The sequence below is a fragment of the Ammoniphilus resinae genome (assembly GCF_017873965.1).
Taxonomy (GTDB): domain Bacteria; phylum Bacillota; class Bacilli; order Aneurinibacillales; family RAOX-1; genus Ammoniphilus_A; species Ammoniphilus_A resinae.
The window spans coordinates 1-57,319 of record NZ_JAGGKT010000010.1; the positions used below are offsets into that span (position 1 = coordinate 1).

61 protein-coding genes and 3 pseudogenes (1 of these 64 cut by a window edge) are annotated in these 57,319 nt (G+C 39.5%); 49 read left to right on the top strand and 15 right to left on the bottom strand.

Features of this window, described 5'->3' with window-relative positions:
- Positions 1-91: 91 nt before the first annotated feature.
- The 5 genes from J2Z37_RS15505 to J2Z37_RS15525 all read right to left on the bottom strand — a co-directional run bounded on the left by J2Z37_RS15505 (position 92) and on the right by J2Z37_RS15525 (position 4,756).
- Positions 92-232, bottom strand: coding sequence for a hypothetical protein (locus J2Z37_RS15505; RefSeq protein WP_209811204.1), 141 nt, complete (start codon positions 230-232; stop codon positions 92-94).
- A complete protein-coding gene (locus tag J2Z37_RS15510; RefSeq protein WP_209811205.1) occupies positions 229-1,029 on the bottom strand; it encodes an ExeA family protein in 801 nt (266 codons plus the stop codon). The genes J2Z37_RS15505 and J2Z37_RS15510 overlap by 4 nt, the downstream gene beginning before the upstream one ends.
- A gap of 3 nt (positions 1,030-1,032) precedes the next feature.
- The gene (locus J2Z37_RS15515; protein ID WP_209811206.1) at positions 1,033-2,376 is read right to left on the bottom strand and encodes a DDE-type integrase/transposase/recombinase; all 1,344 of its coding nucleotides are present in this window, start codon (positions 2,374-2,376) and stop codon (positions 1,033-1,035) included.
- 43 nt (positions 2,377-2,419) lie between these two features.
- Positions 2,420-2,953, bottom strand: a complete 534-nt coding sequence (locus tag J2Z37_RS15520; protein WP_245203849.1) for a DUF6431 domain-containing protein — start codon at positions 2,951-2,953, stop codon at positions 2,420-2,422.
- A 483-nt stretch (positions 2,954-3,436) separates the two neighbouring features.
- Positions 3,437-4,756, bottom strand: a complete 1,320-nt coding sequence (locus J2Z37_RS15525; protein WP_342453845.1) for a DUF3231 family protein — start codon at positions 4,754-4,756, stop codon at positions 3,437-3,439.
- Positions 4,757-4,999: 243 nt separating this feature from the next.
- Here J2Z37_RS15525 and J2Z37_RS15530 point away from each other — a divergent pair, with 243 nt between their 5' ends.
- From J2Z37_RS15530 to J2Z37_RS15545, 4 genes are all read left to right on the top strand, one after another.
- Positions 5,000-5,548 (top strand): GbsR/MarR family transcriptional regulator, encoded by a 549-nt coding sequence (locus J2Z37_RS15530; RefSeq protein WP_209811207.1) that lies wholly within the window; start codon positions 5,000-5,002, stop codon positions 5,546-5,548.
- Between the two features lie 13 nt (positions 5,549-5,561).
- A complete protein-coding gene (locus tag J2Z37_RS15535) occupies positions 5,562-6,218 on the top strand; it encodes a cysteine hydrolase family protein (RefSeq protein WP_209811208.1) in 657 nt (218 codons plus the stop codon).
- 17 nt (positions 6,219-6,235) lie between these two features.
- Positions 6,236-7,150, top strand: coding sequence for a glycine betaine ABC transporter substrate-binding protein (locus J2Z37_RS15540; RefSeq protein ID WP_245203850.1), 915 nt, complete (start codon positions 6,236-6,238; stop codon positions 7,148-7,150).
- Between the two features lie 140 nt (positions 7,151-7,290).
- Positions 7,291-7,836, top strand: a complete 546-nt coding sequence (locus J2Z37_RS15545; protein ID WP_209811209.1) for a DUF6143 family protein — start codon at positions 7,291-7,293, stop codon at positions 7,834-7,836.
- Positions 7,837-7,841: 5 nt separating this feature from the next.
- Here the strand turns inward: J2Z37_RS15545 and J2Z37_RS15550 are convergent, their stop codons facing one another.
- Positions 7,842-8,093: a hypothetical protein gene (locus J2Z37_RS15550; RefSeq protein ID WP_209811210.1), complete on the bottom strand. Its 252-nt coding sequence runs from the start codon at positions 8,091-8,093 to the stop codon at positions 7,842-7,844.
- 403 nt (positions 8,094-8,496) lie between these two features.
- On the opposite strand from J2Z37_RS15550, the gene J2Z37_RS15555 reads away from it, so the two are divergent.
- Positions 8,497-9,423 (top strand): DNA/RNA non-specific endonuclease, encoded by a 927-nt coding sequence (locus J2Z37_RS15555; protein WP_209811211.1) that lies wholly within the window; start codon positions 8,497-8,499, stop codon positions 9,421-9,423.
- Positions 9,424-9,750: 327 nt separating this feature from the next.
- On the opposite strand, the gene J2Z37_RS15560 is transcribed toward J2Z37_RS15555, so the two are convergent.
- Complete coding sequence (locus J2Z37_RS15560) at positions 9,751-10,974, bottom strand: IS110 family RNA-guided transposase (RefSeq protein ID WP_209811212.1); 1,224 nt, start codon at positions 10,972-10,974, stop codon at positions 9,751-9,753.
- 110 nt (positions 10,975-11,084) lie between these two features.
- Between J2Z37_RS15560 and J2Z37_RS15565 the strand changes: the two genes are divergently transcribed.
- The 3 genes from J2Z37_RS15565 (at position 11,085) to J2Z37_RS15575 (ending at position 12,273) form a co-directional block, all read left to right on the top strand.
- Positions 11,085-11,291 carry a hypothetical protein gene (locus J2Z37_RS15565; RefSeq protein ID WP_209811213.1) on the top strand — a complete coding sequence of 69 codons (207 nt, stop codon included), beginning with the start codon at positions 11,085-11,087 and terminating at the stop codon, positions 11,289-11,291.
- 79 nt (positions 11,292-11,370) lie between these two features.
- On the top strand, positions 11,371-11,535 hold the full coding sequence (locus tag J2Z37_RS15570; RefSeq protein ID WP_209811214.1) for a tryptophan RNA-binding attenuation protein: 165 nt from the start codon (positions 11,371-11,373) through the stop codon (positions 11,533-11,535).
- A 225-nt stretch (positions 11,536-11,760) separates the two neighbouring features.
- Positions 11,761-12,273: a hypothetical protein gene (locus tag J2Z37_RS15575; RefSeq protein WP_209811215.1), complete on the top strand. Its 513-nt coding sequence runs from the start codon at positions 11,761-11,763 to the stop codon at positions 12,271-12,273.
- Between the two features lie 363 nt (positions 12,274-12,636).
- On the opposite strand, the gene J2Z37_RS15580 is transcribed toward J2Z37_RS15575, so the two are convergent.
- Positions 12,637-13,041, bottom strand: coding sequence for a hypothetical protein (locus J2Z37_RS15580; RefSeq protein ID WP_209811216.1), 405 nt, complete (start codon positions 13,039-13,041; stop codon positions 12,637-12,639).
- 119 nt (positions 13,042-13,160) lie between these two features.
- Between J2Z37_RS15580 and ppsA the strand changes: the two genes are divergently transcribed.
- The 10 genes and pseudogenes from ppsA to J2Z37_RS15630 all read left to right on the top strand — a co-directional run bounded on the left by ppsA (position 13,161) and on the right by J2Z37_RS15630 (position 21,889).
- Complete coding sequence (ppsA, locus tag J2Z37_RS15585) at positions 13,161-15,764, top strand: phosphoenolpyruvate synthase (protein ID WP_209811217.1); 2,604 nt, start codon at positions 13,161-13,163, stop codon at positions 15,762-15,764.
- A 20-nt stretch (positions 15,765-15,784) separates the two neighbouring features.
- Entirely contained in the window at positions 15,785-16,465 is a 681-nt protein-coding gene (locus tag J2Z37_RS15590) for an AraC family transcriptional regulator (RefSeq protein WP_209811218.1), read from the top strand.
- 30 nt (positions 16,466-16,495) lie between these two features.
- Positions 16,496-16,939 (top strand): SRPBCC family protein, encoded by a 444-nt coding sequence (locus J2Z37_RS15595; RefSeq protein WP_209811219.1) that lies wholly within the window; start codon positions 16,496-16,498, stop codon positions 16,937-16,939.
- A 165-nt stretch (positions 16,940-17,104) separates the two neighbouring features.
- On the top strand, positions 17,105-17,587 hold the full coding sequence (locus J2Z37_RS15600) for a DUF2975 domain-containing protein (protein ID WP_209811220.1): 483 nt from the start codon (positions 17,105-17,107) through the stop codon (positions 17,585-17,587).
- A 68-nt stretch (positions 17,588-17,655) separates the two neighbouring features.
- Complete coding sequence (locus J2Z37_RS15605) at positions 17,656-17,976, top strand: hypothetical protein (RefSeq protein ID WP_209811221.1); 321 nt, start codon at positions 17,656-17,658, stop codon at positions 17,974-17,976.
- 412 nt (positions 17,977-18,388) lie between these two features.
- Positions 18,389-18,829 (top strand): NUDIX domain-containing protein, encoded by a 441-nt coding sequence (locus tag J2Z37_RS15610; protein WP_209811222.1) that lies wholly within the window; start codon positions 18,389-18,391, stop codon positions 18,827-18,829.
- 173 nt (positions 18,830-19,002) lie between these two features.
- The gene (locus J2Z37_RS15615; protein ID WP_209811223.1) at positions 19,003-19,572 is read left to right on the top strand and encodes an SF0329 family protein; all 570 of its coding nucleotides are present in this window, start codon (positions 19,003-19,005) and stop codon (positions 19,570-19,572) included.
- 25 nt (positions 19,573-19,597) lie between these two features.
- Positions 19,598-20,260, top strand: coding sequence for an AraC family transcriptional regulator (locus J2Z37_RS15620; RefSeq protein WP_209811224.1), 663 nt, complete (start codon positions 19,598-19,600; stop codon positions 20,258-20,260).
- Between the two features lie 45 nt (positions 20,261-20,305).
- Positions 20,306-20,688, top strand: a pseudogene (locus tag J2Z37_RS15625) (DUF2975 domain-containing protein); the annotation flags it as partial.
- A gap of 922 nt (positions 20,689-21,610) precedes the next feature.
- Entirely contained in the window at positions 21,611-21,889 is a 279-nt protein-coding gene (locus J2Z37_RS15630) for a DUF2277 domain-containing protein (RefSeq protein WP_209811225.1), read from the top strand.
- Between the two features lie 608 nt (positions 21,890-22,497).
- Here J2Z37_RS15630 and J2Z37_RS15640 read toward each other — a convergent pair.
- Entirely contained in the window at positions 22,498-23,532 is a 1,035-nt protein-coding gene (locus J2Z37_RS15640) for a hypothetical protein (RefSeq protein ID WP_209811226.1), read from the bottom strand.
- A 500-nt stretch (positions 23,533-24,032) separates the two neighbouring features.
- On the opposite strand from J2Z37_RS15640, the gene J2Z37_RS15645 reads away from it, so the two are divergent.
- From J2Z37_RS15645 to J2Z37_RS15670, 7 genes are all read left to right on the top strand, one after another.
- On the top strand, positions 24,033-24,485 hold the full coding sequence (locus J2Z37_RS15645; protein WP_209811227.1) for a VOC family protein: 453 nt from the start codon (positions 24,033-24,035) through the stop codon (positions 24,483-24,485).
- A gap of 460 nt (positions 24,486-24,945) precedes the next feature.
- Positions 24,946-25,104 carry a hypothetical protein gene (locus J2Z37_RS15650; protein WP_245203851.1) on the top strand — a complete coding sequence of 53 codons (159 nt, stop codon included), beginning with the start codon at positions 24,946-24,948 and terminating at the stop codon, positions 25,102-25,104.
- Between the two features lie 235 nt (positions 25,105-25,339).
- Positions 25,340-26,056 carry a haloacid dehalogenase type II gene (locus J2Z37_RS15655; RefSeq protein ID WP_209811228.1) on the top strand — a complete coding sequence of 239 codons (717 nt, stop codon included), beginning with the start codon at positions 25,340-25,342 and terminating at the stop codon, positions 26,054-26,056.
- Positions 26,057-26,226: 170 nt separating this feature from the next.
- Positions 26,227-26,367, top strand: coding sequence for a DUF3953 domain-containing protein (locus tag J2Z37_RS25575; RefSeq protein ID WP_280922227.1), 141 nt, complete (start codon positions 26,227-26,229; stop codon positions 26,365-26,367).
- Between the two features lie 466 nt (positions 26,368-26,833).
- Positions 26,834-27,883 carry a DUF1835 domain-containing protein gene (locus tag J2Z37_RS15665; RefSeq protein ID WP_245203852.1) on the top strand — a complete coding sequence of 350 codons (1,050 nt, stop codon included), beginning with the start codon at positions 26,834-26,836 and terminating at the stop codon, positions 27,881-27,883.
- A 149-nt stretch (positions 27,884-28,032) separates the two neighbouring features.
- Positions 28,033-28,161 carry a hypothetical protein gene (locus tag J2Z37_RS25875; RefSeq protein ID WP_280922226.1) on the top strand — a complete coding sequence of 43 codons (129 nt, stop codon included), beginning with the start codon at positions 28,033-28,035 and terminating at the stop codon, positions 28,159-28,161.
- A gap of 165 nt (positions 28,162-28,326) precedes the next feature.
- Positions 28,327-28,893 (top strand): MOSC domain-containing protein, encoded by a 567-nt coding sequence (locus tag J2Z37_RS15670; RefSeq protein WP_209811229.1) that lies wholly within the window; start codon positions 28,327-28,329, stop codon positions 28,891-28,893.
- 139 nt (positions 28,894-29,032) lie between these two features.
- On the opposite strand, the gene J2Z37_RS15675 is transcribed toward J2Z37_RS15670, so the two are convergent.
- Both J2Z37_RS15675 and J2Z37_RS15680 read right to left on the bottom strand, forming a co-directional pair.
- A complete protein-coding gene (locus J2Z37_RS15675) occupies positions 29,033-29,518 on the bottom strand; it encodes a GNAT family N-acetyltransferase (RefSeq protein WP_209811230.1) in 486 nt (161 codons plus the stop codon).
- A 726-nt stretch (positions 29,519-30,244) separates the two neighbouring features.
- A complete protein-coding gene (locus tag J2Z37_RS15680) occupies positions 30,245-30,607 on the bottom strand; it encodes a winged helix-turn-helix transcriptional regulator (RefSeq protein WP_209811231.1) in 363 nt (120 codons plus the stop codon).
- A gap of 275 nt (positions 30,608-30,882) precedes the next feature.
- Between J2Z37_RS15680 and J2Z37_RS15685 the strand changes: the two genes are divergently transcribed.
- The 4 genes from J2Z37_RS15685 to J2Z37_RS15700 all read left to right on the top strand — a co-directional run bounded on the left by J2Z37_RS15685 (position 30,883) and on the right by J2Z37_RS15700 (position 35,709).
- Complete coding sequence (locus J2Z37_RS15685) at positions 30,883-31,998, top strand: S-(hydroxymethyl)glutathione dehydrogenase/class III alcohol dehydrogenase (protein ID WP_209811232.1); 1,116 nt, start codon at positions 30,883-30,885, stop codon at positions 31,996-31,998.
- Positions 31,999-32,002: 4 nt separating this feature from the next.
- Entirely contained in the window at positions 32,003-32,836 is an 834-nt protein-coding gene (gene fghA, locus J2Z37_RS15690; RefSeq protein WP_209811233.1) for an S-formylglutathione hydrolase, read from the top strand.
- Between the two features lie 153 nt (positions 32,837-32,989).
- On the top strand, positions 32,990-35,248 hold the full coding sequence (gene gshAB, locus J2Z37_RS15695) for a bifunctional glutamate--cysteine ligase GshA/glutathione synthetase GshB (RefSeq protein WP_245203867.1): 2,259 nt from the start codon (positions 32,990-32,992) through the stop codon (positions 35,246-35,248).
- A gap of 89 nt (positions 35,249-35,337) precedes the next feature.
- Positions 35,338-35,709: a DUF6568 family protein gene (locus J2Z37_RS15700; protein WP_245203854.1), complete on the top strand. Its 372-nt coding sequence runs from the start codon at positions 35,338-35,340 to the stop codon at positions 35,707-35,709.
- A 45-nt stretch (positions 35,710-35,754) separates the two neighbouring features.
- Here the strand turns inward: J2Z37_RS15700 and J2Z37_RS15705 are convergent, their stop codons facing one another.
- A complete protein-coding gene (locus J2Z37_RS15705) occupies positions 35,755-36,258 on the bottom strand; it encodes a hypothetical protein (RefSeq protein ID WP_209811234.1) in 504 nt (167 codons plus the stop codon).
- A gap of 95 nt (positions 36,259-36,353) precedes the next feature.
- On the opposite strand from J2Z37_RS15705, the gene J2Z37_RS15710 reads away from it, so the two are divergent.
- The 7 genes from J2Z37_RS15710 to J2Z37_RS15740 all read left to right on the top strand — a co-directional run bounded on the left by J2Z37_RS15710 (position 36,354) and on the right by J2Z37_RS15740 (position 41,363).
- The gene (locus J2Z37_RS15710; RefSeq protein WP_209811235.1) at positions 36,354-36,983 is read left to right on the top strand and encodes a vWA domain-containing protein; all 630 of its coding nucleotides are present in this window, start codon (positions 36,354-36,356) and stop codon (positions 36,981-36,983) included.
- Between the two features lies 1 nt (position 36,984).
- Positions 36,985-37,707, top strand: coding sequence for an NAD-dependent deacylase (locus J2Z37_RS15715; protein ID WP_209811236.1), 723 nt, complete (start codon positions 36,985-36,987; stop codon positions 37,705-37,707).
- Positions 37,708-37,864: 157 nt separating this feature from the next.
- Positions 37,865-38,275, top strand: coding sequence for a VOC family protein (locus J2Z37_RS15720; protein WP_209811237.1), 411 nt, complete (start codon positions 37,865-37,867; stop codon positions 38,273-38,275).
- A gap of 145 nt (positions 38,276-38,420) precedes the next feature.
- Positions 38,421-38,963 (top strand): HD domain-containing protein, encoded by a 543-nt coding sequence (locus J2Z37_RS15725; protein ID WP_209811382.1) that lies wholly within the window; start codon positions 38,421-38,423, stop codon positions 38,961-38,963.
- 51 nt (positions 38,964-39,014) lie between these two features.
- Entirely contained in the window at positions 39,015-39,320 is a 306-nt protein-coding gene (locus tag J2Z37_RS15730) for a hypothetical protein (RefSeq protein ID WP_209811238.1), read from the top strand.
- Positions 39,321-39,346: 26 nt separating this feature from the next.
- The gene (locus J2Z37_RS15735; protein WP_209811239.1) at positions 39,347-40,225 is read left to right on the top strand and encodes a gamma-glutamylcyclotransferase family protein; all 879 of its coding nucleotides are present in this window, start codon (positions 39,347-39,349) and stop codon (positions 40,223-40,225) included.
- A gap of 121 nt (positions 40,226-40,346) precedes the next feature.
- Positions 40,347-41,363, top strand: a complete 1,017-nt coding sequence (locus J2Z37_RS15740) for a PDDEXK family nuclease (protein WP_209811240.1) — start codon at positions 40,347-40,349, stop codon at positions 41,361-41,363.
- A 226-nt stretch (positions 41,364-41,589) separates the two neighbouring features.
- Here J2Z37_RS15740 and J2Z37_RS15745 read toward each other — a convergent pair whose 3' ends face one another.
- Positions 41,590-41,853 (bottom strand): 3D domain-containing protein, encoded by a 264-nt coding sequence (locus tag J2Z37_RS15745; protein ID WP_209811241.1) that lies wholly within the window; start codon positions 41,851-41,853, stop codon positions 41,590-41,592.
- A 203-nt stretch (positions 41,854-42,056) separates the two neighbouring features.
- On the opposite strand from J2Z37_RS15745, the gene J2Z37_RS15750 reads away from it, so the two are divergent.
- Positions 42,057-42,377 carry a type II toxin-antitoxin system Phd/YefM family antitoxin gene (locus J2Z37_RS15750; protein WP_209811242.1) on the top strand — a complete coding sequence of 107 codons (321 nt, stop codon included), beginning with the start codon at positions 42,057-42,059 and terminating at the stop codon, positions 42,375-42,377.
- Positions 42,361-42,756 (top strand): hypothetical protein, encoded by a 396-nt coding sequence (locus J2Z37_RS15755; RefSeq protein ID WP_209811243.1) that lies wholly within the window; start codon positions 42,361-42,363, stop codon positions 42,754-42,756. The genes J2Z37_RS15750 and J2Z37_RS15755 overlap by 17 nt, the downstream gene beginning before the upstream one ends.
- A 201-nt stretch (positions 42,757-42,957) precedes the next feature.
- Here J2Z37_RS15755 and J2Z37_RS15760 read toward each other — a convergent pair whose 3' ends face one another.
- Entirely contained in the window at positions 42,958-43,236 is a 279-nt protein-coding gene (locus tag J2Z37_RS15760; RefSeq protein ID WP_209811244.1) for a hypothetical protein, read from the bottom strand.
- Positions 43,237-43,789: 553 nt separating this feature from the next.
- Between J2Z37_RS15760 and J2Z37_RS15765 the strand changes: the two genes are divergently transcribed.
- Positions 43,790-45,280 carry a hypothetical protein gene (locus tag J2Z37_RS15765; protein ID WP_209811245.1) on the top strand — a complete coding sequence of 497 codons (1,491 nt, stop codon included), beginning with the start codon at positions 43,790-43,792 and terminating at the stop codon, positions 45,278-45,280.
- A gap of 363 nt (positions 45,281-45,643) precedes the next feature.
- On the opposite strand, the gene J2Z37_RS15770 is transcribed toward J2Z37_RS15765, so the two are convergent.
- Positions 45,644-46,399, bottom strand: coding sequence for a hypothetical protein (locus J2Z37_RS15770; protein WP_209811246.1), 756 nt, complete (start codon positions 46,397-46,399; stop codon positions 45,644-45,646).
- Positions 46,400-47,221: 822 nt separating this feature from the next.
- Here J2Z37_RS15770 and J2Z37_RS15775 point away from each other — a divergent pair.
- The 10 genes and pseudogenes from J2Z37_RS15775 to J2Z37_RS15820 form a co-directional block, all read left to right on the top strand.
- Positions 47,222-47,542, top strand: coding sequence for a hypothetical protein (locus J2Z37_RS15775; RefSeq protein ID WP_209811247.1), 321 nt, complete (start codon positions 47,222-47,224; stop codon positions 47,540-47,542).
- 347 nt (positions 47,543-47,889) lie between these two features.
- Positions 47,890-48,639, top strand: coding sequence for a DUF6904 family protein (locus tag J2Z37_RS15780; RefSeq protein WP_209811248.1), 750 nt, complete (start codon positions 47,890-47,892; stop codon positions 48,637-48,639).
- Positions 48,640-48,733: 94 nt separating this feature from the next.
- Positions 48,734-49,363, top strand: a complete 630-nt coding sequence (locus J2Z37_RS15785; RefSeq protein ID WP_209811249.1) for a plasmid pRiA4b ORF-3 family protein — start codon at positions 48,734-48,736, stop codon at positions 49,361-49,363.
- A 392-nt stretch (positions 49,364-49,755) separates the two neighbouring features.
- The gene (locus J2Z37_RS15790; RefSeq protein ID WP_209811250.1) at positions 49,756-49,929 is read left to right on the top strand and encodes a DUF2281 domain-containing protein; all 174 of its coding nucleotides are present in this window, start codon (positions 49,756-49,758) and stop codon (positions 49,927-49,929) included.
- Positions 49,930-50,254: 325 nt separating this feature from the next.
- A pseudogene (locus J2Z37_RS15795) lies at positions 50,255-50,668 on the top strand (NgoFVII family restriction endonuclease); the annotation flags it as partial.
- Positions 50,669-51,328: 660 nt separating this feature from the next.
- Positions 51,329-51,511, top strand: coding sequence for a DUF4160 domain-containing protein (locus J2Z37_RS15800; RefSeq protein WP_209811252.1), 183 nt, complete (start codon positions 51,329-51,331; stop codon positions 51,509-51,511).
- Between the two features lie 100 nt (positions 51,512-51,611).
- Positions 51,612-51,920, top strand: a complete 309-nt coding sequence (locus tag J2Z37_RS15805) for a DUF2442 domain-containing protein (RefSeq protein WP_209811253.1) — start codon at positions 51,612-51,614, stop codon at positions 51,918-51,920.
- A 253-nt stretch (positions 51,921-52,173) separates the two neighbouring features.
- Positions 52,174-54,324 (top strand): annotated as a pseudogene (locus tag J2Z37_RS15810) (DEAD/DEAH box helicase family protein); the annotation flags it as partial.
- A gap of 655 nt (positions 54,325-54,979) precedes the next feature.
- Positions 54,980-55,852 (top strand): phosphorothioated DNA-binding restriction endonuclease, encoded by an 873-nt coding sequence (locus J2Z37_RS15815; protein WP_209811254.1) that lies wholly within the window; start codon positions 54,980-54,982, stop codon positions 55,850-55,852.
- Positions 55,853-55,937: 85 nt separating this feature from the next.
- On the top strand, positions 55,938-57,319 hold the 5' end (the start) of the coding sequence (locus J2Z37_RS15820; RefSeq protein WP_209811255.1) for a DEAD/DEAH box helicase. The gene runs 1,432 nt beyond the window's last position; 1,382 of the gene's 2,814 nt are visible here — the first part of the coding sequence; its start codon is at positions 55,938-55,940; its stop codon lies beyond the right edge, outside the window.

Below are 57,319 nucleotides of genomic sequence, written 5' to 3' on the forward strand. Positions count from 1 at the left end.
TTAGCTTGCCGAGCTGCCAATTCTTCAAAATAAATACATTACGTAAATTAACAGCCCTCATCTAAATTACCAGGTGTGGGCTGTTTGACGCTTACCGACAAAGGACACTGCTTGCTCCGAAACAGAGGTCAAACCATTCACCGGCTTCTAACATAATCCTGTGATCATCCAGATGAACCATCCAACAATCTAACTCTCGATCATACTTCATTTCCCGCCATTTTCTTTTCATGAAAGTTCTCCCTGAATCACATGTTTAACCATCCGATCATCAATAATTCGGAGCTTGTTCTGGGCACCGTATAGGAGGGAGTGTGTACAAACTTTGTTGATGAGCCGGGCAGAACCACTTGAAAATTGGTAGATGTCATCCATGGCTCCATCGGAAAAAATATCACTTTGTGCGCCAGCATACTTTAAGTGCCGAATGATGTAGTCACCCACTTGGGCCCGATCATAATGCGAGAGTTTACACTGCAAATCAATCCGTTGACGAATGGCTGCATAAGCTTGAAGCCGGAGTCGATCCCACAATTCACTTTGTCCAACCAAAATGAGAGACATAGGACTTTGGGCATCCATCTTGAAATTGAGCAGGAATCGAACTTCTTCTAACATTTCCCGATCCAGAAGGTGGGCTTCATCCACAATAACGACGGGCTGCAAATGGTGGATCCCACGCATAAGCTCAATTTCCTTATGGAGTTGTCGTTTGGCATCCCCACGGTAGAACTTTGCTTCACATCCGAGCTGCTCTAGCAACCCTTTGTAAAAGTGACGTGGTGTGAGTTTAGAGTCGGATAAATATAGGGTTTTAAACTTGGACTGATCGAGGGTTTCTGTAAATCGGCGGATGGTGGTTGTCTTTCCAGTACCACAATCTCCGGTAATCACGGCAAAGAGTTGACGCTCTGCAGCGTATTCGAGCCGACCAAGCGTTTCATCTAGCATCACAGACTCATACATCTCACCAGCTGGGATATCCCGAACGAACGGTGTGCGTGAGAACCCATAGAACGATTCATACATGTCTTACACCTCCTTGCGAACCATCCGGAAGGAGATGGCAGGTGTTTGACGTTCTTTTCGTTCCGCTTGTTTTTGCTCTGCTCCTCGAAGCAAGCGGGAAGATTCAGCGGGTTCGGGTTGTAGATGTGGTGGAAGTTCCGGTCGTTTTCCTGATCGTTCCCCAATAACCAACTCTCGTACTTTCCATGGCGTATGCCCTTCGTATTCAATGATTAGTTCAGTAATGTCGGCAGGATCGTATACCACTTGTACCGTCCTTCCAATGAAGGAGAGACCTACCTCATACTTTTTGGACATGAAGCTGATACACCCGGCCTTATCCACTTTCCTTCCCTCTGAATGGAGGAAAGCATCCGCCAATACTTCGGGTTCCACAAAGCGTAGGGGCTTTCGATCACTTCGGAATGCCATTTCAGGACTTGTTTTTTCTCCTAAAGCAGAGTGGGTTTTATTTTGGTAACACTCAGAGAGCCACGCCTGAAACCAGGTATTGAGTCGTTCCAACGTTTTGGGTTTTTCCAGCGAAACTTCATTTAAAAATCCTTGAACCACACCATTCAAACGTTCTACTTTACCCTTTGATTCCGGTGAGTATGGTTTTGCGAAAAGAAGTCGGACCCCTAATTTAGAACAAGTACGGCCCATCCATTTCGTACGATACTGCTTACCATTGTCGAAGTAGACGGCCTCTGGAGTCCCGTATTGTTGTATGGCTTTTCGAAAACAATCCTCCACGATTGACTGATCCAGCGTTTCATAAAATTCCCCATGGAGAACAAATCGTGTGGCGTCATCAATGAATAATACGAGATACACTTGTTTATTCGCACCGCCTGGGCCAATGGGAAGGAATGGACCATATTTAATGTCTGACTGCCATAAACGATTTCGATGGGGTTGTTGAAAACGTCTTGCCGCTACGCCTGCACTGGTATACATCCGCATCTGCCTTGAACTGTACCCACGGTCGGTGAGTTTTTCCTGTAAGGTACTTCGCTTCAGTTGCCCCGGTTGAGCTTTTCCTTCCCATTCTAGAATTTGAATGATTTGGCTGACACTACGGCTAGGAACCTCACGCCGTAGTAGGATGGCCTGATCCAATAATTCCACGGGAATGGCATCTTTGCCATGCTTTCTCCCTTTCCCTTTGGGGAAAAGACCTTGAAATCCATCCCCTCGATACAAGGCTAAATACCTTCGTATGGTCCGCTCAGACAAGCCGGTTCGAGCACAAATATCCGCCTTAATTAACCGAGCTTTGGCAGGATCCAGCCCATCGGCGAGAAGGGGTGATACTAATTGAAAACGTTGAGCTGCCAATTCTTCCGCTCTCTTTTGATCTCTCATGTGAAATCCTCTCCCTTATATTTCATTTCAACATGAGTGTATCTTAGGAAGATTCGGACAGAAATGCAGAACGGGTATGTACCCATAAATTTGTATTCGCGATCGGTCGGACAACTCTCGCCAGCCAACGGGGAGCATCCCCCACAAAATGTCCCATTCGTTGGAGTGCAGAACGTGGAGCTTCGGACGGGGGCTCCACAGGAATCTGTGAATAGCGGATCGCTAACGATGTAAGACAACCAACAAGATAAGTGGCAAAGTTTTCAAACCAACATTTCCAACGGTAAAACGTGCACTCGTCAGCAGCAATATCTGCGGTTTTCCGATCCCCGCTTACTGCATTTTCTATGCAATCTACCTCATATCTTTTGTATGGCACAACGAAATCCGGCAATTCATGATGAATTTTCTTACAGCGAACACAACGCAGCCTTCGTATGTTCAAGATGATCGTTTCTCCGGAGCCTTTGATGGATTTACGTAGTCGACTTCCAATAATCTTTAGCTTTTCTCCGCAACAAGGACAAGGTAAAATTTCCACACCCCTAACAAAAAACACCAGTAACAGGATTTTCAAACAGCTCAAAATCTGATACAATGACCATAAGTTGTGTTTGTTGGACGTCTCTGGTGATACTGTTGGCGCAGTACCACACCATACAGGGACGTCTTTTTCCTTTCTATTCTATTTATTTTTGAAGCAAGAATGCTATAACTTCCCCTCATTCACCTTTCCGATCAGGCTCATTTCGGAGCTACATCTTATTCTTCTGATTTTATTTTTCAAATAATCTATTTTTCCTATTATATTGGTCATTATATCCGTCAATATTTGGTCAGGCAATACCATCAACTTTTGGTCTTTTTAATTCAGCTAAAACACTGTATCTCTCCTTGAAAACTAGAAATAATTAGGGTGTTTAAGTTTGAATAAGTGTTTATTAGAAACTCCAATATAAGGAGCACTAGCCCTTTCAGCAATTTCCCGTTTAGAAATTGTCCGAACCCCGGAAACGCAATACTCCAAAATAACACCTGAAGAGAATTTGCTTTTGACATCTCATCTCTTTGCACCTTCCGCAAGGGATTTCCTGTCAATTGCTTCTGGTTGTTTTTCTAACCAGCCGTGATTTACCATGATATTATAAATTTTGATACCTTCTGATCGAATATCTTTAAATATTTTATCGTAAATCAACACTATATCTGGTCTCATAGATGAAGACAGCCCTGAACCATAGTAAGCGAGAGCCGCATTCTCTAGGAATGCCAGATGAGACATCATAAGTTTATCCGAAAACGGACTTACAGTAGAGTTAGTAACCCCAATATCCCACGCGTGAGGAGTTATTAACCCTTCTTTATCTAGTATCGAGTTAAACTGGTCAATATGCCTTGCAGATTCTTCAACCACAAACAATGCAAAATTACGTACATCATCTGTTTCTGCGACCTGACTGAAGGCTGTAGCTAGCGCCTTGTTGAGAGTGTTCTTTTTGGTATTAAAGAAAAGATTATTAATTTCTGAAGCGTTAAGGGGTCTAGGATTTCCGAGTAAGTTTGAAATTAACCCCGTTTTTTCTACAAATTCAACATTTTTCAGTGATGGAATAGAAGGGGCATGTGAATATTGCCCTTTAGCTTGACGATATTTAACGATTTTATTAAGTAATTCCTTTGTGGTTGCGCAACATTCAAAAAAGTAATTCCGTAAATCTTCTCGTTCACATACAGTAATGGCTAAACTATACGCAGTTAAACCATGTATTGTCATGATTTCTGTATAAACCGCTAAGAACCCGTCTGTAAATAAACGCGGTGCATTTTGATTAACATCATTTTTTGTGAATCCTATAGGAATTTGGAAATTCGCCTCTTTAAAAAATGAAGTAATTTGTGTGATATGCTTTTGTGATGCTTGGAAAGCAGATTCTAAAATGGGTTGAAGTTCCTTATCTTCAACAATATTAAGGAAGTATTTAAAGACACATATGGAAAGGCTATCACTCATGTACTGTGTCCATAGACTAGACACCTCGGGAGCGGTTAGGCTATTTTTCTTTGTGTTAATTAAAGTGTTATGCAAAATTTGATTTAGGAAGTCTGTCAATTCAGAATCCGAAATACCGCTTTTCTTTTTTTTATCAATTAATTGACCAAAAAGATTAGGAAGATTGTTTTGATCTATTTCACCTACAATTTTGTTCATCAAAGTGTTCATCTCAGGATTGTTCATTCCGGTTTGTTTTTTTAAAACAAATTGTGTAAAAAGATTAGAAACTTCTGAGTCGGAAAGGTTTTTATTATGGATCTCTTTTATAAGTTGGGTTAAAAGAGGAACTAATTCGGCAACAGTTTTATCGATAGTTGCTATACTCACATGGAAGACCTCCGATTGCATTTTCAATTTAGTTATCTTGAGATTATTTTGTGGTATTTTTTAATAAACAATACGGATCTTATTTTTGGGTGTACTTGGATTTGCAAGTATCTTATTGAACAAACGGGGATTGGTTCATTCATTTGACCAGTTTAATAAAATATAATAATATGTATAATACATTTAATTTGTTTAATACAAATTAAACATACTGAACAAGATAGTTATTGGAGGTGAGTATAAATGGATAGAGATGATTTGAAAAAAGTTGAGAATGCCCGTGATGTCATGATCAGCGCGATTGCGCAAACCATGGTTATATATGGAGTAACTCCGTCAGTAGGAAGGATATATGGAGTTCTTTACTTTGCTGATGAAGCTCTTTCATTAGATGAAATTAAAGATCAGGTAGCTATGAGTAAAGCAAGTGTGAGCAATGGGTTAAGAGAATTATTAGAGACAGAAATGGTTATCAAGGTTTGGAAAAAGGGGGACCGTAAAGATCATTACATCGCGGAAAAAGATTTCTTTAAAAATTTCATTTCTTTCTTCGTCAAAAATCTTCGACAAGAAAGAAGCCTTATTCTTAAAGCTATGGAGCAGGTCCAACCAACATTGCTGGAAGTTTCCAATGGCTCAACTTCTCCTGAGGCAGCTGCATTAGCACAAAAGGACTTGAAAGGGATCAGGGAATCTCTCGAATATTTCGATTGGACCATGCGTTTGACGAATGCCATGGAAAGTGGAGAAATTTTCTCTTTCTTCCCGAAGAAGGATGAGAAAGAACAATAAGGAGGAGGAAAAGATGGATTTAAAAAAGACAGCATTAATACTCATTGATTTGCAAAAAGAAAGCAAGTACGGAATCGAAGGAATAGAAGGTATTGTTTCCCATGCTCAAGCATTAATTAGAGTTTGTCGGGAATTAGATGTTCCGATTATTTACACAAGACATATCAACCGCAAGGATTGTGTTGGTTTATCAAATGGTGAGCCACTAGATGATCAAGGAGCTCCTATCTTCTATTCCTCTGATTCAGAGGATATTGAAATCCTCGATGGCATTAAGCCTTTACAGGAGGATATTGTCATTGATAAATATCGTTGGAGCAGTTTTCATCAAACAAGCCTGGACCTGATTTTAAGAAGTAAAGATATTAAGCATCTGCTCATTGGGGGTTTGGTAACGGACGGGTGTTTGATGACCTCCATATTTGATGGGTATTTTCGTGATTACCAAATCAATTTGGTAAAGGATATTTGTGGTGCCACGAATGAAGGGGCACACATGGCTTCCATTCTCATTATGGCAAATTGGATTTATGATCTTAAAATCTTTAATACAGATGAACTAATTAAAAAATTGTATGGAAAAGAGTATCGTGCTTGGGAATCAACGGCTCCTGATCAACTGCAATTTACTCCTGAAAATATGAGAAGCGTTTTTCAAAGATTAGGGTAATAGGAAAGGGGAATAAAATGAAGGATTTTATGCGAAATTCAATATTACTTTTACTATCTGCTGTATTAATTTTATCAGGGTGTTCAAATTCTACAGAGTCTAATCAAAAAGAATCGGCCTCAGAAAATACGAAATCAGCTGAAGCGAGTAATGATGAAAATAAAGAAGTCGTTTTTGGTATGGCCGCTTGGACAAGTACTGAGGCACCGACGAACATCGCTAAACTAATTTTGGAAGAAGCAGGATATAAGGTTGAGTTTAAAAGAGTAGAGCAGCCTCTCATTTTTTCAGGTCTAAAAAATCAAGATATCGACTTTTTTATGGATGCATGGTTACCTTATACCGAAGCAGAGCTATGGGGGAAATACAAAGACGACCTGGTTAAAGTAGCAACAAGTTATGAAGAGGCTCCATTGGGTTGGGTAGTTCCAACATACGTAGAGGAAAATTCCATTGAGGAGTTAAGAGGAAAGGCTGAAAAATTCGATGGGAAGATTGTTGGCCTAGGTGAAGGATCAGGTATGACTCCAACCTCAAAGCAGATGATTAAAGATTATCATTTAACAGGGTTTGAATACATTTCTTCGAGTGAAGTGGCTATGCTGACGGAAGCAAAACGGAAGATGGAAAAAGAAGAACCGGTCATCTTTTTAGCATGGAGACCACATTCCATTTTTGCACAGCATAATCTTAAATTCTTAGAAGATCCAAAGGGTAATTTTAAGGCCGATAATGTCTATGTTATCTCTTACAAGGGAATTGAGAAAAAGCATCCTGAAGCATATAATATATTATCCAAGTGGAGTATCGACATTGCTGACCTTGAAGAAATGATGTTGAAATTTGAAAATGATGGGACGTCGTTTGAGGATCTAGCAAAAGAATGGATCGAAGAGCACCGCGAACAAGTGAATCAAATGTTAGGAAAATAATAGGACTACACACCAGTGACGAAGGATCAAATGTTGTTCTCTTACAAACTGAGGGTACAATTATCCCTTTCAAAGTACATCTCTTTTTCATAAACATAGGATTATGAGCGTATTTAAACGATGAAAAGAGGGTGCTTTGATTGGGGAAAATCATTCGATTACCTGAAGTTGCAACTGTTCCACAATCCTTATACCGGTCTCTGCGAGGAAAGTATTTTATCGCGTACGCAGACAATTTAACTTTTGGACGAGGGACCAGCGCGTGGGCAAGACTATATAATCCTCCAAATTCGGGCGTGAATTTATTTGTTAATGTATGGACAGTGACGGATGTAGCGACAACGCCTTTCCGAGTTCAATTCTGGTTTAATGCAAAAGCTCCCGGAACTCCGATTAATGTACGTGCAACTCCTACCAACTTGAAGATTAAGCCCTTGCCTAAACCTCGAGTAAAAATTCAACTGACACGAAATGTAAAAGGGAACCCAAAGGGAGGAATAAAAGCCTTCGTTCGGAGAGCGGTTCCGGAGCAGACGCTAGTAGAGGAGGAGGGTGGAAAGTTAATTTTTCCGCCGGGAAGTAATTTTCTCGTATTTGTATCGAACCCTGAAACGCCAAGGTTGGCTGGGAATGCAAGGATCGCCTTCGGTTGGTGGGAAGAAAAAATAATTAAAAGGAATAAATAGACAATCTAAAAGGAGCCAAAAGGCTCCTTTTTAAGGGTTATGAGGAGCGAATTCTGCGGAGTATATTTGCGTATGCCGATGTCAAGCGTGCCTTCTCTCACTGCTTGGATCAATTGACTCCCGCTTAAATTTAGTTTTGGTAGGATACGAACTTTAATTTGCCCTCCTGTAGATTTTTCCAATACCCTTTTAAACATTAGAGCACCCCTCTGATAGGGTGAATCTACCGGATTCAAATGTCCGACTGTGATGATCAAGCTGCAATCCTCCTTGCGACCGTATTTTTATTCTTCATTTATATGTGCCATAGGAAGGGGAGGTATAGACTAGAGTTGAATCCACGTGACCCTTAAAACGGCGACATATTAGGAACATGGTATGACATAAAAATATAAGGGAAACGCAGGTCATGGTGCGGAGGATGAACAACATGAATCAAAACCAAGCATCCAATGTGATCAAAATAGGTGCTCTTTATCCACTAAGTGGATCACTGGTGTAATTGCGAAAAGTTGACATAGCATGTTCCCGCCTTTACGATATTTTTTAGTGTATGTATACTAAATAAGGTTCGGATGAACTGATCATGTATACAAGGTGGAGGGAATTTTGAGAAGGGTTCTTTACTACAACTGAGAAAGTAACATAGGAGAGTCGAAAATGAACTATTTAATCTTACTTTTAACGATCATCTTTATGGTTGGTTGTACCCACGTAGATGATACATCTAATACAGATGTAGAAACAGATTCACAAGAAGTAACCACAGATGCTACAAATAAAAATAGTGAAAAAAAAGAAGCTGTCAACGCGGGTGTTGATGAACCAGTAGGAGAGGCAACAACAACCCAACCAAATAATGAATTGTTTTCAGGATACAAGCTTATCGAAGTTGATGGTGGGGATTTGTCTGGGCATCGTGAACCTAATGTTGTTGTTGACATTGGTTACGGAGACCGTGAATATTGGGCATTTACTAATGAATATGGGCAATTAGTGCGTGTCATTGCTGCTGAAATTATTCTACAAGACGACCGTAACGAACCTGTATTATCGTCTGGTAGATACTACCCTGATGAGGCAAAGGTTCCTGGTGTCGAAAGTGACGTATTAGATGAAGGACATATCATTGCTGATTCTCTCGGAGGGGTATCGAATGCATATAATATTACCCCACAAGATAGTACACTCAACCGACATGGTGATCAGGCTTATATGGAAGATGCAATACGCAAAGCAGGTGGAGCCACTAATTTTGAAGCGATTGTCACCTATCCGAATACAGAAACCCAAATCCCTTCAAGTTACCAGTACACCTATACGTTAAAGGGTAACAAGATCGTTGATACATTTGACAATGTGAACCCTGATGAAGTAAATGCAGCACTCGGATTAACAGGCAGTGAGCCTTCTGATTCAACTAGTTCAAATACAAGCAGTGATATTTCTAGTGTTGATACAAACGGAAATGGACAGGTGACGATTAAAGAAGCTAAAGCAGCAGGTTATAGCATGCCAATAACGAGTGATCATTGGTTATACCCCTATATGCACGATGCTGATATGGACGGTATGGTAGGTGAGTAAGACTAAAATAAATGAACGAAAGAACAGAACATTTTCCTCGTTGGACGATTTATTACAATTTGCAAGTGAGTGCCTGTACAGGAACAATTAAAATTAATAGTCATATCATCTATATAATTTGTACGGTGTAAATATAATTATTTTTCACTAACGAGGATCGAGAGCTTCACAAGGCTACTCGATTCTTTTTTGTTTGTTCAACTACCATGAAAATTAAAATTCTGAGCACCTGTAAAAATGGCAATACTAAAGAAGACGCAGCTCATTCGTTTTTTAAAAGGGGAGAGCGCCTAATTCATTGGTAGTATTGATGGGGAGTGGACTGGATCAAGAAGCTTCTGGTTCTTTTATGGATACGATGTAACCTAACCCTTCAAGTCTACGTAAAGCGTGCCGAACAATAGATTGTTCTCTCTGCTTATCAAAGTAGTCTTCGCCTAAGTCTACATACATTTCTTTACGAGTTAAGAGATAATAAGAGATACGCAAGATGGCATGAGCAACCACGATTCCTGCTCGTTTCTTACCTTTTCGTGCGGCTGTTCGCCGATACAGCGCACCTAGGTAGTTTTTAGATCCTTTGACTGAATGAGCTGCTTCTGTTAATCCTGCTCTTAAATATTTGTTTCCTTTTTTCGTTTTGGAGGATTTCCTTTTGCCAGCACTTTCGTTATGACCAGGAACCAATCCAGCCCATGAACACATATGAGCTGCGCTTGGGAACTGGTCTTTAACATTGGTTCCGATTTCAGCTAAAATCTGTTCCGCCATTCGTGTTGATATGCCTGGAATAGAATCAAGTCGTTCCACATCTTCTTTGTATTTGCTTACCCTCTCTGCGACTTCTTGATCTAGCAACTCAATCTGCTCTGTAAGAAAATCGATGTGAGTTAAAATGGTTTTGATCATCAGTCGTTGATGAGGGCTGACATAACCCTTAAGAGCAAGTTCAAGTTCATCCTTTTTTCGTTTCAGTGTACGCTGAGCAAAGTTTGCTAATTTTTCAGGATCTTCTTCGCCATTTGCAATGGCATGAAGCATATTTTTAGATGAAAGCCCCATGATGTCAGAAACAACAGAGCCAAGCTTAATGTTTGCACCTTCCAAAACTTTTTGGATCCGATTATGCTGTCTGGCGCGCTCTTCAATGATGCTTCGACGATAACGAACCAATTCTCTTAATTCTCGTTGATTCCGGTCGGGAATATAACTAGCTTTAAGTAGTCCGTGGCGAAGGAGTTTAGCAATCCATTCCGCATCCTTTACATCCGTTTTACGTCCTGGAACAGCTTTAATGTGCTGAGCATTCACCACTAAAAATTCAATATCTTCGGCTTCTAGTAAATTCACAATCGGTTTCCAATAGACACTTGTACTCTCCATGGCAACATGAGTACATCCATGTTGCTTAATCCAATCCACTAACTGTAATAGAAATACAGTCTTAGTTGAAAATGTTTGAATCTCCTTTCCTTCTGGTGTCATGATACATGCAGTAATGTTATCTTTATGGACATCCATCCCGCATGCTCGTTCAATGATTACTTCCATTGAAATGATCCTTTCTACGGCTCTGATGATTGGAGGCTGGTGCAACAACCAGAATAGGATTAATCTACCATGAGTGCTTCCCGATAGGGAGCAACATTCAGTGATGCACCGTGGTCGCTGGAGTCAGACTAACGGATGGGCTCTATCGCACCAAAGTTGATCGACCTTCCTCGCCAGCCGTAGTAGCAGTATGGGCACTGAAAGCCCATTTTCATTCTCTGTGGTGCAGCACTGGTTTTGTGCTGCATGGATGGCTAACGGGGATCGATAGCGGGGGAATGGGATCGGCATCCATCCCCCTCTTTTTGTTGCGGTAAAGGGCAGGATAGTGAGAAAACAATGGTGTGAAATTTGTGGTATATTAGGGAAAACTATGCACTGGGGTGTAAATTTATAATGAGTATCATTGCAATGGACGATTTGGAACAGCAGTGTTGGGAATGTAATGGGAAAGGTACAATAAGCGATGAAGCATGTCCTAAATGTGATGGTAAAGGATATATTGCTACTGCTTTAGGTCAAACATTGTTAGACTTTTTTAAAAGGCACTTAGATAAATGAATAATTCATAAGTCAACACTCGATGCAGACCTCGAAAGGGAGGTCTGTTTTTATTCCGCTAACGGGGATCTATAGTTCAAAAACGGTTGCTTTTGCGGTAGCCGTTTTTTGTTACTCAACTATAGGGCAGTTTAACGAAAGTTGAAAAATTGTTGAAATATAAAAGTAACGGTATGGTAATGTAAAGCGTCTAATTAATAAGAATTTATTTGCGGAGGTGTAATTATGAAAAAATTAACTTACTTTGTTTTTATTTCCCTTCTGATATTGGTATTTGTTTTATCAGGGTGTTCAACAGAAAAAGTAGATACCAACGCAAAAGAAGAAACTTGGCAAATAAGTCCTTCCTTTACGATTCCTAAGCCAAGTCCAGATGGAAAAGACGTAGCTTATGGTTTGAGAGGGACTGACGGTAAATTAGCTATTGTTGACAGTCCGGTTATTGCGGGTTCAAACAATAAGCAGTTATTTCATTTTTGGGGAGGAACACCAGAGAAAACGGAACAATTATTTAACAAAAAAGTGAAAGTAATAGGAACGAGTCAAGAGGATGGAAAAATAGTCACAGCTTTTGAAAGTTCAATTGGTGTCCCGAATGAAGAAATAATGAAGCCACCATATCATTACGCTGAATCGGTAGGTTATTTGAATTTACCTTCAAAAGGAATTTGGAAACTGGATGCTTATATTGAAGATGAATTGTTTGGTAGCATTATAGTTGATGTCCAAGAAAAATAGCAGTTGTTTATTGAGCAAAAGGGGATCATTAGCTGAATAAACAAAAAGAAAAAAGCTGATATCACTTAATCTATGGGATAACAGCTTTTTAATTTATGTATGTATGGAAGAATAGCGGGATTGATTAGAAACCATTTTTAAACTCCTGTACGCTTCCTCTGATTGTTTGGCTTCTATGTTTGTTGACTCTTCATTTTATGTGTTGTTGAGAAGTTTGTCATTGGATTTCCTGATGCTCTTTGGGGCTTCTTACTTTCCATTTTTTGTTTGATCGCCTCTTGCATCCGTTTTTCTATTATATCAGTTCCAAAAACGATATTTTCGGGTGCGACGGGAATCGATAGTTGAAAAAGCAATAAAATTTTAACCTTCTATTAAACCTAGATATCTTATTTCTTTACCATTTAATTTTACAATTAATATCGGTCCGCTACCTTTCAGTGGTTCGTAAATCTCGGTTCCAATAGGGAGTTTGGTTGCCATTTGGTCTTCGAATACAAGACCATCTTTATATTGTTTTGTAATTGTGCCGATATTCTTACCAGTGGTGAGTTCTGTTGTTTGAACCCATTCAATATCGCTTGCATTGCTATAAACAACCCCGTTCAATTCGAAAATATCAGCATCTGGATTTTGGGCTAACGTTTCTTCTGCCGTGGGATTGTGAGTTTCGATTCTTTCGGCGAAATCGCCAGCATTATTCTTTTCGGGTTGGTTACAACCTCCAAGTATTGCTAAGCATAAAATGAATGAAATGAGTATTCTCATTACTCGGCCCCCCTTTTTAAGTATAAAGACGGTTTATTTAAGGATTTTGTTCCAACATTTCTTCGTACTGTAAAAAGTAATATACAATAGTACTTAATGAGATTTATTGGAGGGATAGAATGAGTCATTTGGTTCTCGGTTTTCAGGAAATGGATAAAACACAGCTTTTGCTCGTTGGCGGAAAAGGATTACATTTAGGGGAATTATCAAAAATTCATGGAATCCAAGTTCCAGAAGGATTTTGTGTGACAACAATGGGCTATCAAAAAGCCATCGAAGAAAACGAAAGGTTTCGAGCCTTGGTGGATCAACTAACGCAGCTAAAAGTAGAGGACCAGGATCAAATTGGCGAAATCAGCAGAAAGATACGACAAACCCTGTTGGAAGTAGACATTCCTTCCGATGTTGTGAAAGCCGTTGCTCACTATCTCTCCCAGTTTGGCTTCGAACAGGCTTATGCCGTGCGTTCAAGTGCGACGGTGGAAGATTTACCACATGCCTCTTTTGCTGGTCAACATGACACTTATTTAAATATCATTGGAAAAGAAGCCATCATGGAGCATATCCGCAAATGTTGGGCTTCCTTATTTACGGATCGTGCGGTTATCTACCGAATGAAAAACGGATTTGACCACAGCCAAGTTTCTTTATCCGTGATCGTTCAAAGGATGGTGTTCCCACAGGCTTCAGGGATTTTATTTACCGCTGATCCGATGACCTCGAACCGCAAGGTGCTATCCATCGATGCCAGCCTTGGACTTGGAGAAGCACTAGTCTCTGGCTTAGTGTCTGCTGATTGTTATAAGGTGCAAGAAGAAAAGATCATCGATAAATTGATCGCAACCAAAAAATTGGCGATCTCTGGACGAAAAGAAGGCGGAACAGAGACACAGCCAATCGACCCAGATCTGCAAAAGACACAAACCCTTACTGATCAACAGATATTACAACTAGCACGCATCGGAAGACAGATCGAAACTCATTTTGGTTGCCCACAAGATATCGAATGGTGTTTGGTTGAAGATACATTTTATATTGTCCAGAGTCGTCCCATCACGACTTTATACCCCATCCCTGAAGAAAAAGAGACCCAAGAAAATCGCGTCTATATATCTGTCGGTCACCAACAAATGATGACCGATGTCATAAAACCATTGGGATTGTCTTTTTTCCTGTTAACGACTCCCGCACCCATGCGTAAAGCGGGTGGAAGGTTGTTTGTGGATGTCACACAACGTCTAGCTGCCCCTGATAGCAGAAAAAATTTATTAGATACCATGGGACAACATGATCCACTTTTAAAAAACGCACTGATAACCATCATAGAGCGAGGCGATTTTATAAAATCAATACCTGATGGCAAAAAACCACCAAGTCCCAACAGAGGCAATATGGATAGGCTGGCAGATGTCGAAAACGATCCGACCATCGTTTCTGATTTGATGAAGAGGAGTCAAGCCTCGATCGAAGCGTTAAAACAAACCATCCAAAAAAAATCAGGATCAGATGTATTTGATTTTATACTCGAAGATATCCAAGAACTTAAGAAGATGTTATTTGATCCGCAAAGTTCAGCTGTGTTTATGGCTGCGATGAATGCTTCCTCATGGATCAATGAGAAAATGAACGAGTGGTTAGGTGAAAAAAACGCAGCAGACACGCTTACTAGGTCTGTCCCAAACAATATTACTTCGGAAATGGGGCTGGCCTTAATGGATGTAGCCGATGTGATTCGTCCCTTTCCAGAAGTCATTGCATATCTACAACATGTAACAGAGGATCACTTTTTGGAGAAAATCGTGAAGCTTGAAGGGGGACAGGAAACAAGGGACGCGATCGATGATTATCTGGGCAAATACGGAATGCGATGTGCTGGGGAAATCGATATAACGAGAACTCGTTGGAGCGAAAAACCAATGACCCTTGTCCCGATGATTCTCAGTAATATAAACAACTTTGAGCCGGGTGCTAGCCATCGGAAATTTGAGCAAGGGCGACTGGACGCTCTGAAGAAAGAACAAGAGTTACTCGATCGATTGAAGCGATTACCGGATGGTGAACAAAAAGCCAAAGAAACAAAACGAATGATCGACCTCGTCCGAAATTTTATCGGTTATCGTGAATATCCGAAATACGGCATGATTCATCGCTACTTCGTTTATAAGCAGGCAATACTCAAAGAAGCGGAACAACTTGTACAAGTGGGCGTGATTCATGAAAAAGAAGATATCTACTATCTTACTTTTGAAGAACTTCACGAAGTCGTACGCACCCATAAACTGGTTGAACAGATCATCAGCAAACGAAAAGAGGAATACAAATTCTATGAAAAACTAACTCCTCCACGTGTGATCACGTCTGATGGTGAAATCATTTCAGGTGAGTACAAACGAGATAATCTCCCAACCGAAGCATTTGTCGGTCTACCTGTTTCTGCCGGAGTGATCGAGGGACGCGCTCGTGTCATCCTAAACATGGATGATGCGAATTTGCAAGAGGGAGACATATTGGTTACCGTCTTTACCGACCCTAGCTGGACACCGTTGTTTGTATCCATCAAAGGCCTGGTCACCGAAGTCGGTGGACTGATGACCCATGGAGCAGTAATCGCACGAGAATATGGCTTACCAGCCGTTGTTGGAGTGGAAAAGGCTACGAAACTGATCAAGGATGGGCAACGCATTCGCGTGCATGGAACAGAAGGGTATATCGAGAGATTGTAATGGCTGGGGGAAGGTTAACGATGATGCAAAGAACATTACATATACTGAATGGGCAAGAAATGTATCATTATTTCCAAAAGACAAATTATCTTGGGAAAGAGTTGATGATCCCCTTTAACGAGGCCATGTGTTTTGGAGACACCTGCGATGATCTATTTTCACCTGAATTTATTGCTATTCGGTCAAAAGTTCATCATGTCACTCCAGAAATATATGCCGAAATTACGTTAAAGCCATTACAGCCTCTGTTTAGCGAAAAATTCCCCCAAATTGCATTATGGTTTGATAGTGATATGTTTTGTCAGATCAATCTTCTTACTGTTCTTGCTTGGTTAGACCATACAAATTATGAAGGAGAAATGACGCTTCATATCGTCGGCGAAAAATTTGAACCACTGAGATCTTTCACCCTAAACAAGGTGGAAGGATATTATGAACTTTACAAACAAGTGTTGATTCATAGAGAGACCCCTAAGAATATAGCTTTGATCCCTTTAAAGAAAGGGATCGAACTTTATTTAAACTATCTTCAAAAAGACAGTGATTTACTGATGTTTATTGAAAGACACCCAGATGTTCCAGAAGAGGAACTTGTGTCTTTGCTCATTGAAAAATTCAGGGATTATGGATTAGGAGATACACAATACTTAGAGATTATAAAATCCCTACGAGAAAAACAATATGGTAAAATATGGTTATAGATGACGTGACACAAAGGAGGAACAATGAACATGCCCACAACTGAACCGGAATTTACCATTACCCGCCCCCTGAATGCCCGCAGCGAACTCGTGTGGCGTGCCTGGACCGAGAAGAAGGAGCTCGCCGCATGGTTGCCTTCGACGCCCCTGGAGTCTATCTCGTTCGACGTCCGTGAAGGCGGACGCTACCGGTACACAATGGTCAACATCGAGACCGGCGAGGAGTATCACACGGGAGGTGTCTTCCTAGATGTTGTCCCTTTCGAACGGCTCGTCTTCACTTGGGGTTACCCCGATGATCCCGTTGAGAACTCCCCTGTCGCGACCCTAACCCTCACTGCACAGGGCAACCGCACCAAGATGATCTTCCACCTGCGCGGATTCGCCGGTCACCCCGGTGATAAGTACGTGTATGACGGCTGGGCCGGAGCACTTGACGATCTGATGACGCACCTGCACAAACGGAAGCAGTAGAATACGAGCAAGAGAAAACGTTTTAAGAGCATTTCTTTGTAATGAGAAATGCTTTTAATTTTGCTGAAATTAAAGAATATATAACAAAAACGATATTAATTTATTGTAAAACGATAAACTATATGGTAAAGTCAAAACTGACATTAGATAAGTGAGGTGTTCTTTATGAAACGAGCAACAACACTTTTTTTAAAGATAGCTGTTATTCTTATTGGAATCCCAATTATCGCTTTGTGCATATTTTTAGTGCCTAAGATTGGGGATTTTGCTGGAGAATTGTATCCAGAAATGGTTTATATGAAATCTCTCGTTTTAACCGATATGTACGCGGCAGCGATCCCTTTTTACTTTGCTCTGTATCAGGCTTTTAGACTTTTAAACTATATTGATAAGAACCAAGCGTTCTCGGAATTATCCGTAAAGGCTTTAAAGAACATAAAATACTGTGCCATCACAATCAGTTCGTTGTACTTGCTAGGTATGCCACTCTACTATCTCATGGGGAAGAGAGTTGACCCTCCAAGTTTCATACCAATGGGATTAGTCATTATTTTCGCCTCTATGGTGATTGCTTTTTTTGCTGCTGTTCTTCAAAGACTTTTACAAGAAGCTATTCATATCAAATCAGAAAATGATTTAACGGTCTGAGGTGGAGCATATTGCAATTATTATTAATATTAGTAAACCAAACATAATTGAATAAGGGGGAGCAGGAAATGTTTGCACAATTATTTTTAGGGATTTATTTTGTAGTAAAAGGCATTGTAGAACATTACGCAAGAAAACCCAATTTGTTTCTTTCGGAAGGCACAATACAGAGTATTTCTAAAGAGAACTTGCCAAGCTATCTGAAAAGGGTTGGTGAAATTCATATCTTTCTTGGTATTTTTATTGCAATAATGGGACAAATAGAGCACTGGTATAATCCAGAAATATGGATTTTTATTATGACATACATCATTTTTGGATTTGCTTGTATAGGGATGATAGTTTATTTAAATAAAAAATACTCAGGTGACTATATATTACGATTATAATAAAATACCTATTATGGCTTTTAAGGCAAACGAAGGAGAATTAAACAAGATAGAAGAAGAATGGAATAATATTACAGGTAATCAAATAAAAAGGTTGAAAAAAGACAATTGCATCAAATAGGTTAATATTTTAAAAAAATGATTTGGCTTTTTGGAAGCCGCCTTCTTTTTCGGCTGGGTTATGATTCTCTTTTATTTTTTAAGTAATAATAATAAAATAAAGATGAACTGGAAAATTGTAGCTAGGGTTCCGCTAACTAGGTAGGTCAGTGACCGAGGGCTACATCTTTTATAATATATAAAAGGCACCTATTGACATAAAAGGTCCGAGGGGAAGGGTTTAGCGTATTTGTTATGCGTTGAAATCTTTCTCCTCGGACCTTTTTTATTATTTCTAAGGGAGGGCTATTGTATGGAAAGAATTGATGATATAAAAGCTGGTGTCGCAGTTATTATTCTGAATAAAAAGAACGAAGTTTTGTTGCAAAAAAGGTCTGATGTAGGACTTTGGGGTATACCTTCAGGGCATATAGAAATAGGAGAAACAGTTTCCGAAGCTGCTATAAGGGAGGTAAAAGAAGAAACTAATCTAGATATAAATATAAAAAAGCTCATTGGTGTGTACTCTGACCCTCATTCACAAGTGTTTGAGTACCCAAATGGTAGAATAGTACATTTTATAACAACTTGTTTCCTTGCTGAAATTACTGGTGGAGAAATAAAATGTAATTCAGATGAGTCACTAGAAATTAAGTTTTTTGAACAGCATAAGCTACCGCAAGACTTATTGAAAATGCACCCTAGCTGGTTAAAGGATGCCTTAGCCAATGAAGGATCAGCGTTTATTCGTTAGGAAAATGTTATTACGGAGATAAACCAGTTTCAACTTATGGTAAAATGGGGGGAGAATTTTTGGGCTTGATTAAATCGAAAATGATTTAATGAAATCAATGTGCTTGTGGATCATGGATCATGCGGATGTAATTATCCAATAGGTATTAATAATATGGAACATAGGAGGATCACATGTCCTGGAGCAAAGTGAAGCAGAATCTGGAGAGTTTTCTTTGTCCTGCGTTATATGGAAGAGTCGAATACCTTGCAACCAGCTATCGCTATTTACCTGATAAAGCAGGACTTTGTTATATTGCAGTAGATAAAAAGAATGTACTCAATATGAGTGATAGAACGACCACAATCAAATGGTATGAAACGGAGCAGGGAATTAAGAATGATCCAGATATCGAAATTCCTATTACCAATGAAGAAATTGAAGCGGTCAGAAAAGATACGAAGGGGAAAGTTCCTGAGGATCGTCTAAAAGTAATAGTAAGAAGTAGAAAAATATCAGAATATGCAAAGGAGCTTTTGTCAGCACAGTCAGCTTTAAGTAAATCAAACTTTATCGTTGTAGCTAATAAATTTTTGTCCATTTCTATAGAGGAAAGCTTAGAGAGCAATGATATTTTATTGAATATTCTTGCCTTGGTAGACAGAAGAGTTGGGAAAAAGCGAATGTTGAATATGACCGAGAAAATGAAGTTAAAGCATCCGGTTGTTCAGTATTTTTATGAACTGCGGCTTAGTACGTTTTGATAGCAAATGGAGGGAGGGGTTAACGATGATGCAAAGAACATTACATATACTGAATGGGAAAGAAATGTATCATTATTTCCAAAAGACACATTATCTTGGGAAAGAGTTGATGATCCCCTTTAACGAGGCAATGTGTTTTGGAGACACCTGCGAGGATCTATTTTCAGCTGAATTTACCGATATTCGGTCAAAGGTTCATCATGTCACACCAGAAATATATGCCGAAATTACGTTAAAGCCATTACAGCCTCTCTTTAGCGGGAATTTCTCCCGAATGGCATTATGGTTTGATAGTGATATGTTTTGTCAGATCAATCTCCTCACCGTTCTTGCTTGGTTAGACCATACAAATTATGAAGGTGAATTGACGCTTCATATCGTTGGCGAAAAATTTGAACCACTGAGATCCTTCACCCTAAACAAGGTGGAAGGATATTATGAACTATACAAACAAGTGTTGATTCATAGAGAGGCCCCTATGAATATAGCTTTGATTCCTTTAAAAGAAGGGATTGAACTTTATTTAAACTACCTTCATAAAGACAGTGATTTACTGATGTTTATTGAAAGACACCCAGATGTTCCTGAAGAGGAACTTGTGTCTTTACTCATTGAAAAATTCAGGGATTATGGGTTAGGAGATACACAATACTTAGAAATTATAAAATCCCTTCGAGAAAAACTCTGATTTCACTAATAAAAGCATTTCTTTGTAATGAGAAATGCTTTTTATTTTGCCGGAGAATTGTATCCAGAAATGGCTTATATGAAATCTCTCGTTTTAATCGATATGTACGCGGCAGCGATCCCTTTTTACTTTGCTCTGTATCAGGCTTTTAGACTTTTAAACTATATTGATAAGAACCAAGCGTTCTTGGAGTTATCTGTAAAGGCCTTAAAGATATAAAATACTGTGCTATCACAATCAGTTCCTTGTACCTGCTAGGTATGCCACTCTACTATCTCATGGGGAAGAGAGTTGACCCTCCAAGTTTCATACCAATGGGATTGGTCATTATTTTCGCCGCTATGGTGATCGCTGTTTTTGCTGCTGTTCTCCAAAGACTTTTACAAGAAGCTATTCATATCAAATCAGAAAATGATTTAACGGTCTGAGGTACATATGAAAAGGGGTCATTTTTACTCTACTTTTGGCACAGAAGCGAAACTTATAAAAGAAACCGTATAAATGATACAAGCACCAATTACTCATTATCAAAGAAGTCGACTGGGTGGTCTATTAAGGTGATTTGATCATTGCTCAGACATAAAGCCTGGTTAAAACCTGGCTTTTTATTAACGAAACATGAAACGTCTATCCTATGGTCTATTTTTCCTCTCTATAAACACTGGCCCTATCAATTGAAATCTTTTGACATACGATAAATGGAAATTGATAATAAATTATTCACCTAAATAAAAAAGGAGTGAATTATATGGGGATAAGAACGCATTGTCCAGATTCGGAGACATGCTTTCAGGTAAGTGGATTATTAGGAGGATTACAAGACTTTACATTATCACCTAGTCTACTCCCTACTCTACAAAGGATAACGGTGAGAATACCTCAAGGAAAAAGTCTTGTAATTAAAAGAACAAGATTCTTCATTAGTGACCAAAGGAATAGATTTCGTATCGAACTCGAAGAGCCTTTTGATGCTCTGAAGTATATATCATTTTCTAATAGTGACGAAGAAACGCCTAATTTTACATTAGTTACTAATACCACTTTTTCTCCTATTTTAGTTGAAATAAAATTTAGAGTAACTAACACATCCACTGAGAACACGTTCATTAGTCCTGAAAGTGGATGGTGGGTTGACTTCGCCATTGAGTAATATAAAAATAGACTTTTTTTTTGAGGGTATTTTTATGTTTCAGAAAGTACGAGTTGTTATTTCTCTACCGAAGATCAATAGCAGAATAAACGAACAAAAGAATCCAGATGAATTTCGGCAAAGTATCATTCAATTGGCTGGCGGGGAGGGGTAGAGTGTAGTAAAATTGACAAAATAATGGTAATCATAAGGAGAAAAATATGTGCCGAAACATTAAGACACTATTCAATTTCGACCCTCCAGCTACCGAGCATGAGATTATGGCAGCATCGCACCAATTCGTTAGAAAGCTCTCGGGCTTCAACGTGCCTTCAAAAGCTAACGAGGAGGCGTATAATCGCGCCATTAAAGAGGTGGCTTTGGTTGCACGAAATTTGTTGGACTCATTGGTAACCAATGCCGAACCACGTAATCGCGAGGTCGAAATTCAACGTGCTCGCTCAAGAGCTGCAAAGAGATTCGGAACCAGTGATGATTAAGGTGAAAGGACCAGCAATAAAAGAAATTGAACTTTTGTGTGTTTATATTTTTGAAAATTAAATCGTCCAACGACACCAACATTAGTCCATTAAAGATGGACTTTTTTGTAGTTAGTAGAATATTTCATTTGGGATTAGCAATCCATAAGAAACAACCCAACCTGAAATGTCCTATAATATAGTTAATGTAGATATCTCTCATGAACAAAGGAGAACTGAAAATGAGAAAACTTGTTCTGTTTCTGCACGCATCGCTTGACGGTTTTCTAGAAGGGCCGAACGGTGAAATGGATTGGCTGGATTTCCTACGATGCTGATTTGGAGAAACCTTTAATAAAACTCTGACATTAAAACCATCTGTTTGTCCTACGAATTTTGGCATCACTTTCTCAACTAACGGTCCCGCAACAAAAATTACTAACAAAACAACGATAATCCACATAAACGGAATAATCTTTAACGTTTCTAAATAATTTTCTTTACTGAATCCTCGTTCCATCCCAAAAATAATCGGGGCGATAGTGTTTACTGAATTTCCATATTCTGCACCTAGTAAATAAAAAAGCCATGAAATTCATCGGAGGTTGAATTTCATGGCTACTTAGAAATTATCTACTAGCGTTGAAGCCGATAAAAGCTTTTGTATTGAAATCGAACACCACTGTCAATGGTCCAAGCAGCTCGTCTTGGTCCGTGTTGTAAGTAACTGTCACAAAGTTTCCGCTCGCAGCTTGAACGTCTTCGAGCAATTTCTTCTGCTCGGCTGTGGGAGCTAATACGCCAACCTCTCTAGAGGAGACAATGTGAACGGCTGCTTCGTCTTGCTTCGTCGTAATATGGGACGATTGAACACTCACTTGCGCCCATGCCAAGTTACGGTATTCCTGTGCGGTCTCTGGCGACATTTTCAGTCCACCTGTAACAGGCGCTTGAGCCTGAACAACTAGGAGGAAAACAGGGCTTTGTGGAGGGAGGCTTTTCGTCTCGAATGGACCGTAGTAGGCTTTTACTTTCGTACCGGCCTTCAGGTCCTCCCAATTCACGGACTCGCCTTGGGACGTCATGACACGCGTTTCCTTACCTGCGTTCAGTACCAAAGCGTCGCCTAATTGAACTTGCCAGCCGTCATCCGTATGTTTCACAGCTTTAATTGTATCTTCTTTGACCGCGCGAGCTGCGTGAACGTTAATACTTACGGCTTGTGCTTGGCCTGGGAAGCTCATCGCCATGGCTGGTCCGAACTCCGCATCGATTTGTGTGCCGGCTTTCAAATCGGTAGGGGTTAGCGTTTTTCCGTCTAGACTTTTAATAGCTGTCGATTTGTCTACAATCAAAATGACCCATGTGCTGCCGAGCAGCTCGACACGGTATTTTCCGTCTTCTTTAGCCTGCACGCTTACGATCACACCGGAGGCACGCATCAGGTCAGCCGCTTCGTCGAGCTCGATTTCTTTATTCGCTACATCGTAATTTAAAGTATATCCAAGCTTAGTCGCAGCATCGTGCACCGGTATATACGCTTTTCCATCGATATAGACAGGCGTAAGCAAGCTGTCTTGTCCGTTAACAAGAACCTTTACATCTTTTTGTATGTAACCTGTAACCTTTTCTACCAAATCTTCAGCTCCGACTGCGGCCGTCATGCCGAGTATCCCAGCCAAAGTTAATAATACAGTTTGTTTCTTTTTCATACAAAAAGCTCCTTCCGATTCTGAGATTGATGAGCGTTAATCATGTTGACAATCCATCAGACGGAAATTAGTTCGAATAGGTTGCGGATGACCAATTTATGATCTAAAAAAAAGATGTAACTAATGGAAGTCCATAGTTCAATAACGGGTTGCTTGTGCGGCAGCCGTTTTTTGTTACTCAACTAAACGGAAGTTTAGTTAGAGAAGGGGTATCTACGTAATTTTTTTACGTAAAACGATCTTATTACGGTAATTACGAATTGAATTTCGTAGATAAAAGTTAATATGACATATTCGAAAACCAAACTTCACATTTTACCATACTGTGACTTATCTTTGTTATCGTGAACTGTGATAAGTTGTTAATCGCTTGGAGGGAATTTGTAATTCTTGAATAGAATAAATAGGAAGATGATCAGGTAATAAATTTGTACACATAAGGAGCTAAAAATATGAAAAAAAACAAATTACTAAGAATGGACAATGTTGGCATCGTTGTAGAATCCCTTGATGACGCAATTTCTTTCTTCGGGGAGATTGGCTTGAAGCTCGAAGGACGAGCTACTGTCGAAGGTGAATGGGCTGGTAGCGTAACCGGGCTGGGTTCACAGAGTGTAGAGATTGCTATGATGGTTACCCCTGATGGCCATAGCCGACTTGAACTTTCGCGATTTCTCACCCCACCTACTATATCAGATCACCGAACTGCTCCTGTAAATGCCCTCGGTTATCTACGCGTCATGTTCACCGTTGAAGACATTGACGAAATGGTATCCAGACTCACTAAGTATGGTGCTCAGCTCGTTGGCGAAGTGGTTCAGTACGAGGACTCGTATCGGCTCTGCTACATTCGTGGAATTGAAGGGCTTCTAATCGGTTTGGCGGAACAACTCGGTAATAAATAAGTGACGTTTAAAAGTAGACTTAACTGAAATATGCATTACTAGATTAAAAAATAGAAACAGAAAAGCAGTGTGAAAGTATCTCAAAGAAGTCGGGTGCATCAATTATATAATCACCGCATTCACGCTCGGGATCTGGGCGCCCCTCGGTCCCAGAAACAAATTCTAATTCCAGGAGATAAAATTAATGTTGATCAACTAAACATCCCATAACAGTTGAAAATGGAGTAGCACAACCACCTCAAATCCCAGGGCATGGGGTGATTTTTGACGATAAAAAATTGTCATCCTATCGAGTGGATCAATCAGCATTAAGGAAGCTGGATCTGCGTAGTTCTAAATAATGGTTATCTTAAACCCGATACCCATTCATTATTGGGCTATTTGACAGTTATCTGCTAGGAATTATCGGAAGTTTTCTTGAAGTATTTGATAAAGGATTAATCAAAGGAGGAAATATGGTATGAACAAACTTAGTTTGTATACAAAATTCACGACTCATGAAGGTCAACGTGATCCACTTGTTCAAATGCTGTTGGAAGCTGCAAATGGTATGGAATCAGTTGACGGTTGCGACCTATATGTTGTAAACATTCTTGATAGCGATCCTAATTGTGTTTGAGAATAAAACAAGCCAGGCTGCTGCTTAACGGTCATCATCGAGGCTATGATGACCAAAAGGTCATTTGAAAACATGAGAAAACGGTCATCAAACGGAGGGAGGGGTCAGACCCCATCTCTAAGTTGAAGCTTTAGCTTGCGAAGTCGTAGATCCGAAGTTTCTACAACGATGGAGGATTTGAGAATCCAAAGGAGAATAAGGGAAGGTATAATAGCGAAAAAAAGAGGGTGTTGATATGTTAAATACTAGTAGAATTAAGGCTCTTACTTTCGATGTGTTTGGAACCGTGGTTGATTATCGATCTACTATTATTAAAGAGGGAAAACAATGGAATGAACTGAAGGGGCTTCAGGTCGATTGGGCAAAGTTTGCGGATAGATGGAGAAGTTGTTACCGGCCAAATATGGACCGCGTGCTGAGTGGAGAGCTTCCCTGGATGAATCTCGATGCATTACATAGGATGGCATTAGAAATGCTTCTCCAGGAGTTTGAAGTGGAAGGTTTAACTGAACAGGAAATTGATCAACTCAATCGTGTCTGGCACCGCTTGGAGCCATGGGGTGATTCCGTGCTGGGTCTACAAAGACTAAAACAAAAATTTACGATTTCTACCTTATCAAATGGGAACATATCCTTGCTTACGAATATGGCAAAGCACAGTTCTTTGCCTTGGGATGTCATTCTCACGCCGTCCCTCGTTCAAACCTACAAGCCAGATCTGGCGGCTTATCGCATGGCCATCGAACTGCTTGATCTCGAACCAGACCAAGTGATGATGGTTGCCGCACATCAATCAGATTTACAAGCCGCCCAAAAAGTGGGCATGAAAACGGCTTTTGTACCGAGGCCCTTGGAATTTGGATGGGCGAACATCGCAGATCAAACACCTGAATTTGATTTTGATGTCGTTGCCAGGGATTTCATAGATTTAGCTCAACAGCTTGGAGCCTAGTAGATTCCTCTGAGCATGGAAGTATTTTTACGAGTTTTAACGGGTAAAGACCTTAAAGATTTGAGGAGGATCCATTGCTTCATTTAATGAGAAATATATTTAGAATAGTTGTTCTTGTTATAGCAATCTATAGTATATTTACAAGAAACTCTACGTTAATGCCATATTTGATGTTGTTCCTGGGTGTATTTATGTTTTTAACAGGATGGGTTGAACTCCGAAAAGACAGAAGAGGATTTTGGGGATATATGAGCATAATAGTTGCTTTGTTTGCTTTTTTTGTTTCCATACAGGGATTCTTGTTAAAGTAAACTGATTTAATTAAGGAAAACAGGGAGTAGGGAACACAAAGGGCTTGGATAATAGTATGAAACATTTGAGAGTAAGGTATCGATTCCATTTGATGCCAGCAAGTATATCGATTAGGGATATCTAGCCTTGAGGGGGGAAATGGGTTTATCCCTTCACGGCTGGAGTCATCCAGCATGCATAAAGGCAGGATAGTGTGGGCAACGCTTCCCTTTTGAGCGTATCAAGAGGATAACTGTTTATTTAATTAAACCAATGATTAAACGGATCACGTATTACGATTAACGTCACTTACGGATTACATTTTACGGACTTTCTTTCTCATGCAATCAGAGTTTCGCCCCGTTTCTTGCGCTGCACTCCTTAAAGTAGACATTGGATAGAATCATCCTTGTTTACTTTACAGGGGTGCTTTTGTTATAAAAGAGAAATGGACTTTTGTGGTAGTATACTCTGTAGGGGGGAACTATGTTGATGGATGACCTGAAAAAAATCGTAAAAGAATCGACGGAAGACGAAGTAAAATCACTTTTATATCTAATTTTTTTACGAATCCAAATGGTTGAAGAAACAAAACAGGATTTAGATGAACAATTGGTGAAGGATTTAAAGAAGATATATCATGATTTTCTAAACTATAAAAGAAATCAACTTCCGAATGTGCAAAATCAGAGCTACAAAGTTGTAAATCTTGTTTTTGGTGATTCACCTTCTGGAAGTTTGAAAATAGGGTTAAAAGAAATGGGATTGCAAAACGAAGAAGATGTCATCTCATTTTCGGATTTATTTTCTATTGGCCCTGTTTGGCAATTGCATGAGGCGAACGGGCTGAACCACCGGTTTGAATGGTTAAAAAACCATATCATTTTTGATGACGAGTATATAGACTCCTATCAAGATCATTTCCGTCATACGACCTCACAGATCAACGCTATTCCGGAGAATACACCTATTGTCATTTGGATCGGAGAAAATGCCCACGAACAAACAGGTTTAAGGTATGTTCTCTATTTATTAAAGGAAAAATCAAACGATATTTTCCTAATGAATACCACGACAAAATATAAAAATCTATTTCCTGTCCCCGATGCGGAAATTTTCCCTTTGCATACAGGAGAAATTTCACCAGAAAAATTTCGGTTAATCTATGAAAAGAGTAAGGAAGTTTACCCATTAACGCAAGAGGAACGTCACCATTTTGAAGACGAATGGGAAAAGTTATCGACAAAACAAGAAGTGCTAAGGGTCTGGGGAAAGAATGAAATAAGCAGTGTAAATGAAGACTACTTTGATGATTACATCATCCATTCAGCCAGAAGGCTACAGCGAAGGGATGCTAAGTTTATGAAATCAGCACGGCTTGTTGGGGAAGTCATCGGACATTTACAACAATATATCGGGGATGGGTTTGTTGAGTATAGGGTAAGACATTTAATCATGAATGGCATTTTTGAAATAAAAGGTATTCCAAAAGCCATGAGGTATTACAGTGTGAAACTTAAAAACACTAAGGATTAATTAAATTTAACAATTGAAGGCGTTCCTCTAAATTAATAATTTATTAATAATTTGTTTAGATCCTTTCAAGAACTCCCTTCTATAATGAAAGGCAAGGAGACGCTCTTTGGCAATGTTTCCCCTGATATTTTGGAAGGAGGAGATATAGAATGCTATTTCTTCTATTGAGTTGTATCGTTCTTTTAGGATTAAGTATCCTCACAGCCTCCCCAAAAGAGGTACACAACAATCACCAAGAAGAATTTGTTCCAGAAGAGTATCTTACAGACTTAGTATAAACTTTAGGGTGGAGCGAACTTTCGCTCCTTTTTGCTATGATTTGGGGTCCTAAATACAACGATTGGGCAGGGGAATTTGATTAATGGGGTCACCGTTATATAATGTTAGTTAACTCATTTAGATGCTACAATGAGTTGTATAATCAATCCTGGAGGCAGTATCAGATGAAGACCGCTGAAGCAACAGTTCGTGCATTGCTAATAGCCGATAACCCTGAATCGTTTGTAACGCGCCGTATTCCTGAAGTGAATCTGGAATTTGGTGGAATACCCGGTGACCGACACTTTGGTGTAACATGTCCCGCAGATTCCCGTCAACCTATGTATCCAAGGGGCACTGAAATTCTCAATCGCCGTCAAATTACCATACTGTCAGAAGAAGAATGCCATAAAATAGCTCAACAATTGGGCATTGAAGTGGTTTTGCCTGAATGGCTAGGAGCAAATGTATTGTTAAGGGGGTTTCCTGAACTTACTAGGTTAACGATGGGTTCACGAATTCTATTCCCCAATGGTGCAGGGCTGATTTGTATGGGGGAAAATCAACCTTGTACATTCCCAGGTGAGGTAGTTCAAAAACATTATGATCATGTTCCCAACTTGGTGAATGAATTTGTTCGGGCAGCATATAAGCGAAGAGGGATTGTTTGTGCGGTTGAACGAGCGGGTAAGATTCAGCAAGGAGATAAAGTTCGTATCTTAATCAATGATTTTTCCAACCCGATGCAATAAAAACAGCGTTTGAGACGCAGTATGTAACATCTGGTTAGTTAACAATGCCAAACTAAAGAAGAGTTGGCTTACATGGCTGCCATCTCTTTAACTGACAGGGTAGCCCTTTATGACGGTGAAGCAAAGCTTGACCGTCTTTTTATAGACTTTTAGTCATGTTATACCAAGTGACCCCGCCGTGTTGAGAGTTTGATACACCTCGATTTTGGTAACCCTTTCTTTCATAAAAATATACCAACTCTTCTTTACAAGTAAGCGTCACTGTATCACGTTGCTTCTCTTTTGCCGATCTTTCCAGATGGGCGAGCAGAGCTGATGCAATCCCTCGATTCTGAAAAAGGGGTGCAACCGCAATGCCAAGAATACTTTGATGCCCGCCGGTTGGGGGATTATCTTTGATGTCAGAAAATAAGTCATCGGTAATGAATGGTTGACTAATAACAGGGCCATTCACCAAACCAACAACCTGATTATCCACCACCGCTACAAAAAAACTATCCGCTATTCGTTGAATCCTCTCTTCAAACGCTGTCTTGGTCGCAGCTTCTTCTTTTGGAAAACATTGATGCTCAATCGCGACCAACCTAGGTAAATCCGTCCATTCTACGTTACGTATGTTAACCATCGTTGATAACCCTCCAAATGTGTAATTTAAATTTACAATACCTCAGTCTAGCACTTTATAACAATGTTCACCAATAAGGATATGGTAACTTAGCCTTTTGTTGATCGGGTGGACCAGCATCTAGTTTCCGATTTAGTTAGGACCTTTGTGCTTTTCCTGTTAGTGGCAGGTTTCCATATACCCCCGACTGTATTTATCCAACCGAATGAAGTTATTTGCCAGTAAACCCATCAAAAGTGCCAGTAAACCCTATGAAAACGCCAGTAAATGAATAAAAATGCCAGTAAATTAGACAGAGTGAAGGAGGTATGACGAATTTTCTTATAAAAGTATCATGACATAGATTCATTTTTATGTATATTAAACAGATACCCCTATGCCGTTCCCTCTAGGAACCCGTCCTGACACATTTTTTTACAAAGATCTAAAAAAATGCCAGTAACACTCAAAAAAGTGCCAGTAAACCTCAAAAAAACGCCAGTAACCCAGCCCATGATAGCTTGAGGACCTCAGGATTGTTTAGCTTTACTTTCTTCGCTATCGATCCTCATTTTATCATCGTCCACTATTCATAATTGGCATCCTATTTATAATAAATTACTTGTGAATCTTATTAATGACAATGGCACTTGGACGAGTAAAACAATAAAGATTATTGAAAATCAAGGTGTTATTGCGATGAAGGCGATTAATTACTAGTTAAACTAATCAAAACCGACTTAAATTTTACTGAATTGATTTTTCATTAGCGTTTTCTTCCAAAAACCTTGTAAAATGATCTCCCCAATCACAAATGGAAGTAACAACAGGTTCTAGTTTAAGACCAATTTCGCTAAGTTGATATTCCACTTTAGGAGGGACAACGGGGTATACCACTCTGGTAATAATTTGATCCTCTTCTAATTCCCTTAATTGTCTAATTAACATACGTTGATTGACATCTGGAAGAAAGTTTTGTATTTCGCTTAATCTTAATGGTGATTGTTGAAGTAAACACCATATGATGGCAATTTTCCAACGTCCCCCAATTACGGACAGAGCTAAATCTTTGCTAGTAAAGAAAGACTTTTCTTTATAATGAATGACCATCTATTCTCATACCTTTCCATTGTTCATTTAATTGTAGTGACAAAAATGTCAGTATTCCCTGGAGAATTATAATATGCAATGATGTAAAAAGTAAATTGGAAAACATATGAAAGACAGGATTGATTTAGAAAGTAAACGACGGTGTATTTAAACGTAGAGAACCACTTCGTTGATATTTCTAGTGTAGTGACAAAAACGTCAGTATTGTCATCATAATTATAATATGTGATTATAAAATAGCAAATCTTAGAACTCAAAAGAAAGAAGGGATTCAATTGAAAAGTAGGGCTGCTGTTGCATTTAAACCAGGAGAACCACTTCAAATTGTGGAAATAGATGTAGAAGAACCAAAAGCAAAAGAGGTATTAGTAAAGATTCTATATACTTCGGTCTGTCATACAGATGCTTTTACATTATCAGGCGACGATCCAGAAGGCGTATTTCCTGCTGTACTAGGTCATGAAGGTGCTGGTGTTGTGGTTGCTGTAGGGGATGAAGTGACTTCAGTAAAACCAGGGGACCATGTAATTCCACTCTACACGGCTGAATGTGGTGAATGTAAATTCTGTCGTTCTGGTAAAACCAACTTATGTAGTGCTGTACGAGAAACTCAAGGTAAAGGTTTAATGCCTGATGGAACTACTCGTTTCTCTTATAATGGAGAGCCTATTTATCATTACATGGGAACCAGTACATTTAGTGAATATACAGTCGTTCCTGAAATCTCTTTAGTAAAAGTTAACCCAGAAGCACCGCTTGATAAAGTTTGCCTATTTGGATGCGGTGTGACGACAGGGATTGGCGCTGTACACAACACAGCAAAAGTAGAAGAAGGCGCTGTGGCAGCTGTATTTGGTCTTGGAGCGATTGGATTAGCGGTTATTCAAGGATTAGTTCAAGCGAAAGCCAGCCGAATTATTGCTGTAGACTTAAATGAGGATAAGTTTGAATTAGCCAAAAAAATGGGAGCCACTGACTTTGTCAATCCTTCTAAATTTGATAAACCAATTCAAGAGGTCATCGTTGAAATGACAGATGGAGGAGTCGATTATAGCTTCGAGTGTATTGGGAATGTGGAAGTCATGAGGTCTGCTCTTGAATGTTGTCATAAAGGTTGGGGCGAGAGTGTTATTATCGGTGTAGCAGGCGCGGGTAAAGAGATTCATACTCGTCCATTCCAATTAGTAACAGGGCGAGTATGGCGTGGATCAGCCTTTGGTGGAGTGAAAGGAAGAACCCAACTGCCAGGAATGATTGAAGATTATATGAATGGTGAAATCGATTTAGATTCGTTTATTACACACCATTTAGACTTTAAAGATATCAATGAGGCATTTGATTTGCTTCATAAGGGTGAGTCAATCCGTACGATTTTAACATATGGAGAGTGAGAAAGTGAGCCTTAAACTTATTGAAAAACATCGCTCTTTTGACGGAGAACAATGTAAGTACACCCATTATTCGGAAGTCTTACAATGTGATATGACATTTAGTATCTATTTGCCATCAAATAAAGAAATGAAAAAAATCCCACTTATTTGGTGGCTATCTGGTTTAACTTGTACAGATGATAATTTTAGTCAAAAAAGTGGATTTCAAAGATTGGCTGAAAAATATCAAGTGGCAGTCATGATTCCAGATACTTCACCACGTGGAGAACACGTTGCTGATGATGAAGCATGGGACCTTGGACAAGGAGCAGGTTTTTATCTTAATGCGACTCAAGATCCGTGGGCAAAGCACTATAACATGTATACGTATATAGTGGATGAATTAACATCCGTTGCTTCATCTTTAGTCCCTCATTTTTCAGGAGAAGAAAGTATTATGGGCCACTCAATGGGAGGTCATGGTGCTTTAGTGATTGGCATGAAAAATGCCGCGAGATTCAAAGCGATTTCTGCCTTTTCTCCTATTTTAAGTCCGAGTCAAATCCCATGGGGAATCAAAGCGTTCTCCACTTATTTAGGTGAAGATCAAACTTCTTGGAAAGAATGGGATGCTTCAGAATTGATTAAAGAACCCAGCATGCCGCCTATTCTTATCACGCAAGGAACTGAGGATTCTTTTTATCCTGGGCAATTAGATGAAACGTATTTTTTAAAGAATGCTCAGGAAAATAATCAAGTTGTGAATTACGAGAAAATGGAAGGCTATGACCACAGCTATTTCTTTATTGCTACTTTCTTAGAAGACCATTTCGCATTCCATATGAAGTACTTAAGATAATATGGAACGGAAATATCCACATTGCAATGGAATGTGGATATTTTCGATTTATTTTATATTGTTATAGTTTAAAGTTGATTAACAAATAATAAGAATTGGTTTGAAGAAGGGGTGAGCTAATTGGGAGTTACCGTTAAAATAGACTTTAAAAACATGTTAGTCAATGACCGTGTGAAACCATACTTATTTAAAGCCCGTTATGGAATTGAAAAAGAAAGTAAACGAGTTGACTTATCTGGAGATTTAGCCAAAACGGATCACCCTAAAAGTATTTCGGAGCGAGATGATCATCCTTATATTCAGCGGGATTTTTCAGAATTACAGATGGAAATCATCACACCTGTTACGGAAACATTAGAGGAACTGTTTCATTACTTAGCAGCGATCCATGATGTTGCTTATCGTTCAATGGGTAAAAATGAAATGCTTTGGCCTTTAAGTATGCCGCCAGGATTACCAGAAAATGAAGAAAATATCGTGATTGCAAAATTGAAAAGTGTTGAAGATGTTCAATATCGTGAATATCTATCCCATTCTTATGGCCGTCGTATACAAATGCTTTGTGGTGTTCATTTTAACTTTGAATTTGGCGATGAGTTCATTCAAGCGTTATTTAACGCTCAATCAGATATGAAAGAGTATCGAGATTTTAAAACGGAGATTTATCTAAAAGCCACAAGAAACTACTTACATTATCGATGGTTATTCACTTATTTTTATGGAGCTTCTCCTAGCAGTGAAAAGAATTTCTTTAAGGAAGAATCTTTGCATGGTGCTGTAAGAAGCATTCGAGGCAGCAAATATGGTTACACCAATTCGGATGATGTTCAAGTTTCATACAGCAGTATACAGAACTATCTATCTGATCTTTCTTCTATGGTTCAAAAAGGGCTTCTATCAAAAGAAAAAGAATTTTATTCACCTGTCCGTTTAAGAGGCGGAAAACATGTTTCAGAGTTAGCGGATCATGGTATTAAGTATATTGAATTACGCAATATCGATTTAAATCCATTTGAACCGTATGGAATCAGTTATGAGCAAGCAGAATTCCTCCATCTTTTCTTACTTTATTTACTTTGGAAAGATGAAGGGGAAAATTGCGATGAGTGGGTAAAAATGGGGAGTTCCTACAATGATGTAGTGGCTCTTGAACATCCATTAGAGCATACAAAATTTGAAAAAGATGCTGAGAATATCATTGATGAGATGGAACAATTGGTAAAGATCTTAGATTTGCCTATTTCAGAAACACTATTTGTTCATCTGAGAGAAATGTTAATGGACCCAAGTAAGACTTTAGCGGGAAGACTATATAAAGAAAGTGAAAAAAGCAGTCAAGTTCAAGTGGCTACCTCGATTGCTAAAGAAAATTATCAAAAATCATGGGATAAGCCTTATCAATTAGCAGGGTTTACTGATATGGAGTTGTCCACTCAGATTTTAATGTTTGATGCCATTCAGAAAGGAATCCAAGTGGAAGTGTTGGATCGGCATGATCAATTTTTGAAGCTGAAATTAAATGATCATGTTGAATATGTAAAAAATGGGAATATGACAAGTAAAGATAATTATGTATCCACTTTAATAATGGAAAATAAAACAGTAACAAAGAAAATTCTTCACCAACATGGATTCCGAGTACCTAAAGGTGAGGAGTTTCAAACAATCGAGCACGCTTTACGTTCTTATCATCTATTTTCTTCTAAACCCATTGTCGTGAAACCGAAAACAACAAACTATGGATTAGGCATATCGATCTTCAAAGAAGGCGCAACTTACGAAGATTATCATCATGCAATCACCTTAGCATTTAAAGAAGACAATTCTATCTTAATAGAAGAATTTATTAAAGGAACAGAATATCGATTTTTTGTGTTACATGATCAAGTTTTGGCTGTTTTATTACGAGTTCCTGCGAATGTTATAGGGGATGGGAAACATACAATCGAAGAGCTAGTCATTCATAAGAATCGTGATTCTTTAAGAGGAAGCGACCATCGAACACCTTTAGAAAGGATCCAGTTAGGTGAATTGGAGAACCTTATGCTTAAAGGTCAAGGGTATCAATTCGACTCGATTCCTAAAAAGGATGAAATCATCTATCTGCGTGAAAACTCTAATATTAGTACAGGTGGAGACTCGATTGATGTAACAGATCAAATTCCTGATGATTATAAAGAAATAGCAGTGGATGCAGTAGGGGCACTTGGAGCTGAAATTTGTGGGATCGATTTGATTATTGAAGATACAAATGTTCCTGCTACGAATAAAAATGCTTATGGAATCATTGAAGCAAACTTTAATCCATCCATGTATATGCATATCTATCCATATCAAGGAGAATCTCGACGTTTAACTATGCATATCATACATTATTTATTCCCTGAACTATTGCAAACACAGTCCACTTAGGATTTACCACGTTATGTGACAATAAAATTATTGAATGTTCAAATCTAAAACATGCACAACCCTGTCCTGTGTAGAGATGGGGTATAATAATGACAAAAGGAGATGGAGCAATGATTGCTAATTATGAAGAAACTGTAGCTAGTTTTGATAAAATTGATTCCGCAAAAGCACAGGAATTGGTAAATGGGGAAGGGGAAGCCGTTATCTATATTGGCAAGGCTGTATGTCCCTATTGTCAAAAATTCATTCAAAAACTAAAAAAAGTTGCTGATGAAACGGATACTCATATCTATTATGTCAATAGTGTGGAAGAATCTGATATGGAAGGGATTACGGCCTTCCGTAATGAATACGACATTCCAACGGTTCCTGGTTTCATCTATACGAATGGCGACACAGTAAACGTGAAATGCGATTCATCCATGTCAGAAGAAGAAATCAAAGCTTTTATGAATAAATAGTGTCTCCCACATTCTGCCAAGGATGGCAAGTTGAAGTTAAGCGCATCATTCCAAAACACAGGCTAATGGCTTCAGACTGCAATGAGCTAAAGCTTGATTGATGTCATGGATATTATAAATTCTTTTCTCTAAACAAAATTGGATGACCAGATCAAACGTATCACTGTCAGACAATGAGTAACCGGCGGAACCCAACAGTTTCCCGGTTTCTTTTTTGTTTAGCTCAAGAGATAAAGCGAGAGCAATGACGGTATTTTTTCTGGGACGGTAATCTGAATTAGATCGTATTTTGGAGAAAAGCCTGCGGTCTATTCCAGCTTTTTTGTAAACATCTGAGTCAGTAATGCCTTTACGATCGATAAAACCAAACAATACCTGGCTAAATGCGGGTTTACGGGTATTTCTAATAAAATCTTCTAATTCAACAGGATGAATTCCTTCGGAACATGATTCTTCAAAAATGGGAGATTCCAAAACGTCATTATGAAGCCGGATCGGGTGTCTCTCAATATACTCCTCTAATTCTATCAATAGTCTTCGGTCAAGCATCTTACTCGCCTCCAAAAATGTCGCCTGTCAAGCGACCAAATATTGGATAAATATAGGTAATATTATACCATGACTAAATCGAAAGGATGATCGAAATGAACAAGAATCTAACAGAGATCGTTTTTCTCCTTGACAGGAGCGGATCCATGGCTGGGCTTGAAAGTGATACGATTGGAGGTTTTAATGCGTTTATTGAGAAGCAGAGCCGCATAGAAGGAGAAACCATTGTAACGACAGTTCTCTTCGATGAAAGATATGAGATTTTATGGAACGGCGTCCATGTAAACAAAGTAAAACTCACCGATAAGGAATATTTTGTAAGGGGACTCACAGCCCTTTTGGATGCAGTGGGGAAAACGATTTTAGATGTGGGGCACAGGTTATCTAAATCAGGTGAGGAGGAAAGGCCCGGTAAGGTGATATTCGTGATCACAACCGATGGAATGGAAAATGCGAGTCGTGAGTTTACCTATGATAAAGTGAAAGAACTCATTAAACACCAGCAGCAGAAGTATGGTTGGGAATTTATCTTTCTTGGAGCAAATATAAATGTGATGGAAGAGGCGAATCGTATCGGAATCAGTGAGGAATATGCTTATCGGTTTGAGACTTCTGAAATCGGCATAGAGGAAATGTATACTATAGTAAGTGAGGCTGTTTGTGAGAGAAGACAGGCGGCCAACAATAAACATTTTATAGATGACAGTTTGAAGGGTGAAGGATAATATGCTAGCCAAGTTACTCATGGAATCAAAATCGATTGTCGTATTTTCAGGGGCTGGAATGTCGACTGAAAGTGGGCTCCAAGATTTCCGTTCCGCGGATCGGGGAATGTGGAACAATCGAAATCCCATGGAATTGGCGGATATCGACGCAATAACAGGGAATAGGGATGAGTTCCTCCGATTTTACCGTTGGAGAATCGAGGAAATGTTAAGGCATAAGCCCAATAAGGGTCACGAGATTCTTTCCAAATGGGAACAAGAAGGCATTATTAAGGGCATCATTACACAAAACGTAGAAAATTATCACGAGCAAGCCGGAACAACGAGGATCGCTAAATTACACGGAGACCTTGGAACACTACGTTGTATGAAATGTAATACTCAATATCCATGTACAGATTACCTTGATCCACGGTTGATGACAACTTGTGGTATGCGGGACTGCGATGGGTTTGTTCGTCCAAACGTTGTGCTGTTTGGTGAAATGTTACCGGATCATGAGATCAATGTAGCAAATACGCTCATGAATGAAGTCGATTTGTTTATTGTTTTAGGTTCATCATTGACGGTGAGTCCGGCAAATCAGTTTCCCCATCAAGCAAAGATGCGCGGTGCGAAGTTAGTCATTGTCAACCATGATCCAACACCCAGTGATAAATATGCAGATTTGATTATCCGAAGTTCGATAGGTGAGGTATTAAATTGGACGGATAAGCAGTTATAATTAAAATGGGTGTAATAATGTTCAAAGGAACCAAACCATTTCATAAAAAAGGTGATCTCATCAGGATACCCTTCTTTTTCAATCAAAGATTCACATCCAGCGGATGTTTGATGAATACTAAATAGAAAAATGAATGGATGAAAGGAAGGGGAAAATCTTGATTAAATACAAATACCTGCATCATGTAAGTCTTACAGTTACGGATTTGAGAAAAGCCAAAGACTTCTTTGAGAATATTTTATGTTTAAAAGAAATACCTCGTCCTAATTTTGACTTTGCAGGGGCATGGTATGAAATAGAGGGACAACAACTTCACTTAATCGTCGACCCTTCGTCACAAACCATACGTCGGGATAAAAGCTTATCGAGTAGAGAAGGTCACTTTGCCCTTAGAGTTGAAAACTATCACGACACGCTAAGATGGTTAAAACAGAATGAAGTTGAAGTTCTTGAAAAACCAAACGGACCAAGTGGATTCGCACAAATTTTCTGTGCCGATCCCGATGGGAATTTAATTGAACTAAATGTAGATCAAAAGGATCTAAATGAGAAGGGATTTAAGGGTTAATTACCTGAAAATCCCTTTTTTTATGCCAATGGCGGGCAGGAGATCTTACTCCTAACTAGAATTTAATTTGCTGAGACAAAAGGACGCAATGTACCGAACAGACCACATAGGTAATAAAATGAAAAGGACGTGTTGAACGTTGAACATGAACGTAATTGATCTTGCGATCGAATTCGCAGCAGAAGCCCATCAATCCCAAAAACGCAAAGGAACGGACATCCCTTATGTTAGCCATCCTTTTGCCGTCGGGATGATTCTGCTTAAAGCAGGATGCACCGAAGAGGTAATCGCCGCCGGGATTCTACACGATACACTAGAGGATACCGAAACCACAGAACAAGAAATTAAGCGTCTGTTCGGACCAAGGGTGCTCAATATTGTAATCGGTTGTTCCGAACCTGATAAAGGAGCCAGTTGGGAGGATCGAAAGCAACACACCCTTGATTATTTAAAACAGGCGCCATTGCCGATCCGACAAGTCGCCTGTGCAGATAAGCTGCACAATTTACGCTCGATCAAAAGAGACTTATTGAAAATTAGAGAAGAAACGTGGAGCAAATTCAAAAGAGGCCGTCAAAAACAAGAGTGGTATTATACAGGGTTGGTAGAAAGTCTAGGATATTCCTCCCGGTTTAAGCTTTTGGATACATTTCAAGACGAAGTCGAAGAGGTTTTTGGCCCTAAGTAATTGCATGAAGAGTGGAGAAAATTTAGAAGGAACAAGAAGTTTTTTGACCTCATGTTTGAAATTATCTTTGCTTCACCCGAACAGAAAGGAAGGATCGAAATACAGTTGGACCAAAAGGGGGCAAGGGATCTATTAGAAAAAGTGGCTTCATTGTATTATCCGATTCATTCTGATTTTCAAGAGGACTTCGATCAAACAGCCCGATACTTGCAGGATAGAGGGGTTGAATTTCAATCTAATAGCGAGGGACCTATTATGGAGATTGGTTTTAGTGCGGTGCTTAAGCGTTTATTAAATCTCGCTCCACATGAGGTATACCATCATTTCTATCGGAATTTGAAAAGGGGAGTTTTGTAGATTTTTATCTTGAGGAGGTTGATCCTATGCATTATGTTTTTGTTTATGGAACGCTGCGTCAAGAAGAAAGCAACCATCATTACTTGGCTGGTTCCACGAAGGTAGCTATAGCGGCAAGAACGAATGGCCGGTTGGTTGATACCAGTTATGGCTATCCAGCCCTGTTTCAAGATTCAAGTTGTCGAGTTAATGGGGAGGTTTACAAAGTTAATGATGAAACCATGCGCCGGCTTGATCACTTGGAGGGTTACTATGGACCAGGCAATCCACAAAATCATTATGAACGCTTTATTGTTCCAATTGAAACGGATGTGAAAACTATCCCAGCCTGGGTTTATGTTTATGCAAAGAATCGATCAGCTACAAATTTTAAGCAAGTTGATGAAGGGGACTGGAAGCTAGACCGCATGCTACAGAAATCGAGTATTCTCTATTTTGCCTATGGCAGCTGCATGGACATGAAGCGAATCGTGGAGGCTGGTGTTGAGCAGTATTTTCAAAATGTAATAGGAAGAGGAATGTTAAAAGACTTCAATCTTCAGTTTACCATAAAGCAAGCAGATGGCGGGCGAGCTGATCTCGTTGAGTCTGGCGGCTTCACAGAAGGTAAATTGTATGAGATACCAGTCGAAGCAGTCAAAGGATATTTATATGGACGAGAAGGAGTATCTTCCGGTGTCTATCGCCCGATGGTTGTTACCATACAATTGCCGGGTGGTTCAACCTGTGAGGCGCTAACCTTCGTCGTGGTGAACAAAGAAGAAGAAACGGCACCACCTGTTTTTTACATGAAGGAAATCTTGCGAGGCGCATGCCCCATCGTGTCAGCCGAATATTATGCAGGATTGGTCCATCGCTTTGCCACCCAATTTGGGTATTCCATTGACGACAAGGAGCTGTTGTAACAATGGTCAAACCTATCTCAATGACGGCGGTGTCACGAAATACAGCGTGGCCCCGCTATACGTCTTGAGATCACTGACCTTGGGTAAGCTTGGTAATAGTAAGTATTGAGGAGTGTAAAGCATGCTAGTTCCGATTCATTTGGATGATGGGATAAAGAAAAGTGAGGTTGAAATAGAAGACCTAACCTTCAGTTCTCTAGGTTTGAGAGAAGGAGATCTGGAAGAGTTTTTAAGGTTGAATATCGATCTTCTATTCGGGGATAACGAGAGTTTACTGGTGATCGGTCAGCAAGTGCGGAATCAGCAGGGCGGCAGAAGTGATTTGGTTGCACTGGATGAGAACGGAAATCTTGTCTTGATTGAAATTAAGCGGGATTTGCAGGATATCCGAAACCGGAAAGAACCTTTTGAATTTCAGGCCATACGCTATGCAGCCAATTACGCTAAAATCAAAGATGTCGACGAATTGGTGGACAATCTTTTTGTTCCTTATATCGAGCGGCATCGGACTGAATATGAAGAATCTGTTCTGACGACATCAGAGATGGCCAGAAGAAGAATAACCAGCTTTTTAGCGAAAAATAATGCAGTGAAAACCTTTAACAGGAAACAAAGAATCGTTTTGGTTGCAGCTGAATTTGATGCACAAACATTATCTGCCTGTGCATGGTTAATTAATAACCATGTGGATCTGAACTGTTTTACGATTCACCCCGTGAAAATTGGTGAACAGTATTTATTAAGTGTGAATCAAGTATTGCCTCCCATGCCGATTGAGGACTTCTATGTTGAAATCATCGACGAAAAATCCAGAGCCACCTCTAGAGTAAGTCCCGATGACACGGGGATGAGTAGAACCTATCTCCCAAGAATGCCCAAGCTATTTGAATGGGGAATCGTGCAAAAGGATGATCTTCTAACGATTAAAGATTTTGAGGACTCTGAAGCAAAAGCACTTAATCCGAAGGAAGTAGAGTTTAAAGGGGAGAGAATGTCCTACAATCAATGGGGACAAAAGGTGACCGGATGGTCATCAATTTGCATCTACGAATGGGCGAAGTCACAAAGATTGGATGATTTATTGGACAAGCTCAGAAGGGAAAAGATGACTGAGCTCTCACAAGTGGGGATTGAGTGAAAGTGAAGCAGTCAAATAGAGTGATTGACAATCCACTGTAGCTATTAAGATTTACAGCAATCTGATCGGCCTCCACTCATTGAAGCTGATAAAAGATCGCTTTGTTGTGGTGAGAATGCTAGCAAATGCCTTTTATCTCTTTCTTGATATTTTGAAAACTAGTAGAAGAGATCTCTTCTCAAAAAAAGATTAGTTTTCTAAACATCAATCATCAGTCATATCTGGATCAAATATTGACATAGCCAATAATCCGTAATTTAATTTTTTGGCGGCCGTTCTGTACGGCGTCAGCTTCATTCCATGTAAAGATGTCCACCTTATTGCCACGGATGGCACCACCGGTATCTGCCGCTAATTTCCGTTCAATCCTCCCGTCTTGATATTGAATTTCGACTTTGCTCCCAATTGGAATGACAGATGGATCAACGGCAATGAGCTCCTCTGAAACTTTGAGTCCGCTGCGAGTAGTAAGTCCATCTCCAAGAGCCATTTTACCACCTGGGAAACAGGGGATTGGCATGTCTGTTCGTATGATCAATTCTACCTTTCCAGATCTTTGTTCAAAAAAGAATTAAGAGGATTATGGAAGCTGGTTTCAGTATGTTTTATCACGTATAATATTATGTAATACTATACGTAAGTAATCATAAAAACAGTACCATTGAATAGACTAATGAAAGGGGGAATCGAAAGGTGGGAATAGTTGTGGAAAAACCTTCATTTACTGCTGACCAGCTTATTTCGGCATCTAATGCTGCGAAAAATTTTGGGGAACTTCGTAAAAAGGCCAAAAATCTTCCGCAATTTATTACGGATAATGGAGAAGTGGATACAGTGGTTGTGGGATATGATTATTTTGAAAAAATGTATGCTCGATTAAAGGAATTAGAGGCCAAAGAAGAAGCATTCATTCTACAGGAAAGAATAAATCGACTAGACAAAGACCCCTCAGCAGGAATGTCATGGCGATCTGTTCGTCGTTCGGGGCAGGAAGAAAATGAATCCTCGATTTGATGTTCGTCTGGATCCAGATGCAGTCACTGAATACAATCGATTGGATGGTTCTGTTGTACCTATCGTTAATAAAGCCATTGATGAATTAGAATACCGGGCCGATGAGGCAGGCAAGCCATTGGGAAACAAGCATGGATCTAAACTAGCAGGATGCAAAGAAATCAAGCTTCGTGAAGCTGGGATCCGAATTGTTTTTCGAATCACGAATGAAGTGGTCGAAGTCCTGCGTGTGGTTTATGTCTTAACCATTGAAAGGAGAAGTGATGATTTTGTGTTCAAGATTGCTTCGCAACGTCTTCGAAAAATGAAGCGATCAAAGGAGGAACTGAAATCACACCTTTCAAAAGGAAGTAAGTGGAATGATTCATCAGATGATTAAGGTTCACAGTTTAATTATAATGCGCGAAATTCCTTTATATTCACCAAACTCTTCTATGTAAGACTTGAAAAAAATGGTGTTAATAGTAAATCTTCTTTTTCTAGGATTAATTGGGTAATAAAATCGAATGTTTCTTGAGGAGAGAAATGGGGACTACGGAAGGAAAGCAGTTTCGCTCTAATAGGCTGAGGCCATATAACCCTATTTTTGTTCATCCTTAAAGTCCTCAGGTGATAAGGATTTTATGAGTTCAGCTGTCGTTTGGAATTTTCCTCTCGTGTATGCTAGGCGGCTTTCCGAGATCATCTGTTTTAATTCAGGATCCGATTTTACATCAGAAGCAATCAAGGATGTATCTTCCTCCTGAAGAACAACAGTGAATGTCCCTTTTCCAGGTATAAAAAAGCTGCACACAGAATTTTCTTTATTCATTTTAACTATTGCATCCATGAGCTCTGTCGAGGAACTAATCTTTTGCATTTATAATGACACCTACCTCCATTATTTGATGAACATATCAATAAAAATATTATATCAGACCATGATTGTGACGACAAAATAATTTCATTAGTTTAACTAATGAAAATAGATTCTAAGATGATTGCCTGAGATTTCCTCACTTTATTTATTTAGCAGGATACTTTTTTCATAAATCGAATCTTATTATATGAGTCGAGAGTTCCGTTTGGATGTGGATGTGGTGCTCTGGAAAGAAGGTTTCATTACTCAAGGATGATCAGCCCGTAGTAATCACGCTTTAAATGTCTCATAAATTGAAGAGAACAAAAGAGAAGAAGGTGTCTCCTTAAGGTCAGGTTTATTTATCTCAGGGTTCACCTTCTTTTCGTGTGTTATACAATCAACTGCCCATCAGCCTTATGTACAGCATCCTCAATAATTTCAATAACATCTTGATAAAGATCCTTTGGCAGACAAAAATTAATTCATTTCCACCAATTCACTCTACTCTTTAGATGGTATTAACATTAAAATAGAGATAGTAATAACTCTAGAAAAAATTAGGTGAAAACCATTGACGGATGAACAACAACTTATACATATCCTACGCTCCAATATGAATGATTCTCTACGCGCTGCGCTATCAGATTTTGTCAGTCTGAGTGGGGTCATGACAGAGTTTTCTTCTGCCGACTTTTGGCGAGATACGGACCGTGTCCTGGAAACGTTGAGATTACTAGATCTCATCCTGCAAGCGACACTGTATAAAGGGGAATGGCAGCTTCGTGATGATGATGCGATCATTCATCGTTACAACCGTCTGTATGGACAAGCCCCTTTATTGAATGTGAAGCATTTTTTGAATGTTTGCAGGAAATATAATTGGGTGACCTCTGCAAAAAATCCCCCGCTTCGGCTTCAGCCTACCGGAAAAAGAATGATCGGACACTTGTTTAGAATCGCCAATGATGCATTCGCATACCATCTTCAACCGGAAGATCAGCAGGCCCTTTACCAGGCCATTCGTGATGCCAAATTAGGAGAGGCTTATGAAGATGAGGGAATTGGTGGAGGTGAAGTGTTAGCCAGCATGATTTCCAACCTAGAGGATGCGAGTGAAGAATTGGAACTTAGCATTCAACGCTATATTTATGAGGGGAAAGGGATCCAAAAGGTACAGGAAATCGGAGGTTTGTTGGACCAGGTAAAGGATCGCCTGGAAACACGTTTTGAAAAGTCAGTGGAATTCATCCCTGACAATCAACTACAGTTGTTAAGCGAGCGGGCTCATCGAGCATTTGCGGATGCTCATAGCGTATCTTATCCTGTTTTGGGGCAAACAGCTATTTCAAGCCTAAGAAGGCAAGAAAAACGGGTAACACATATTGATGTGAATCAATTGCTCCGTTATCTATCTGATTGTGCCCAATTAGAATTTCGAAATATTGATGATCAGGTAGGACTTATTGATTTGATGGTTCCTTTCAATGGTGAAGAAGATGATGGGTTGGGCATTTGGTGGCCCCAGGAACTTCCTATGCCGCTAAGTGAGAACTTGATAGACCGGGGAATGGCAGAGCTTCAGCGGATTATCCAGCTTGAACCTATTGTTCCAACAGATTATGGGGAGGAAATGGAGTTTCTGGAACCTGATATCGTGTCCCTTGAGGAATTAAAAGAGTGGCAGGGTCAGTCTGCTAGTCTTGCAGAGGAACAGTCACTAGATACGAGAAAAGTGGAGGAGTATTTGAATCTTCTTAAGCGAGATCGAGTGGATTCTCTCTTGGCCAATATATCGGAAACATGGGAGGAGGCGGCGAACCATTTGCTTTCTGTTTCCGCACTCATTTCCCAACACTTAGCTTATCTTGAGCAAACATCCTCTGATAGAGTGACAACCATTCACCCCTTTATGGTGCCATTCCGATTGGGACATCCGGACGAAGATCCCGATTGGGTTTGGACAGTACAAGCCTCTGGGAAACTTCTGAACAAGGCGTTAAAAGAGAGGAGAAAGGAGGACATTGCAATTCCGTTTCTTTGCGTTGCTCCACATGTGCGATAGACCGGGGAATGGCAGAGCCCATCGCCAATTTGGCGAGATGTCCGTCAAGCTCGATCGGCTGCGTGAAGTGCGCTTGATGATGGAAGAAAAGATGCGTGAGCGGGATCAACTGACCTATCATATCAATGATCTGGATCGGTCCATTCAGCTATGCTCCGAGAAAATGGATCGAGCTCGCCAAATGCAACTGGCATTGAGCCAAGAGATCACTCATTTAAAGGACATTATTCAGAAGATCGAAGATGACCAAGAAGAGCAACAGCGAAAGAGGAATGGGCTGATCGCAGAGGAAGAACAACGGAAAGGGGAAGAATCCCAGTTTCATGAAGAGTATTCAGAGATGGTCAAGACTCTTTCACCCTATCAGCCGGAGTCTTTCGAGTCCATTAGTGAAATGCGTTTAAAAAGCTGGGAAGATGATAGCCGTAGAAAACTGGATGAAGCCGATGCCATGCCTGTACCCTTAGAGCCGATCTCTTTCCAGTCGAATAAAGTTTGACCATTTTGATGCATTTGCAGAAGATGGATCAAAAATTGAAAGAAAAGCTTTTCTTTTGCTTGCATTCTTGGAGATGTTACCGGGATGATTTCCTTTTGTTCCATGGCGATCCTGAAGAGATCATCATAAACACCAGACAGTCCTTGATGTTTAGCTAATCTGTTGAACTCTTCAAACCAAAAGCGGTTCCATTCCTCCAGTGCCTCTTCTTCCAATTCTTTATGGTTTTGTAGCCATATCAAACCTTCGGGGCCTATTGTAAGATATTTTGCGGTAATGGTACGACCATCACTTGCATACTCGAGCCACTCCGCCAGGAGTTGGACATCCATTGCTTTTTCAAGAAGGGGCGTGTGATCCAGAAGTTCCTTTGGGAAAAGTGGCTTTTTTCGTTTTCCCCATTTCTTCAATAGGTTCATGATGAGTTGTCTTTCCTCCCCCGTGAAAGGAACCTTTTCCGGAAGAGCTTTGATTCTTAGCGATGCCTTTAAGCGGAGCGAGCGCATCAGCTCTTGATAAACGTGGAAATAAATGAATCCATCTTTTTCTTCAGGCACTGCAAAAGATTGACCTGCCTTCAACAAGTGTTCTGGGGGAAAAGAGGGAGGTACCTTGGTCATCATGTTACTCCTTTATATGCTTTGAGATTCGGTCTTTTGTGTATGGATCTTATTTTAACATATCTTTTTTTACCATAGAGCTACAAGAAGTCTCAGAAATTTAAGTCCAAGAAATCGTAAGAAAACATAGGTGGAAACCCATATTTTTTGGCGTAAAAGCGATGCCCTATTTCTTTAGTTCAAATCATTCCTTGTCATTATAATGAGTAGTCGAATGGTGGGAATACCCAAGTTGCAGTAAAATCCATCCACTGGGTGTTACGTGCCGATCGAGAAGCCAAAAGACTTGAAGGATGGGTGGCGCTCTTTCCCGATCGGCTCTTTAAAAATTTGCGTTCTTTTGAATCTCTGAGATGCTTTTTTGCTGAATTTGGAATTTTCGCTGAAGCTCGGTAATCTTTTGTTCTTGTTTTTTTATTTGATTTTCACTATGTGCAATTTTGTTATTTAAAGCTTGTATGTGAGTGTCCTTCTCATTTAATTCTTGGTGGAGAACGTCAATCCGTTCGCCTTGTCCATCGTTTTATGAACCTCCTTTGATGTTAAGTTGAGTGGATCAATTTATAATATAATTATTTAAGTTTTACGATTATCCTGCCGGTAAATAATGGGTATTGTATATAGCGATACTAGATTTGATAGTCCTCTTACTTCAACCATATAGGCGTGGGGAAGTCGTCCATAAAGCCTTGCAGCATGGAGGAAGGACCTTTGAGGAGCCAAAGGATTTGTTTAGTTGGATTTGATATTGAGAAGAAAATAAGGTGGGATTATGGTACAATAAATTTAATAACTTGATTCGGTTAAAGGGGAGAGTTCTCTATGTCTAATGAAGAAATATTGACTTTGCTTAGAACTGTGATTCAGGAAGAATTAAACCCTATTAAAATGGAGTTGCAGGATAGCAGGGCACAAATGATTTCTCGGTTTGATATGTTGGAGGCAAAGTTATCGGGAGTAGAGGATGTTGTAGCCACGATTGAATCTAGTGTAAAACGTCTAGAGGTAAATGAACCTGGAGATGTAATGGGAATGCTTAAACAGTTGAATTTAAAACTGGAGGAAAATCATGGACTCTCCAGCAAAATAGATGAACTTGAAACTGATATGAAAATTATCAAAAAGGTTATTTCCAATCAGTAATTAATAAAGCTTTGAAAATAGTTTATGCGATTTAACAAGCCTGACAAATTCTGTCAGGCTTTTGCAATTTGATTGTGAAAACCTCTATACTGGCTTTTTAAAAAGGTGCGAGGTCGAGGAATTAAGAAGGGGACTCACCAAAAACGACGCATAAATCGATGAAAATGACGCATAAATTCAAAAAAATGAATTAAGACATCTCTTTTTTGAAGCTTAAAGCAGCTTTCCTACGTCTATCCAAAATTAATAGAGGAATAATAGGAAGAAACTATTTCACCCAGCGGTTATAATAAATTTGATTGGGAAACATCTGTTTGAAGATGAATACAGAAAGGATACGGTTTATTATGATATTCGCTATAAATACCCCAAACCACGCTGGAATATCTATTCTCGGTGATAATATGGATTTTGAAGAACTCTACGAAACTTTGCATGCCATCGTGGGAGAGGAGGGTGAATTTCTATCACACGATTCAGCCCGATTAAGAGTGTTGGGAGTTTGCTATGATATTCGTCATGCCCTTATGGGAGACCGGGAGATTCAGTTTATGGACAATGGCATGGATGCAGAAAAGAAGAAATGGCTGGGAGTAATTACTCCTGATAAAAATATATATTTGAAATTTAATGTACTTTGGCCGGAAATCTTGTTTGTAATCATGGCACTCAACGATTTTGTAAGACTTTATGCTGGAAAGAATGCGAAAAAAGCCTATCATGCAATGACAGACAAGCGGAACATTTGGGATCCTTCCATTACCCATGTGAGGGCTTTTCAGTCCGCGGTAATGAAATGCATAAAAGAGACAGTATCTTCTCCTTCCTATACCCGCATGTTAAACATGATGCATAAGGATTATACCTGGTTTGACAATTATGTGACACAGTATGTAGACATCCTTAACTGCAGACTTATCGATATGGACAAGGAAAAACGGATTAAAAACATACCAACTATGGCGAAAAGATTGGCGGAGCATGGAGATGAATATAAGCAAGTTCAAATTGAGGTTTTAGCTGCAGCGAAGGCGTATGGTTGCCCTGTTTCCAGTTTAAGGGCCAATGTGGATTATCCCGAGGAGATTGAGTGGTAGAAAAGCAACAGGTAGATTACGGGCTATTGGAGGGTAAGAAGACGACGTAAAACAGGAGGTTTTAAACAATTATCAGAAATCGGATGGTGGATGTATGATTTATCAGCTTAAAATTACTCTAAAAAGAAGCAAGCCTCCTATCTGGAGGCGAATTCAGGTTAATTCGGGAATTACGTTTCATCAATTGCACCAAATCATTCAGATCTCCATGGGTTGGCTGGATTGTCATTTGCATGAATTTGATTGTGGGATTCCAATAGCCAAAAGGGAACAGATGGAGGGGCTCCTCGAGGAAAATAAATTGGTCGAGGAATTGTCACCATGGTATTTCTTCTTATCGAATCCTTATTATGATAATATAGCTATCATGGTGGATCCTGTTCAACCCGATGTGTTCTTTCAACGTGATGTTTTTTTGGATGAGCATGGGGAAAGGCTAGCAGATTGGTTATTGGGTGAGAAGGACAAATGCCTATACACGTATGATTTCAAAAACGATTGGCAGCACGAAATCCTGCTGGAAAAAATCGTGCCGAACGATCCGGAAGTTAACTATCCTCTTTGTGTTAAGGCAAAAAGAGAAGCACCGTTGGAGGGGAGTGGTGGGATCCTAAATTACGTGGAGGATAAAGAAGACAGTAGAACGGATCAGGAAATTGTTCAAGATATCAATAAAACTTTTCAAGCGATGGCCAAATCATTACAGCCTACTGATTTATGGTGAACTGGACTTAGATCCGGATAGTCTTTATGAGGAAGGGATTGGCATAAAGGGGATTGAAAGTATAATTAAAGATGCAAAAAACCCTCAGTTCAATGAGATTTCGGAAAGAGCCTAACTGGGGTATTAACTAAATATAAGGATAGGGAGACCCACATGAAGGTTTCTTATTTCTCTTTTTAAAGGATGTGATATTTAACATTTATTTTACGCTTACTGTTTAGAACAAACCGAAATGGTCTTTCTGTGATTTCTGTTCACTATACCTTAGCATCAGGACAATCTTGGGAGGTGTAAAATTTAACTGGCATGGGGACTAAACGCACAGAGACAATTTCATTTATCAAGCCGGTTCGGTGTATAATGGAGATAAAAATAAATGATTGGAGGACCTTATGAGTTTAGAAGAAAAGTTATTAAAGGAATTTCAAACACTTTCTGAGGCAAACAAGTTAGAGGTTCTGGATTTTGTTGAGTTTTTAAAGACCAAAAGTAAAAAACAATTGGAAGGCATCATGGATAATATCATTGAGCAAAATCGCGAAGCTTTAGAGGAACTTGCAAAATGAAAAGTATTGAAATGGCAGATTTATTAACATTTCACCAAAAAATTGTTAAACTCGGATTAAAGAAAGCCGAGGGATCATGGACGGAAAAAGAGATAGAAACCTGGATTTCAAATCATAGAATACGGTAACAATAGAGGACCTTTGAAACGAATGAAGGTTCTTTTTTGTTGGTTCAAATCGATCAGTTGATGACTAAAATGCCCGTTAAAAACAAAGCCCCACAATCTAACTCATAGTTAAATAGTTCATACAACTCCCAAGCCTGACAAAATCTGTCAGCCTTTTGCTATACTAATATCTAAGAATGTCAATCCAAGGAGCCCCCATGAAACAAGGACTATACGAACAAATCATTAACAGAGATACTATGAATCAGCTTTCCACCCTAGACCCTTCTTACGAAATTGGCAAAGAACCGATGGATGCGGAAGAGGCGAGGAAGCTATTATCCAATTACATATCTACAGTCACCCGTTGGGCCCTAAAGCTAATCCGTGAGCAAACCCCTGATGTAGAAGCAGTACTTGCACAGATTCGGGCGTGTAACGAGATCATCTCCACATTAAAGAACAATCTCGGGGAAGAGGAACTGGAGCAGTTAAAGGTGGATGAGCAAGGGGAGATTCTCACCCACGTGTATTCCAAGATTAATAGCATAAGAGGGATAACCGGGGAAAAAGTGCTTCGCCCGGCCACGCCATTATCTCAAAGCTCCCTGTTTACAGGGGCTCATTCTGATAGCAGACGGTGAAGCGTATGCTTTGTGAAGTCGAACATTAAAAGCATTTAAAAATAGCTGCCTTCAATTGAGGGGGAATTGTTTTAGGGCCCTCCGTAAAATAGGGTACATAATGAACGTTGCCAATCAAATTTCTTTGTCCTTTCTTTTAATTCGAATCTTTATCTCTCCGTCAAAGGATTTACTAGCTGTTGCAAATGAGATAATGTTAATTTTTAAGTCCTCGTTCTAAGTATGGAAAACTCCTTTCCTCCATTCCTTAATTTAGAAGTAAAATCTTCTTCAGAAATCCCGGTTTCCAGGTATAATTAAATTAACTGTTTTGCCACTTCATATACTAGTCGGCTTCTTTCTTCCCAGGTTTCCTGAAATTCAGGATACTTCAATAGTTTGGATAGTTATTTCTCCAAGTCATCCATTATTCATAGCCTCCTTATTGGCTGGTAAAAGTCAGCATTATAGGTTTTTTGCCAAGCTCAAACTCCCGTATAACATTCATATAATATTCCCAAATGATATTTAAATAAAAGGATTCAACTGGCTCCTATCATTAGGTTTTACTTTTGGATAAGTTGGAGATAAGTTACTAGATTTCAGATGAAAAAGCTTGAATAGGTTGTCATATTCTTGTCATATAATATAAGGTGGTGCTATTGATCGATGCCTAGAATAGGTAGATTCGGAGGAATGAGCATCGCAATGTACTATAACGATCACATTCCACCCCATTTTCACGTCATTTATGGTGAACTGTTTACTCGTATTGCAATTGATTCTGGTGAGTACTTGAAAGGGGATGTGGCCTTGCCAAGAACAAGGAAAGGGATATTCTCGAATGGTTAGATAAGTACCGCACTGATATAATGAAAGCATGGGAAGCTTGTCAGGCTATGCCTAAACGTGAGCCAGGCAAGATTCCACCGCTTTATTAGGGGGGGTTACTTTGGTACTAGTTAATAAGGCTGTGCCCATTCCGGGACTTGATGGACGGTTATTTGTGCATTTTGATAACGGAGAACAAAAGTTTGTTAATATTAACCCTCACATGGATGGTGTTTTAGATATATTGAAAAATCCCGAGTTTTTTAGAAAGGTTTATGTAGATGAAGAATTAAGAACTGTAACATGGCCTGGTGAACTGGACTTAGATCCGGATAGTCTTTATGAGGAAGGGATTGGCATAAAGGAGATTGAAAGTATAATTAAAGCAGCTAAGACCCCTCAGTTCAATGAGTTTTTGGAAAGAGCTTAACCTGAGGTATTAGTGAGGAGGAGACCCACATAAAGGTTTCTTCTTTCTCTTTTTAATGGATGCGATATTTAAACACTACTTTACGCTCACCATCATAGAATGATCAACCCAAATGATCTTTCTGTGATTTTTGTCCACTATACCCTAGCATCAGGAATCGTGGTAAAAGTAGTCAATACGACATTCAAGCCTGACAACAGTTGTCAGGCTTTTGCTATACTTATATCTAAGAATGTAAATCCAAGGAGCACCCATGAAACAAGGACTATACGAACAAATCATCAATAGAGAAACTATGAACCAGCTAACCACCCTTGACCCATCTTATGAGATCGGCAAAGAACCGATCGATGCGGAAGAGGCGAGAAAGCTATTGTCTAATTACATATCTACAGTTACCCGTTGGGCTCTAAAGCTGATCCGTGAACAAACCCCAGATGAAGAAGCGGTACTTGCACAGATTCGAGCGTGCAACGAGATCATCTCCACATTAAAGAACAATCTCGGGGAAGAGGAGCTGGAGCAATTAAAGGTAGACGAGCAAGGGGAGATCCTCACCCACGTGTATTCCAAGATCAATAGCATAAGAGGAATAACCGGGGAAAAAGTGCTGCGTCCAGCCACGCCATTATCCCAAAGCTCCCTGTTTACAGGTGCTCATTCTGAGCCCAATATGATGAACGAATTAAAGCACGAGATCGTAACGGCCAATCAAATTGATTTCCTGGTTTCCTTCATCAAATGGAGCGGTCTGCGATGCCTGATGGAACAGCTGGAACAATTTACAGCAATTGGTGGGCAGCTGCGTGTCATTACGACGACGTATATGGAAGCGACAGATTACAAGGCGATCATGGAACTAGCCAAGCTGCCCAATACGGAGATCAAGATTTCCTATGATATTGACCGCACGAGGTTACATGCGAAGGCCTACGTTTTTAAAAGGGATTCCGGTTTTACTACGGCTTATGTTGGGTCATCGAATCTCTCGAATCCAGCCTTAACGAGTGGTCTGGAGTGGAACCTGAAGGTCACAGAAAAGGATTCCTATGATGTACTGAAGAAAATAGAGGCCACCTTTGAAAGCTATTGGAATGATCGGGAGTTTAAAGCGTTCTCCAGAGAAAATGGGGAACATGTGCAGCAGCTTAAAAGCGCATTAAAAAAAGGGAAAGAGAAGGGTCTAGAGGCTTCCCATTTTCATTTTGATATCATGCCTTATGATTATCAGAAAGAAGTCCTGGAAAAGCTGGAGGCGGAGCGGACGCTGTACGGTAGAACGAAAAACCTCGTAGTGGCAGCGACGGGCGTAGGGAAAACAGTCATCTCTGCTTTTGATTTCAAACGCTTTTTACAGAAAAATCCGCGGGCACGGTTGCTATTTGTCGCCCATCGAGAGGAGATTTTAAAACAAAGCAGGGAAACATTTCGCTACATTCTAAAGAATTTAAATTTTGGAGATTTGCAGGTGGGGAGCAACCAAGCCCAGTCCCTTGACCACTTGTTCATCAGTATTCAGAGTCTAAACTCGATGAAACTGACGGAAGTGACAACCCCTGATTTCTATGATTTCATCATTGTCGATGAATTTCATCATGCGGCAGCCCCTTCCTACCAGAAACTTCTCGCGTACTTTCAACCGAGAATATTACTAGGACTCACAGCCACGCCGGAACGAATGGATGGGAAGGACATTTTCCGTTATTTTGATGATACCATGGCCGCGGAAATCCGTTTGACGGATGCGATCGATCGCAAATTACTTTGTCCTTTTCACTATTTCGGGGTAACGGACAGTGTGGATTTGACACAGGTCAAGTGGTCGAGAAGAGGGTATGATCTGCACGAATTAGAGAATTTATATACGAATAACAAAATCCGTGTGACGCAAATCATAAACAGCCTAAAAAAGTATGTAACGGATCTCGAAGAGGTAAAGGGCCTGGGATTCTGTGTCAGCGTAGAACATGCCCTTTATATGGCAAAGGTGTTTAACGAAGCCGGTATTCCTTCGATCGCCTTGCACGGTTCATCAAAAGACGAAGAACGAAATACAGCAAAGCATAGGCTTATTAGTGGTGAGATTACGATGATTTTTGTCGTGGATTTGTATAACGAAGGCGTGGACATCCCAGAGGTGAACACCATTTTATTCCTCCGTCCAACGGAGAGCTTAACTGTTTTCTTACAACAGTTTGGTCGAGGCCTGCGACTGACAGAAGGCAAGGAATGTCTGACGGTTTTGGATTTTATTGGACAAGCCCACCAAGAATACAATTTTCAGGAAAAATTTCGCGCCCTGATCGGCAAAACCAAACATTCTATCCAGCATTATGTGGAACATGGGTTTGCCAGCTTACCTAGGGGGAGCTTCATCCAACTGGAAAAACAAGCCAAGGAATATAGGTTCAGTCTTCCCTAGGGATCGACGTAACTGAATTAATTGTTTGGCTATTTCATATTCTAAACGCCTATCTTCCCAGGCTTAGCGGAACTTGGGGGTCTTTTAATTGTTTGGATCCTTCGATAGGGCCTCTTTTTTGCCTGAAAATAAAGGCTGTTTTATAAGTTTCTGCCAAAACTAACTCACGTGAAACAAGAAATACCACCGCGCCATTTTTCCGTATCTAAAAAAAATTTGATCATTTAAACGGGAATTGGAAAGCAGATATCCACTGCTATAATACGCAATAGTGATGGCATTAAAGGAATGGGGAATCCTGCCTTAAGGAGGATTTTGAATTATACGAGGCATTCATGTACCCATCTCAGATGCATTAGGGGGCTCAATAAGTAGTCATGGATTCGTATCTATGAATGGGCGAAGTCACAAAGATTAGGTGATTTATTAGTCTCAAATTCAGAAGGGAAAAGTGGCTGAGTTCCCACAAAAGGGAAATGAATGAAAGGGGAAAATGAATCTGTTTACAGATATGCCTGACAAACCTTGTCAGGCTTTTGTTATACTATAGTTATCTTATTTCAGAAGGGTCCGAAAAATTATTTTTATAGGTGAAGTAGTTGTAGCAGAGTAATTTTCTTAAGAAGTGGTGGATTCAATGAATTTAGATGAATTAACACATAAAATATCTAACTTAACTATTTGGAAGAAAAATGGCCAGCGAGCACCACATAAACCATTGCTTATCCTGTATGCTTTGGGACAATATCAAAATTTCAAAAAGATAGATTTACCCTATGAGGAAGTCCGGTATAAATTGAAAAATTTATTAATCGAGTTTGGACCTCCACGTAAGTCCTACCATCCAGAGGAGCCATTTGTTCGGTTAGTCAGGGATGAAGTTTGGGAACTAAATACTCAAGTGGATATAAGAAAATTTAGTGATAAGCAACTTTTAACTTCTGGAGTGGTAGGAGGTTTTAATAAAGATGTAATTAACCTTCTACAAAACGACCCCCAGCTCATTAAAACGATTGCTTTGCAATTACTGGAGGATCACTTTCCAGATACCATGCATAACGACATTTTAGATGAAGTAGGATTAGATTTTAGTGTAATTAGAAAGAGGCCGAGGGACCCAATGTTTAGAGAGAAGGTGCTTAGAGCCTATGAGTACAGCTGCATGGTGTGTGGATTTAATGTACGATTAGGTAAGAATTCTCTCGCTCTTGAAGCAGCACATATTAAATGGCATAATGCTGGGGGACCGGACGCTGAAGATAATGGGGTTGCACTATGTTCGATGCATCATAAACTATTCGATTATGGTGCTTTTACAATTACAGAAAAAAGCGAGATGCTTGTGTCAGAAGAAGCTTATGGAACAAATGGTTTTGAGGATTGGCTTATGAGATTCCACGGAAAAACTCTGAGAGGGCCTATTCGACCAGAGTACTCCCCGAAGGAAGTATTTTTAAATTGGCATGTGCGTGAGGTATTTAAAGGAAAATCAAGATATCGTTATTCATAAACAATTATTGAAATGAAAAAAGGATGAAGGATATATAAAAAAGTGATTATGTTATACATAAATCTGCTAAAGGGGAAAAAGTAGATTGGAAACTGTTAATAAACTAATAGTCAATTCTGAAAAGGGTAATTTATTAAATGAACTTATAAAATCTCTTAATGATTGTGAGAGTTTCTACTTTAGTGTAGCCTTCGTAAACTTTAGTGGACTACAACTTCTTTTAGACACCTTTAAAGATTTGGAAGGCAAAGGAATTAAAGGAAAAATTTTAACTTCTACCTACCTTAATTTCACTGATCCCAAAGCATTAAAAAGAATTAAGGGATTTGAGAACATTGATCTCAAGGTCTTTATAACTGATAAAGAGATAGGGTTTCATACAAAAGTCTATATATTTGAAAACAAAGATCATTATAAAGTGATCATAGGTTCTTCCAATATTACACAGAGCGCCCTAAAGAGTAATGTAGAATGGAATGTTGAGATTATATCTAAACAGGAGGATCTCTTCTTAAAAGATGTATTGAATGAATACAATAAATTATGGGAATGCAGTAATTATGTTGATGCTAGTTTTTTAATTCAATATGAAAGTTTTATAGATGAATTAAAGAAGCTAGAAACTACTAAGAAACTGACCTTTGAACATACAAAAACAATTAATCCTAATCAAATGCAACATAGAGCCATTGAAAATTTAGAGCGACTTAGAAACCATGGTGAGAAGAAAGGGTTAGTTATTGCTGCAACGGGTACGGGTAAAACTTATATGTCAGCGTTTGATGTAATAAACTATAAGCCAAATAGAATACTTTTTATTGTACATAGGGAAGAAATATTAAAAAAGGCAAAAGAAACGTTTGAGAAGTTGATGAATGGAGAGAAAGTAGTTACAGGCCTTTTTACAGGGAATAAAAAGGAAAAGGATGCAGACTATTTATTCTCAACCATTCAAACGATATCTAGATATTATAAAGAATTCGATGTTGATTATTTTGATTATATTATCATTGATGAAGCTCATCATGCAGCAAGTCCGAGTTACCAAAAGGTTCTCAACCATTTCACACCGAGGTTTACATTAGGAATGACAGCCACTCCTGAAAGGAGTGACGGACACAGTATATTTGACTATTTTGATAATAATGTGGCTTTAGAGGTCAGATTACATGAAGCTTTAGAAGAAGAACTAGTTATACCTTTTCATTACTTTGGTGTTACAGATATAGAAGGAATTGATTTAAGTGATGTTAATATCGACGATATTGCAGAAATAACTAAAAGATTGAAAGTCAACGAACGAACAGATTTTATCATTGAGAAAATAAATTTCTATGGTCACGATGGAGGCAAAAGAAAGTGCCTAGCTTTTTGTGCCAGTATAGACCACGCAAAGTATATGACTGAAGAGTTTAATAAAAGAGGATACAACACATTTTATTTAACGGGTGAGGACTCAATAGAACG

Excerpts from the sequence above, each read along its gene's own strand:
- J2Z37_RS15530 (WP_209811207.1), top strand. The coding sequence starts at position 5,000 with ATGGATAGAGATGATTTGAAAAAAGTTGAGAATGCCCGTGATGTCATG.
- J2Z37_RS15595 (WP_209811219.1), top strand. The coding sequence starts at position 16,496 with ATGCCCACAACTGAACCGGAATTTACCATTACCCGCCCCCTGAATGCC.
- J2Z37_RS15505 (WP_209811204.1), bottom strand. The coding sequence starts at position 232 with ATGAAAAGAAAATGGCGGGAAATGAAGTATGATCGAGAGTTAGATTGT.
- J2Z37_RS15700 (WP_245203854.1), top strand. The coding sequence starts at position 35,338 with ATGACAAAAGGAGATGGAGCAATGATTGCTAATTATGAAGAAACTGTA.
- J2Z37_RS15800 (WP_209811252.1), top strand. The coding sequence starts at position 51,329 with ATGCCTAGAATAGGTAGATTCGGAGGAATGAGCATCGCAATGTACTAT.
- ppsA (WP_209811217.1), top strand. The coding sequence starts at position 13,161 with ATGAGTCATTTGGTTCTCGGTTTTCAGGAAATGGATAAAACACAGCTT.
- J2Z37_RS15760 (WP_209811244.1), bottom strand. The coding sequence starts at position 43,236 with ATGCAAAAGATTAGTTCCTCGACAGAGCTCATGGATGCAATAGTTAAA.
- J2Z37_RS15790 (WP_209811250.1), top strand. The coding sequence starts at position 49,756 with ATGAGTTTAGAAGAAAAGTTATTAAAGGAATTTCAAACACTTTCTGAG.
- J2Z37_RS15710 (WP_209811235.1), top strand. The coding sequence starts at position 36,354 with ATGAACAAGAATCTAACAGAGATCGTTTTTCTCCTTGACAGGAGCGGA.
- J2Z37_RS15605 (WP_209811221.1), top strand. The coding sequence starts at position 17,656 with ATGTTTGCACAATTATTTTTAGGGATTTATTTTGTAGTAAAAGGCATT.
- J2Z37_RS15570 (WP_209811214.1), top strand. The coding sequence starts at position 11,371 with ATGAGTATCATTGCAATGGACGATTTGGAACAGCAGTGTTGGGAATGT.
- J2Z37_RS15620 (WP_209811224.1), top strand. The coding sequence starts at position 19,598 with ATGATGCAAAGAACATTACATATACTGAATGGGAAAGAAATGTATCAT.
- J2Z37_RS15600 (WP_209811220.1), top strand. The coding sequence starts at position 17,105 with ATGAAACGAGCAACAACACTTTTTTTAAAGATAGCTGTTATTCTTATT.
- J2Z37_RS15680 (WP_209811231.1), bottom strand. The coding sequence starts at position 30,607 with ATGGTCATTCATTATAAAGAAAAGTCTTTCTTTACTAGCAAAGATTTA.
- J2Z37_RS15615 (WP_209811223.1), top strand. The coding sequence starts at position 19,003 with ATGTCCTGGAGCAAAGTGAAGCAGAATCTGGAGAGTTTTCTTTGTCCT.
- J2Z37_RS15725 (WP_209811382.1), top strand. The coding sequence starts at position 38,421 with ATGAACGTAATTGATCTTGCGATCGAATTCGCAGCAGAAGCCCATCAA.
- J2Z37_RS15755 (WP_209811243.1), top strand. The coding sequence starts at position 42,361 with ATGAATCCTCGATTTGATGTTCGTCTGGATCCAGATGCAGTCACTGAA.
- J2Z37_RS15610 (WP_209811222.1), top strand. The coding sequence starts at position 18,389 with ATGGAAAGAATTGATGATATAAAAGCTGGTGTCGCAGTTATTATTCTG.
- J2Z37_RS15735 (WP_209811239.1), top strand. The coding sequence starts at position 39,347 with ATGCATTATGTTTTTGTTTATGGAACGCTGCGTCAAGAAGAAAGCAAC.
- J2Z37_RS15645 (WP_209811227.1), top strand. The coding sequence starts at position 24,033 with ATGAAAAAAAACAAATTACTAAGAATGGACAATGTTGGCATCGTTGTA.
- J2Z37_RS15580 (WP_209811216.1), bottom strand. The coding sequence starts at position 13,041 with ATGAGAATACTCATTTCATTCATTTTATGCTTAGCAATACTTGGAGGT.
- J2Z37_RS15705 (WP_209811234.1), bottom strand. The coding sequence starts at position 36,258 with ATGCTTGACCGAAGACTATTGATAGAATTAGAGGAGTATATTGAGAGA.
- J2Z37_RS15640 (WP_209811226.1), bottom strand. The coding sequence starts at position 23,532 with ATGACGGCCGCAGTCGGAGCTGAAGATTTGGTAGAAAAGGTTACAGGT.
- J2Z37_RS15775 (WP_209811247.1), top strand. The coding sequence starts at position 47,222 with ATGTCTAATGAAGAAATATTGACTTTGCTTAGAACTGTGATTCAGGAA.
- J2Z37_RS15540 (WP_245203850.1), top strand. The coding sequence starts at position 6,236 with ATGAAGGATTTTATGCGAAATTCAATATTACTTTTACTATCTGCTGTA.
- gshAB (WP_245203867.1), top strand. The coding sequence starts at position 32,990 with ATGTTAGTCAATGACCGTGTGAAACCATACTTATTTAAAGCCCGTTAT.
- J2Z37_RS15555 (WP_209811211.1), top strand. The coding sequence starts at position 8,497 with ATGAACTATTTAATCTTACTTTTAACGATCATCTTTATGGTTGGTTGT.
- J2Z37_RS25875 (WP_280922226.1), top strand. The coding sequence starts at position 28,033 with ATGCTATTTCTTCTATTGAGTTGTATCGTTCTTTTAGGATTAAGTATC.
- J2Z37_RS15650 (WP_245203851.1), top strand. The coding sequence starts at position 24,946 with ATGAACAAACTTAGTTTGTATACAAAATTCACGACTCATGAAGGTCAA.
- J2Z37_RS15770 (WP_209811246.1), bottom strand. The coding sequence starts at position 46,399 with ATGACCAAGGTACCTCCCTCTTTTCCCCCAGAACACTTGTTGAAGGCA.
- J2Z37_RS15815 (WP_209811254.1), top strand. The coding sequence starts at position 54,980 with ATGAATTTAGATGAATTAACACATAAAATATCTAACTTAACTATTTGG.
- J2Z37_RS15740 (WP_209811240.1), top strand. The coding sequence starts at position 40,347 with ATGCTAGTTCCGATTCATTTGGATGATGGGATAAAGAAAAGTGAGGTT.
- J2Z37_RS15515 (WP_209811206.1), bottom strand. The coding sequence starts at position 2,376 with ATGAGAGATCAAAAGAGAGCGGAAGAATTGGCAGCTCAACGTTTTCAA.
- J2Z37_RS15655 (WP_209811228.1), top strand. The coding sequence starts at position 25,340 with ATGTTAAATACTAGTAGAATTAAGGCTCTTACTTTCGATGTGTTTGGA.
- J2Z37_RS15675 (WP_209811230.1), bottom strand. The coding sequence starts at position 29,518 with ATGGTTAACATACGTAACGTAGAATGGACGGATTTACCTAGGTTGGTC.
- J2Z37_RS15715 (WP_209811236.1), top strand. The coding sequence starts at position 36,985 with ATGCTAGCCAAGTTACTCATGGAATCAAAATCGATTGTCGTATTTTCA.
- J2Z37_RS15630 (WP_209811225.1), top strand. The coding sequence starts at position 21,611 with ATGTGCCGAAACATTAAGACACTATTCAATTTCGACCCTCCAGCTACC.
- J2Z37_RS15785 (WP_209811249.1), top strand. The coding sequence starts at position 48,734 with ATGATTTATCAGCTTAAAATTACTCTAAAAAGAAGCAAGCCTCCTATC.
- J2Z37_RS15510 (WP_209811205.1), bottom strand. The coding sequence starts at position 1,029 with ATGTATGAATCGTTCTATGGGTTCTCACGCACACCGTTCGTTCGGGAT.
- J2Z37_RS15670 (WP_209811229.1), top strand. The coding sequence starts at position 28,327 with ATGAAGACCGCTGAAGCAACAGTTCGTGCATTGCTAATAGCCGATAAC.
- J2Z37_RS15575 (WP_209811215.1), top strand. The coding sequence starts at position 11,761 with ATGAAAAAATTAACTTACTTTGTTTTTATTTCCCTTCTGATATTGGTA.
- J2Z37_RS15730 (WP_209811238.1), top strand. The coding sequence starts at position 39,015 with ATGTTTGAAATTATCTTTGCTTCACCCGAACAGAAAGGAAGGATCGAA.
- J2Z37_RS15590 (WP_209811218.1), top strand. The coding sequence starts at position 15,785 with ATGATGCAAAGAACATTACATATACTGAATGGGCAAGAAATGTATCAT.
- J2Z37_RS15560 (WP_209811212.1), bottom strand. The coding sequence starts at position 10,974 with ATGGAAGTAATCATTGAACGAGCATGCGGGATGGATGTCCATAAAGAT.
- J2Z37_RS15745 (WP_209811241.1), bottom strand. The coding sequence starts at position 41,853 with ATGGCTCTTGGAGATGGACTTACTACTCGCAGCGGACTCAAAGTTTCA.
- J2Z37_RS25575 (WP_280922227.1), top strand. The coding sequence starts at position 26,227 with ATGTTGTTCCTGGGTGTATTTATGTTTTTAACAGGATGGGTTGAACTC.
- J2Z37_RS15535 (WP_209811208.1), top strand. The coding sequence starts at position 5,562 with ATGGATTTAAAAAAGACAGCATTAATACTCATTGATTTGCAAAAAGAA.
- J2Z37_RS15780 (WP_209811248.1), top strand. The coding sequence starts at position 47,890 with ATGATATTCGCTATAAATACCCCAAACCACGCTGGAATATCTATTCTC.
- J2Z37_RS15665 (WP_245203852.1), top strand. The coding sequence starts at position 26,834 with ATGTTGATGGATGACCTGAAAAAAATCGTAAAAGAATCGACGGAAGAC.